Below are 56,513 nucleotides of genomic sequence, written 5' to 3' on the forward strand. Positions count from 1 at the left end.
TTTACCTTTTGGAGTAATTGAATATGTGTAGGGTTTTGTGTTGGTGTTACGATCAACATATCCGTCATCAAATAACTTCTTCATCAATCTAGAAGTATGTTCCCTAGTCCTATCAATTGTGACTTGAATATCACGTGATGTCATAGGTTTGCTTGTGATTAGCTTCAAGACATACTCTGTCACATCACCATGTGGTAAATTAGGCGTAATTTCCTGTTTTTGGTGGCTGGCTGGCTTGATGTCAACTACAGGCTCAGGTTTAGGCACATCTTGCTGTGTATTTTTACTAAAATCCTTAATCTGTGGAGAGGATTCAGGCATTTTTACACTTAATGACTCCATATCAATAGCATCCATGCGTATTTTCATGTCAATTAACTGCCTTTCATAGTACTCTAAACGTTCAACATATGATGGATCAAGCGTATTTTTCTTCAAATTTACATATGGTTTAATTTTATAATACAAATACAACCCAAACAAACCTACCAAAAATGCAACAATTCCACTCAAAATCACTTCTGGATCAGGAATTTCTACTAACATCACATAATTTAGGCGTGGATTGTGATTTATCGTGATAGAACAACATAATTTCACCAAATAGATAACTTACACATCATACAAATCATCACATCATATGTTACTACATCAAACTAAATGGTGATTGGAAATCACACACTACACGCCTGCCGAATGAGCCTGTCTATCACCATCATGACTTCATCCTCTCTTTCTGGGAAAACATCACTATCTTTTATCACAGAAACCTGTTGTGCTAGTCTTGACATCACATCAATATCATCAGGAAGAAGTATGCCTAAACCACGAAGTAACACAATAGAATAGTAGAAACTCATTAATTTCTGCCTAGATTGGCCTAATTGTCGATAATACGCACCTTTACTAATTCTAAACTCTGATTCTAGAAGATTCTTATGATTTAAAATAATTTCAATTTGTCGCTCAGTAAACAACGATTTTTTGATAATTTTCTCAATAATTCTATTAAATTTAGACTCTTCAATGTCTGCCAAAGCTATACAAATCTGTATACAGCATTCCAATTAAACTTTAAAGAGCTCATATCAAACCTGAGTTATGACCAAAATCAAGGTAGAATCATACCTAAATTCAGAATTAAAGAAAAAGAAAGCATTACTATTCGTACTTATAGATTCAGAAATTTCTAATCAAAACTCTTCAGCAAACCTAGCAAAACAGGTAGAGAAGATAGGGGCTTCTGCCATACTGGTTGGAGGATCTTCTGCTACTGATCAAATAGAAATGTCTCAAATAGTAAAGACAATTAAAAAATCAATAAAAATTCCAATAATATTATTCCCTGGGAATGTTACTGGTGTTGTCCCAGAGGCCGACGCCATTTTGTTTAGCTCATTAATGAACTCTGAAAACCCATATTTTATTACCCAAGCCCAGGCATTAGGCGCTCCAAGCGTACTAAAATTTGGATTAGAACCCCTTCCTACAGCATATCTTGTGATAGGTGATGGCACATCAGCCTGGTTTGTCGGTTCTGCACGTGGTATTCCCTTTGAAAAACCAAAGATTGCTGCAGCCTATGCGCTTGCAGCACAATTTCTTGGAATGCGTTTTGTTTATCTTGAAGCTGGGTCAGGAGCAAAGACTACAGTTCAACCTGATATGGTCAAAACTGTAAGGAAACTCTTTAACGGTTTTCTTATCGTTGGAGGAGGAATAAAGGATGCAAAAACAGCCAAAAGTTTGGTCGAAGCAGGAGCAGACGCTTTGGTGATTGGGACCTTGTTGGAAAAAGGAGGCAAACTAAGCAAGTTGACCGAAATCTCAAAAGCAATGAAAACTGCTAAAAAATAGGACGTTAAATGTCAGAAAACGACGCAATTTTACGCATTAAAGGCCTTAAAATGCCTCATAATTATCAGAAATACTATTCTGAACTATCAGACGAAGCATACAGAATTTTTGAAAGCGCAGCATTGGCAAAATCATCCCTAGTTGATTCTTCTGGAATGATTGAGCCAAAAATTGCATTTGACCTTGCAGACCGTGTTGCAAAAATGCACGATATTGATATTTCAGAGCCACTAAGGGAACTGCTAAAAACAAATGGTAAAGAACTATCTGCCCTTTTACTTTCAAAGGAGATAGCACTTGGGAAATACCTCCCACCAGATTCTACACTTGAGGAGAGGCTGGACCTTGCAGTAAGGGTTGGACTGGCAATAGTAACAGAGGGTGTGACAATAGCTCCACTCCAAGGAATTTCTGAAGTAAAAATAAAGAAAAACAAAGATGGAACAGAATATCTTTCTGTATCTATAGCTGGTCCGATGAGATCAGCTGGCGGTACAGAGTCTGCTGTTACAATGCTTATAGCAGATCATGTAAGAAAAGCAGCTAACCTATCAAGATACCAAGCAAACTCATTTGATGATGAAACTGGAAGATTTGTAGAGGAATTAAGAATTTATGAACGCGAAGCAAGCAGTTTCCAATTTCATGTTCTTGATGAAGATATTGTAACTGTAATCTCAAATCTCCCAGTTGAGCTTGATGGAGTTGATACGGATCCATTTGAAGTAGTAAATCACAAAGGAATGGTAAGAATCAAGACAGATAGGGTTCGAGGCGGTGCACTTAGGGTTCTAAATGACGGATTAATTGGTAGAGCAAAAAAACTAGTAAAAAGAATTGAGCAGTACAACTTGGATGGTTGGGAATGGCTTAATGATCTCAAGGGAGCTATCCAAACTGGAGACAGTCAAGAAGATGCTGCCTCAAAAAGAATGCGTGAAGTTATTACAGGAAGATCTGTGCTATCCATGCCAAACAGATTGGGAGGATTTAGGCTAAGATATGGACGAGCATGTAATACGGGGTTTGCATGTATTGGATTTCATCCAGTAATTGCTGAAATTTTAGATCACACTATTGCCGTTGGCACACAAGTAAAAATTGACATGCCTGGTAAAGGAGCTACTGTAGCATTTGTTGACTCTATTGAAACACCTATAGTTCGATTAAAGAATGGCGATGTAGTAAAAATTTCAAATATTCAACATGGAATTCAAATCAAAAATGAAATTGAAAAAATTCTTCATCTTGGTGACGTACTAATTTCATTTGGAGACTTCTTAGAAAACAACGCACAGCTTGTACCCTCAGGATATGTTGAAGAATACTGGAATGAAGAACTAAAAGAAATTATAAAAAAATACGAATCTGATAAGGACAGGTTAGAAAAGTTTCTCAAAGAAATTCCCTCATTAGATGAAGCATTAGAGCTATCAATCCAATTCAAAATCCCACTACATCCAAAATATCTCTTTTATTGGGATCAGATAACAAACAATGAATTCCTACAAGTTCTAAAACCACTTGAAATTTTAGACAATCAGATCGTTTATTCGTCAACTTGCAAAAAAACTTTGGAGAAACTTGGGGTTCCACATAAACTTCAAAACAACAAAATAATTTTAGATGGAACCGAAGCTGAAGTTTTCTTTTCGTTGTTGTTTAGAAATAAGATTGAACCAGATGAATCCTTGCCAATCCCAAAAGTAATTTCAACGTCATCTGGAATCCAAATTCGAAATAAGTTTTCTACTTCCATCGGAGTGAGGATTGGAAGACCTGAAAAAGCAGCACCACGACAAATGAAACCTCCTATACATACTCTATTTCCTGTAAATGAGAGGGGCGGAATCACAAGAGATCTATTAAAGGCCATAAACTCACCCAATTTTTACACAAAGATCTCAAACAGATTTTGCAAAGATTGTAACGAACCATCAATTGGAATTCGTTGCCAAAAATGCGGAAACAAAACTTCCACCGTTTTTGTATGCCCTGTATGCAGATCAAAACTTGCAGAAGAATTTTGTGAAAAATGTAAAAGAAAAACCCTAGCATACTCATATCAGGAATTTCCATTAAAGGAGAAGCTCTTAGTGGCTCAAGAGAGGACAGGTCTTAGAGCAAAGGAGCCATTCAAAGGAGTAAAAGAACTCATCAATCAAGACAGAATTGCAGAACCACTTGAAAAAGGATTGATTAGGCAAAGTCTTGGACTGACCGTCTTTAAAGATGGCACAATTCGATTTGATGCTACAAACTGTCCTTTGACTCACTTCAAACCATCTTGGATTGGCACATCCATTTCTAAGCTAAATGAGCTTGGATACACACATGACATTAATGGTAACCCATTGACTGATTCAGACCAAATCGTTGAGATGATGATGCAGGATGTAATCATTCCATTTGAAAGTGGACGATATCTAGTTGATACCTGCAAGTACATCGATTTAGAACTCGAAAAATTTTACAACCGTGCAGGATTTTACAACGTAAAAAACACAGATGAACTAATTGGGCATCTAATAATTGGTCTTGCTCCTCACACATCTGTAGGGATTGTTGGACGAGTGATAGGATATACCGAGACTCATGTATGCTTTGGTACTCCTAACTGGCACTCTGCAAAAAGAAGAGACGCAGATGGCGATGCAGATTCAATCATGTTACTAATGGACAGCCTCCTTAATTTTTCCAGACAATTTTTGTCTGATAAAATTGGCGGCTTGATGGATGCTCCACTTTTGATACAACCACTAGTTTTGCCACATGAATCTCAACCGCAAGCACACAATTTGGAAGTTGTAAAACATTTTCCAAAAACTTTCTTTGATTCCACCATGGATAATCCCAAAGCATCAAACATCACCTCTGTTGAAATAATTAAATCAAGACTTGATACCGAAGAGCAATTCTTTAACTATTATTTTACACACTCCACTTCTAGCTTAACGACAAGCAAATCAAGAAGTGCATATTCTACTCTGGGCTCAATGTTGGACAAATTTGACATGCAAATAAGAAATGCTGATCTCATTGAGGCAGTGGATACTACTGAAATTGTATCAAATGTAATTTCAACACACTTGGTGCCAGATATTATGGGAAATCTAAGAGCCTATGCAAGACAGAGTTTTCGCTGTACTGCTTGTGGACGTAATTACAGAAGAACACCTCTGCTACAGCATTGTATTTGTGGAAACAGGGTCATTCAGACTATAACGAGAGCATCCATTGAAAAATATCTAAAACTTGCAAAAAGATTGGTTGACAAATACCAAGTGAGTGTTTATCAAAGAGGACGAATACATGCATTATCTGATGAAATTGAGCTTGTATTTGGTAAAAGTGATGGAGATCAGGCTTTGTTAACCGATTACAACTAACGTAATTTTACGTATTCATACGCACCAAGTTTTTTATCAAAACAATAATGCACCTTTTGGAAATCTTTTCTCAATGATTTTACTTTGGGTAAAATCTTCTTAGGATCTTTCTTGTCAATAACGACCTGTTTGATAAATGACGCAATCTCTTTCATCTCAGAACCTTTCATTCCTAATCTGGTAATCTCAGATACTCCCAATCTAATTCCTCCAGGGTGGAAATAGTTTCTACCAGCTTTAATGTCTCCTGGAATTAATTGTCTGTTGACAATAATGTTTGCTTTTTCCAAATTAGCTTCAACCTCTCCACCATCTGAATAATCTAAAACATTTACAGCAATTTGGTGAGATTTTGTAAAACCTCTACTCTCACCAAGAACCTTAAAACCAAATCCACTAAGTGATTCTGCAAGAATCTTTGCATTCTTTATCACGTCCTTAGCATAATCTTTTCCAAACTCTAATGCCTCAGCAAATGTAATTGCTTTAGCTGCCATGTGATGAATGTGATGGCTGCTTGTAAGACCCGGGAATGTAGCTTTCTTGATTGCATCTCCATGTTTTTCAGAACCTAAGACCAATCCACCTTGGGGACCAAATAATGTCTTGTGAGTACTCATTGTCATGGTATCAGCTCCCTCTCGTAAAGGATCTTGAAATTCTCCACCAGCAATCAAGCCTGCTACATGTGCTGCATCATAATTAACATGCATGCCATGTCCTTTAAGAAACTCCGCTAGTTCCTTTACCGGGTGAGGAAACAAAAACAATGAGCCACCAAACATTGCCATCTTTGGAAGTCGTCCTAATTTTTTTAGCTCTTCCACTTTTTGTATTGTTTTATCAACATCAATAGTCATCTCTTCAGCATCAAATGGGTAAAACTCAATTTCTAAACCATGAACTAAACCTGCAGTACCAGAGTGCTCTTTCTTTCCGTGAGAGATATGGCCACCTGCAGGAATTGATGGAGCAAGCATTACATCTCCAGGATTTGTAAATGCAGAGTATATTGCAAGATTTGCAACTACTCCTGAAATCGCTCTAACATCAGCAAATTCAGCTTTGAAAAGCTTCTTTGCAAGCTTCATGCATTCAAATTCGACTTCGTCAATGTAGATACATCCAGCATAAACTCGCTCTCCTGGCCAGCCTTCTGCATATCTATTCCCAAAGTCCGATATTATGGCCTCCCTTACTGCCGGACTTGGAACATTCTCACTAGCAATAAGTGGAATAGAGTTCTCAAACCACTTGTTATGGTCTTTTAATTGTGAGAAGATTTTCTTATAGGATTTTTTGTTAGCAGTCTCAGCCATGCTCTGGCAAACTATTTTCCCAATTTAAAAACACCGATTATTTTTTTGTATGTCTGCTGATCTAAACAACGTATAAAAAGGGAATACGAGGTCTTTGGGCCATGAGTGGACAAATTGCAAAAGGAAACATGCCAGTAGTCCTGTTAAAGGATGGAGCATCTGAAACCAAAGGTCGTGAGGCTCAAAAAAATAACATTCAAGCATGCAAAATTGTCTCAGAACTAGTCCGCTCAAGTTTGGGTCCACGTGGAATGGACAAGATGTTAGTAGATTCTCTAGGTGATGTTACAATTACAAATGACGGCGCAACAATTCTCAAAGAGATTGATGTCCAACACCCAGCAGCAAAGATGCTGGTTGAAATTTCAAAATCTACTGATAATGAGGTTGGAGACGGTACCACATCAGCAGTTGTCTTGGCAGGAGCTCTGTTGGAGAGTGCAGAATCTCTAGTTCTTCAAGACGTTCATCCAACAATTATTGTTGATGGATATCGAAAGGCAGCAAAAAAGGCAAAACATTACTTGCAAGAAATTGCTGACAAGGTTTCCCCTAATGATAAAAACATACTAAACAAAATTGCAAAAACATCAATGCAAACTAAACTTGTTAGAAAAGATTCTGATTTACTCGCTGATATGATTGTAAAAGCAGTCTTGGCAGTTGCTGAAAAAGAAGGCGAGTCATACTCTGTAGATATTGATGATATTAAAGTTGAAAAGAAGGCTGGAGGATCAATTGGAGACTCTGCCCTGATTCAAGGTATTGTACTGGATAAAGAAGTAGTTCATGGTCAAATGCCAAAGAAAGTTACTGATGCAAAAATTGCATTAATCAACACTGCACTTGAAATCAGCAAGACTGAGACTGATGCTAAGATTAACATTTCAAACCCTCAACAAATGAAAGCATTTTTGGATGAAGAAAACAGAATGCTAAAAAATATGGTTGACAAAGTTATTGCCTCTGGTGCAAACGCAGTTCTATGTCAAAAAGGCATTGATGATATGGCACAACACTATCTTGCTAAAGCAGGAGTTTTAGCTGTTAGAAGAATTAAGGAAAGTGATCTTACTAAACTTGCAAAAGCAACGGGTGCCAGAATTGTTACTAACTTAGATGACCTATTTGAGAAAGATCTTGGAACAGCAGAAACTGTAGAAGAGAGAAAGATCGAAGAGGATCGTTGGGTCTTCATTGAGGGATGTAAACATCCAAAAGCTGTTACCCTCTTACTAAGAGGTGGTTCTCAAAGAGTTGTTGATGAAGTTGACAGATCAGTACATGATGCTGTCATGGTAGTAAAAGACGTAATGGAAGAACCATCAATTGTCGCTGGTGGCGGTGCACCTGAAACATATGCAGCAACTAAATTACGAAACTGGTCAAAATCTCTTGAAGGTAGAGAACAACTAGCAGTCGAAAAATTTGCAGACGCATTAGAAGCAATTCCACTAACACTTTCTGAAAATGCAGGAATGGATCCAATCGATACTCTAACCGCATTACGTTCAAGACAACTTAAAGGAGAAAAATGGACTGGCATTGATGTAATGAAAGGAAAGATTGCTAATATGAAATCCAGTGATATTATTGAACCACTTTCTGTTAAAAATCAAATTGTATCAGCTGCATCAGAAGCTGCTTGTATGATTCTAAGAATTGATGATGTTGTATCCACAACAAAATCTGCCGGACCTCCACCTGGCGCTGAAGGCGGAATGCCACCTGGAATGGGTGGAATGGGAGGAATGCCACCTGGAATGGGTGGAATGCCTGATATGGGCGGAATGATGTAGATTCCAATTAGGAATTCTCAAAAGTTTATTTGATGACATAATTTACGAAAACCATTGAGCAAGACTGCTTCTCGTACAATAACTGGAATCAAGTATGTCTACCTTGCAATCTTCTTTGCATTATTGTCGGGATTTTTCCATCCTTTGATTACTGGAGCTCCATTTGACAGTGTTATTATCGGCGTCTTGGTGCTTTTTGTAGGGCTTGCAGGAGGAGTACTTGTGTACAAAGCTGCTACTTCAGACAAGAGGAGAGGAATCTATCTTGGAGGAGGATTTGGTTTAATTGCGATATCACTTGCTTACATTTTTCAGTTGACTGGAAGAGCCTAACTATACATCAAAATACAAATAGAATTCGTGTGGGTGAGGCCTAATTGAGATCTCTTTGTGGTCTCTTCTCTCCAACTCGATTATCTTATCAATGACATCATTAGTAAAAATAGGAGTAAGGAACTTTCTATCACTCTCCAACTCATCTAATGCTTCACCTAAATTAGCTGGGAGCACACCGATTCCTCTCTTTATGCGCTCAGCTTTTGTCATCTTGAAAATATCTTCTTTAACCTGATCTCCTGGTTCTTTCTTCTTCTTTAGTCCATCAAGACCAGCAGCTAATACAGCAGAAAATACAAGGTAGGGATTTGCTGATGGATCAGGCGCTCTATACTCTAATCTCTTTAGATATGAGTATCCCGCACCCTTGAAATGTTTTGGAATTCTAACTATTGCAGAACGATTACTTCCACTCCATGCAATGTAAACTGGAGCTTCGTATCCTGGAACTAATCTGTGGTAAGAGTTTGTAGTAGGATTGGTAATTGCACAAAGAGCTCTTGCGTGTTCTAAAATTCCTCCACAAAAGTATCTTCCAGCTTGACTTAGCTCATCTTCTTCATCTGCATCAAAGAAGATATTCTTCTTATCTTTCCATAAACTGACATTTGAGTGCATACCAGAACCAGAATCCATTGAAATGGGTTTTGGCATCATTGTTGCAACCTTGCCGAATTTCTTTGCTATGTTTCTGATTATGAATTTGTATGATTGCGTTGCATCAGCTGCATTTGTCAAGTAGTCATATCGAATGTCAATCTCACATTGACCTGCTGTTGCAACTTCGTGGTGATGATTGTCACATAAAATTCCAAAATTCTCGTTTAGTACATTTACACATTCGTTTCTAAATGGTGTAAGTGTGTCTGAAGGGGTACTTGGGTAATATCCCTCTTGTAATCCCATTGGATAGCCTGTTCCTTCCTGACTCCAAGGAGCTTCAACTGATTCAATTGAGTATGATTGGCCTTTGTATGGTGTAAGAACATCCCAATGAATTTTATCAAATACAAAAAATTCTACTTCAGGTCCCCATGCACTATAATCATAGCCCTGAGTCTTTAGATACGCTTCAGCATTTTGTGCAATGCCCCTTGGGTCTCTTGATAATCTTCCTCTATCTTCTCCCCAGTAAACATCACACAGTAACCTTGCTGTCTTGTTCTCTGTCATCCAGGGGATAACAGCATAGGTATTTGGATCTGGTTTTAAAATTAAATCTGAATCATCTATGCTAGTAAAACCCACAATTGAAGAACCATCAAGCTTGGGTAATCCATCTTGCATCTGTTCAGGAGTAAAGGTATTTGCCGAAATTGTTGTATGGTGGAACCTGCCCATCAAACTTGTAAACTGTAAATCAACAAACTTGATGTCTTCATGCTGAATTTTTGAAAAGACCTCGTCAGGAGAATATTTAATCTGGATCGCTTTTCCGTGGCTAACTTTATACGGCAATTTAGTTCCTAACAGCTACACAAATACATCCGCCCATTTAAGAGTTAGGTAAGCCATGTCTGAAACAATAGAAATAGATCTCACTACATTGTTTGGAATAACCCAACGAGAAACTGAAAATGACACTGTACAAGAAGTAAACCCAGAACTTTACACATCTATTTCAGAATTTATTGGAAAACTAAAGAGAGAAGAATATGACAGTACAGAAGCTAAAATTAAATCCAAACTTGTCCAAATGGTTACCGAACTAACTACCATTCTGATAACTGCAAGATTAGAGAAAGCATTAAGCTCAATTCCTATTGATTATTCAAACTTACTTGATGAGGAAAAATACATCTTAGACTCTGAAGACGAAATGAGAGATCGACAAGAGATGATAGTTTCTGCAACACTAAATGGTAAATCCAAACTCCTTGAATCCATTGCACAAAAACACAAGACTAAATCTATAACAGTACGATTCCTCAAAGAGATGGACTCTATTGTTGGAGTTGATCTTGAAAAATATGGCCCGTTTAAAACTGAGGACGTTGCTACTATTCCCTATGAAAATGCCCAAGCACTAATCTCAAAATCAATTGCTGTAAAGATTAGAGTAGATGATTAGATAGAAATTATCCTAATACAGTAAAGTTTCATGTCACATACCGGAGTCGATGTTATTGATTTTCTTTTTTATACAGTTTATCCTGTGATTGGTATTTTCATTGTTGAGGGGATTAGTAGACTAGTAAAATCTCCCAAGTGGATAAAACTTTGGGTGCAAGCTGCAGTATCAATTGGATTTGGAATTTATTATTGGTTCATTTTACCTGCTCCGGAAAACTTTCCATTAACTGCGATGGTGATGTTTGCGCTAGCTATTGCACTTATTTATCAAGGAAGAAGAGCAAAAATTTCACCCGATAAATCTCCATACTAATCTTTGAACTTGCCAAACATTCTCTTGAAAAAACCAGGCTTGTTGGGACCGCCATCTCTTATCACTCGTTTCTGCCCAAATCTTTTAGCTCTAATCTGAGTTAATTTTACACACCTGTGTTCTTCTGGAAGCCTATGTTCGGAACAAAAAGGATCCTTGCAGTAATTGCACTCAAATGGCATGTCTGTCAAGTCACCACAATAAGCACAGTTTTCTGGCTTCATAGAACACTGTACAACTTTTCATTTAATAAATTCTCTAACGGTTATCACGAAAACATATTTACCATGCAGATTGAAACTGAAAGAAGATTATGTTAAAAGATAAAGTTGCAATTATTACAGGCGCAAGCAGTGGAATTGGAAATGCCACAGCACTTGCTTTATCAAAAGAAGGCGTTAAAGTTGCTGTTGGTGCAAGACGAACTGACAGACTAGAACAACTCGCAAAGAAAATTAAAGAAAACGGCGGAGAAGTCTTTTTTCAAAAACTTGATGTTACAAAAAAATCCGAATGTGATTCTTTTGTTAAAGCTGTTTTAGACAAATGGGGCTCTGTTGACATTCTTGTCAATAACGCGGGGTTAATGCCTTTGAGCTTCTTCAAAAATCTTAAGGTGGATGAATGGGATAGAATGATTGATGTTAACATCAAAGGTGTACTGTATTGTACTGGTGCTGTAATCAATCATATGAAAGAGAAAAAATCTGGACATATTGTTAACATCTCATCTGTTGCTGGCCGCATAGTGTTCCCCGCAGGAAGTGTTTATTGTGCAACAAAACATGCAATCACTGCTTTCAGTGAGGGATTAAGACAGGAATTTAGCGTTCGCTCAAAAATCAGAGTTACTTGTATTGAGCCTGGCGTTGTTGCTACAGAACTAAATGATTCTATTACTGATGAATCCCTAAGTGGTTTTGTAGAAAGTGCCAAAAAAATGGAAGCCTTACAAGCAGATGATATTGCAAACGCAATTGTTTATGCTGTAAAATCTCCAGAACATGTTAGTGTTAATGAAGTGTTAGTAAGACCTACAACTCAAGAACGATAATCTTAGGCTTTTTCGTTTCGATCTTTCTCTTTTGTCAAATGTTCTAAAATCGCTTTAACTTCAATTCCTAAATCAGAGGCGTTTTTTGCCATATCTAATTTTTCAGGAATTTGCTGTCTAAAGCTTTCATCTTCCAACTCAATTCTTCTCTTCTCTACACAGTCAGTATGATCACTATCTCTTGCAGATATTTTATGGCAGATGGAACAAATTTTCAATAATCTCTCAGTAGAATACCACGATTTAATAATTTCATTTTTTTGTTTTGTTTCTAAGGGGCCGTCGTCTAGTTTGGCTATGATGCTAGCCTGGGGTGCTAGAGGTCGCAGGTTCAAATCCTGCCGGTCCCACCATCATACAATTGTAAAGTTACAAAATTTTCTATCAAAAGTTGGTTAAACTAGATTTTAATTAAAAGTTATAATTTGACCCGCTATCTGCAATTTGACAAAAAATGTCATACAAATCAAGACAGAAAAAAATTGCACTTGCTGCAACAATAGCAGTTGTCGCAGTGGGAATTACCGGAGCATTCTTTATTCCAGCACAGAGTGCAGAAGTAATTGTACCTACAACCCAGGAAGACCAAGAAAAATATGATGCACTTGGAATTGCACAAAGATTTGTGGTAACTAGTCCTACATTTGCTTTTGATGGAGACATTAACTCACTCAAAACTGAATATGTTGGTTCCACAAAATCAATTCCACCACAACACATCTTCAAAGCAACCTTTGAATCAAGCCATGGATTCTTTGGAAATAGGGAAGGCCAAGCTCTTACTCCCGAACTCACTCCTCACACCATGATAATTTTGGTATCAGAAGGAACCGTGATTTCTGCAATAACTGACGAAACATGGGATGAGCAAAAAGAACTGTTCATACAAAGAGAGACAGATCTTGATGCTTCCAACTTTGTTTCTGAGTACGACTATACTGCACTTGAATTACTTTTAGACAACCAGTTTGTTAAAATGTAATTCATTTCCTTTTTTTATTTTAAAAAAGCTAACCTATCTCATCAAAATTGTTCAGACTTTTCCAAAGATACCATGTGGCAATCGTTCTGTAAGGTCTCCACTTTTCAGCAATTTTTTTCATCTTATCCTCAGATGGCAGTTCTTTTAGATTATGCAATCTCTTAATTCCTTTTTTTAAACCCAAATCTCCAACAGGCAAGACATCTAATCTACCCAATGAAAATATTAGAAACATCTCTGCAGTCCATCTTCCTATGCCTCTGACCCGTATCAATTCTTCAATAACTTGCTCATCTGACAAATTTCGCATCTTGTTTAATTGCAATTCTTTAGAAGAGATTTTCTTTGAAAGATCTTTAATGTAAGAAACTTTCATCTGTGATAAACCAGTCTTTTTTAATTTTGAGTCTGAAGTCTTTAGAACATCAATCGGTTTAGGAAACCTAGAAGAATAAAGCAATCTGAATCTCTCAGATATTGATTTTGCTGCAGATCCAGATAATTGCTGAGTAATTATCGCCTCAACAAGTGATTCATACCGGTTTCTGGTGGTTCTAATCTTACAGGCTCCTACATTAAAGATAATTTCAGCTAATTTTGAATCCTTTTTTAGATGTCTTATTGCAGCTTCAAGAGCCATTACACCTTTAGAACTTTCAAAATATCATCAAAACTCTTTCGATCTTTTTTGTGCTTGTAATCTCTTAATGCATCTATGATCTTTTCTCTTGGCGGTATTTTGTATACACGACCAACCTTCTTTGAGATTCCAGAGCCAATAAAAATAGCCTGAGTCGCAGAAGTTACGTTTGAAACCTTTCGTTTTGTACTAGAACTCTCAAAATCAATCAATGTAATTTTTTTACCAACTATGACGTGTTTAGAAATGCTACTCAATTCTCCATGATCAATGTTGGATGAATCCAGCTTGTAGCATTCTTCCAAAATGCTTCTTATTGTTTGCTTAATCTTTCCTGCTCCTCCTCTTCCACTCACTGATGCAACCCAATCACTAACCTTTTCTCCATTAAGATACTCCATCAAAATGAAATTTTTACTGCTGGCAATGAATTTTGGTCCAACTTTGGCCTTGTTTGCAGATTTTAGTAATCTAGCTTCATTTTTCATTCCATCTCTTTGAGAATCTATCCGTCTAATTTTTAGAGCAACAAGACTATTCCTTTTTTTTGCCAAGACAACAACACCTACGTATCCTTTTCCTAAAATTCGTAAATTTCCAATTTGTGTCTGACCTTGAAAAGATACTTTTGTAATTCCTAGTTTTTTTAATTCTGAAATTCTTGATGTGATTTGTCTCTTGGAAGCTTTTGGATATCCAAGTATAGATGAATACGGTTCTTTTTGGAATATGCTAATTGGAAGAAAAGAGGATTTCATCAGTTGATGCCATCTCGGCAATTGCCTCTTTAATTGATTTGCTAGTGTGCATGTTTCCTGTAAGAATCTTGAATTTTTTAATATCTTTTTTTATTCCTGCAGGAACTCCAGAATTACTAAGATTCTTTGATAGTAGATAAGTTAGAAATTTCTTTGCTTCATTATGTTTTCTATTATCTAGAGAACAAACTCTTCTGTTGCTTGCAACCCATAACAACTTGCTAGTCTTTTTATTTTTTTTAATAAAACTTGTTGCATCACTTTCATTGAAATATTCTGGTCCTTCTCTTACAAATAATTCTGGAATTATCACCGAATCAAGTAAGAAAATTAATGAGGCATCATTAGCCTCATCTGTAATTGCAGCATTTCTTATCACTTTGAATCCTGCAAGTTTTAGTTGCATGTTTAGAGCACTTGATGCACGCTTAATCTGTCCCCAAATTATATCCGGACTTCTAGCTTTGAATTGAAATCTAACAATAACAATATTTTTGAGAATCTCACTCTTTACTCGTCTTTTTCTTGATCTAAAGAAATGCATTGATGGTTTTTTTAGAAATTCCCTACTTGCGAGAACAAATTTTCCTATATTTTCTTCTGATATGGCAGCAGCTAAATTTCTATTTCCGTCAATAGGATCCAAAATAGAAATTACAGTATCAAACTCTTTTGTAGCTTTTCCAATAATCTGCCCTACACTGATTTTAGCAAATTCTTTTAGAACATTTTCAAAACTTCCAAAGTTCCAAATGAGAACTTCAGCTACATATCCACTAAATCCCTGTCTTGCAATTTCAGCACCATAGATTCCGTTATTCATCAAAAATTTCTTTAGCAATCTTACATCGTTTTTCATTTCACCTGAAAGTGATTCAAGCATAAACTGTGTATGAAAATGGGTTCTATCAGCAGCTGATTTCCATTCTCCTTTCTCTACATTGTAACAGGGAACTACATTTACTTTAGTTGTCTTTATTTTTGCTTCGACATAAGGATGGTCTGAATATTTTACATACGGATGAAATTTTTTTAGTGCTTGAAATCCTACCTTTTTCGATATTTCTATGAATTTTTTTTCTGTAGTTTCTTTTTTGAATTTTATAAAAATATCAATATCGCCTCCTTGTTCTGCAGATATCCAAGTGCCTTTGGCATAAGATCCGCCAAACTCAACATCAAGAATTTCAGAATGTTTTTTTATTTGAGAGATTACAAGCTCAAACGCAAGTTTTGCAACTGAGTTTTTTTCATTTTCAAGTTTTTTTGTAGGAATTACACTCTTGCGTGCTGTTGTTAAAATCTGATTCATGGTTTTGCTGACACCACTTGTAAATCAGAATAAATTGGACCAGAAGGAGTTAACTCACTTTTTTTTAATTTAAAATTTTTTACATTTTGAATTCCAAAACGTACATTCTTGTATCTTTTCAATTCTTCTGTTATATCATTTGGCTTGTTTTTAATTCTAAAGATTGTAACATGAGGGGTAAATGGTTTATCACTAGAAAATCCTAAAGGTGATAGTGAACTCTCAACCTTTTTTGCCAATTCTATGAGATTTTTCCCAGAATCTTCATCAACTCCAATCCACACCACTCTGGGGAATTTTGCTTTAGGAAATGCTCCCATATTTGTAAATGTCACATCAAAGGACTCAAAACTAATTCTTTCTAAAGCATCCTTTACTTGATTTAATTTATTTTCATCAATTTCTCCCAAAAACTGTAATGTAAAATGAATATTTTTAATTTCAACAGGTTTTGCATTGATGTTAAATTCTGACTGTATTTTCTTTATTGAATCAATTATCTCTTTACTAATTATTTCTATGGCAACAAAACTTCTCATCATGAATTTTTTAATATATTGTTTATAATAATTTCCGGTAGCTTCATAGACTAGACGAATTTACTTTTCTTAATTGGTCAAACTAATCGTATGCCTAACTGGAATGCCCGGGGCTGGAAAATCTACTATTGCAAATGGTTTGAATGAAAAAGGATTTGAGATAATCAATATGGGTGATGCAGTACGTCAAGAAGCCAAGGAAAAAAATCTTGAACCGACAGGACAAAACTTGGGAAAACTCATGCTTGAACTACGAGAAAAAAATGGTCAAGGAGCAATTGCAAAATTAATTGAACCACAAATTATGAAATCCAATTCTGATGTTATAGTTGTTGATGGAATCAGATCAAATGCTGAAATCGAGGTATTGAAAAAAATTTGTAAGTTAAAAATTCTTTCCATACATGCTTCAACAGATACACGTTATGATTTTCTGACAAAGCGAGGAAGAAGTGATGATCCTGATAATAGAGGCAAGTTTGATGAAAGAGATTCAAGAGAGCTCGGAGTAGGAATTAGTACTTCCATAGCACTTGCCGATGAGACAATTTCTAACAACAATTTATCAATAGAACAACTAATTGATCGTGCATACAACACTATCAAAAGCTGGTTGAATAAATGAAGACACCTACATTTAGATGCAAGATAGAAGCTTACTGTCCAATATATTCATCTGAGGATCCAGATAAAGTGATTTTATCTGTTACCAACGTATTACCAAATTCTAAAATTAAATCCACTAAAAAAGAAATCAAGGCAACCTCGATCAATCTTGATACCATCGAAAAAATTTCAGATACATTTCACTCAAGGAAAAGTCTAAGCAGTTTTAGACGACAATTAATAAAAAATCTAGATTATGATTCAACCTGGTTTTATCTCAATAAACAGGCTGCATTCGTAAATACGGTAGCACTATGTGAAACTGCAGAGGAATCTCCTTTGGGCCCAATCAAGGTGTATCTGTATTCCGAGAGTATTCAGGAGATAATCGATTGGTTAGTCTCTTAACTCAATAAAATTAAAGCCGAATAGATCAAAATTTTCAGTCTTGATGTAAAATGACGATTTCCATAAAGTTTAGAGAAAATGAAAGTACAGATAGCAATAGTTTGTTCTATTCTTGTTGTAGGAGGCTTTCTGTTTATGCCCGGTGCTATTGATGTAATTCCTGGAGGCCAAAACCTTGTTGATTACATTGAAAATAACGTAGGTGAAGTTCCAAAACAAACAGTTGAAAAAATTGGTGGAACAGTTGACTCTTCAATTAATACAGTCAACAATAAGATTACTGACATAAAAGACTCCTCTGAAGAATTTCTCTCAAAACAAAATATTCCAAATATCATTCCAACCAAATTAGAAGACGCAGAATTAGAAGAAATCGAATTCCATGGAAAACTAGAAGACAAACCTGAATTTCCACCTGCAGTGTCACGACACGCAAATGGTGCAGGCTCACCATCGGCATCCACAACTAATGCACCAACTGTTGTAACAACCCCACAAACTCAAACTATTTCTTATGAAACATTATCCCTAATTACAGAAAAACAGCCAGATGATACTGTCAAGCTGAAATACAAAGACACATCAGGAAAAACTCTGAGCGTTACTGTAACAATGAGAAATGAACAAAAAATATTATTCACTGGACAATTCTTCTCATCAAGCTTTGAAGCTACTGTGCTAGACGCTGCAAACACGCCACATTTTATTGACATGATAGTTGATCACGCTGATCATGGAAAGATCTCCGCATCAGCTTTTAATCCCGCAGGAAATACAGATTCATCCATTAATGGCGTTTTTAGTTCTGGATAGACTGAATATACGTCAGAAGCTTTGGCAAAATATTTGATGAAGTATCTCTTATGGATAAATCCATCTGAGATGACATTATTGTTTCCTCTGGATTAATTTCTATTAACATCGCATCATTCTGTTTTGCATAAATTGGCAAAGTATTTGCTGGAGAAACCACTAACGAGGTTCCGGCAATTATCATAATATCACATTTACTTGACTCAATCATTGCCTCTCTCCAAACTTTTTGTGGTAATGGTTCACCAAACCATACTACATCTGGCCTTAAAATTTTCCCACATAGGCACTTTGGAGGAACCTCTTCAAATTTTGTAATAATATCATCTTCAAAGTCACAAGATGTACATTTTATTCTAATAATGCTTCCATGAAGCTCTAGTACTTTGGAACTTCCTGCTTTTTGATGGAGACCATCAATATTTTGAGTCATGACGACTACATCTTTGAATTTTTCAATTTCTGCCATTGCAAAATGACCTGGATTAGGTTTTGCAGAAAGAATATTTCCACGTCTATCTTCATACCATTCCCATACCAGCTTTGGATTCTCATAAAATGCCTCTATTGTAGCCAGTTGCATTGGATCGTATTTTCTCCACAATCCATCTTTACCCCTAAATGTAGGAATACCACTTTCTTGTGAAATCCCTGCACCTGTAACAAAGATTATCTTTTTTGTTTCTTTTAACTTGTCTTTAATAATATCAAACATGTTATTTTATCTCAATCTCTAAAAGATCTTTAGCAGCTATAACAGAGCTGTGAATTTTTCTGGCTTCTTCTGCTAGTAACGTCTCATCACTATATCTTGCTGAAAAATGTGTTAAAATTAGATTTTTTACATTAGCATTTTTTGCTAATAATGCAGCTTCAGATGCTGTAGAATGAAAAGTTTCATTTGCTTTTTGTTGTAAGCTTGAATCAAATGTTGAGTCAAAGGTTAGATAATCACAATTTTTAAAAAATTCTTCTAATTGCTTTGTAGGTCTTGTGTCACCAGATATGCCAATCTTTTTACCAGATCTTTTTTCTCCCAAGACGTCTGATGGTTTGAATGTTTTTCCATTAATGCTAATGCTTTCTCCAGATTGTAACTTATGCCAGAGCTCTCCTTCTGGTATACCAAGTCCTAATGCTTTTTCAGGAAAAAATCTTCCCGGCTTATCTTTTTCTTGAAAAACAAATGAAAATGCAGGTGTAGAATGCAACGCATTTGATGCTGAAACATGGTATCCTTTCTCTTCCACAACTATTCCTTCATCTACTACTGCAACCATAATGGGAAACGACAAACCAAAATTCAGAATCTTAATGTTTGCTGATAAAAACTCATCAATTCCTTTTGGACCAAAAATCTCTATCTTTTCTGTTCTATGCTGCAATGTCATTGTTTGGATCAGACCCAAAATTCCTAAGCAGTGGTCTCCATGAAGATGAGTTACAAAAATCTTCATTGGTTTATTCCATCCTAAACCTGACTTTAAGAAGGAAACTTGGCTTCCTTCTCCAGCATCAAACATCAATATCTCTCCATCTCTCTCTAGACAAATTGATGATAATCCCCTCCTTTCCGTAGGTTGCGCTGCAGATGTTCCCAAGAAAACTAATTTCATTTTACCAAAATTACCCTTGTCAAACTTTTATGCCTATAGATTTCATATCGCTTTGCAAAATTCCATTTTAGATTCTTTTCTGTTCCTTTCTTACACATTATAGCAACCTTCTTTCTTTTCGGGATCTTACTAACTAGTTTTTCAAGCAATTTCTCTGGACCTTCAGATGTTTTTGATGCTCTCCCATAAGGAATATCAGTTACAATTCCATCAAATGAATCTACAATTTTATCCATATAGCTAAAATCCTCATTATAGATTTCTGATTTGAATCCATTAGCTTTAATATTTTCTCTTGAAACATCGCACATCTTCTTATCAAAATCAATACCGATAGAGTTTATCTTCATACTACTTGCCTCTAATAGCGTGGTCCCTGTTCCACAAAATGGATCACAAATAGTTTCATCCTCTTTTATTCCCGACAGATTAATCATAGCTCTACACAACTTCCAATCAAGTTCATGGGGATGACCTCTAACTTTTTTTGGTCTTTCATCCTTGACAAATTTCGGAGAAAAACCAAAGAATGCTTGATCTTCTGTAAAGATCAAATAAACGACTACGTCAGGATCATTTAGTGATACTTTTGACTGGGAAAATTTTGAAATCATACTTCCCATAGCTCTTTCTAATTCCGTCGTATCGGATGAATCTGATGAAAGATTTATCACACGACATGAAAACGTTGATGAATTTTGTAACAACAGATAACTATCTTCATCTAAAAATAAATTTGATAATTTTCTGAGTAATAGACCTGCAATTTTTACAAAGGTTGCTCGTCTGGCTATTGTTTGCCATGGAATAGTTGATTGAATAATTACAATATTTGAAAAAACCTGAGTCTTTGCAAATCTATCATAGGATCTTACAATTGAGATTACTTCGTCTGTAGCTAATTCCAAATTATCTTTAGAGACTATGAAAAAGCTCTCTGGCATTATACCATTGCCTTTGCAATAGTATTTGAAATATCTACTATCGATGTGTTGCCTGGAATTGTGTTTGTACTAATTATCCGTGTGACACCAGCTTTCTTGATACGTGCCTCAGCGTCATTTATCAACAAAGCATGAGTACATGCAACGTAAATTTTTCCGCATTTTTGCTTTTTTAAGAATTCTGCAGCCTTGATAATACTACCTCCTGTACTAATCATATCGTCTACAAGAATCAGATCTCTTCCTACTACATGATTTAACTTTGAATTGATAATTTGCACCTTTCCAGTTTTTCTATCTCGCTTCTTTGATAGAGCAATATGCTCAACTTTGAGATTCTCTGCAAATTTCTTTGCTCTCTCTTTTCCACCTTGATCAGGCGACACCACGAGAACGTCTTTCAGCTTTAGTTTTTTAAAATACATTGCAAGATCGGGAATTGCCGATACATTTTGTTTTGTGATTTTGAAATGCTTTAGACCAATTAGACTGTGAATATCTACTACAATCAAGTTAGTAACTCCGATTGCTTTGAATAATTTTGCTAGCACTCTCATAGTGATTATTTCTCCAGGAAGAAATTCTCTATCCTGTCTTGCATAGCCCATGTATGGAATTATCAAGGTGATTTTTTTTGAAAATTGCTGTGAATGTGAGATCAATGATAACGCTTGAATCAGATTGGTATCAACTGGAGGATAGGTTGACTGTACTACAATAACATGCTCAGCTTTTGGAATTTTCTTTAATGTGATCTTGCTTTCCCCATCTGGAAATAATTTTAATTCTGTTTTAACAAATTGTGCATGTATCTTTTTTGCAATTTTCTTTGCAAGATCTTCTGATGAGTTTCCCGCTATTACGGCAATTTTTGTCAATATATCATCGATGAAACAGGCATTCTTAAATTTTGAGAGAAATCATTCCTCAGATCCACCCTTTCCAATATCGCCAAGACCATAATCATCAAGAACTTTGCGTCGTTCACTATCTAGTCTTCCTATCTCTTCTGCCTCACGTTTCTCATCGCCTTGATAGACAGTTCTAATTGGCCATGGAATTCTAATGTCATATTTCTTGAACTCTTCATACATGATCATTCTCATTGTTGTTTTAGTTTTGAATTGAGCACCATAATCTCTTACATATACCCAGACTGTAAAATCAAGTGCTGAATCATTGAATTCATTAAATCTTACAATTGGCTGATTAAGATCAACATGTAGCGCCTTATCACAACCACAACTTGACTTGTTGATGTCTATGTATGGACATCTTTTCTGTAAAACAAGATGTTTTCCTTTCTCATCCACAGTTTCATTCATCGTGCGTTTTCCAACTTTGACCAAGATTGATGCTACCTGTTTAGGATCATTTAGATAAGAAACTCCAACATTGACTATTGCAGGAACCATCTTCAAATCTTTTGAATAGTTTAGAATCTGAGCATTAACCAGTTGCCTTGTTGGAATAATTGCAATTGATTCATTTAATGCATGCCTGACAAACGTCACTCTTGAAGTAATCTTGTGTATATATCCACCAAAACCTGATTCTAGCTGAACTCTGTCCCCTTCCACGACAATTCTGTCTTTTCTAATTAGTATGTAGGCAAACCAATTTTGCATTGTTTCTTGGAGAGCAAGACCCAATCCAATTGAGAATCCACCAGTTGCTGTAGCTAAAACCCAAAGGTCAACTCCCCACCAACTAATCACGCCTAAAACTATTGCAGCAAAAATTCCTAAAGGTAAGATCTGAGAAACAGACTTTGGTAAATCTTTTCTCTTTTGTTCTGCATAACCTGGTGGTTTTGCTCCTGCAACAATTGGCTCGTAATCATTAACTCTTTTTTCTTCTCGCCAAATATCAATCTGATAAATCTCTTCAATCTTTCTTCCTGGTAGGAGTTTTTTTCCTGCTTCATTATCTCCTGAGACACATTGTTGATAATATTTTTGATATTTTGTACGTTCTGATTTTTTCCATTCTTCAAATGGATCCTTTACTAGCTGCTCATAACTTCCAATTGATGCACCTTTTCCAGTGTGAAATGATTCAAGGTATCTTATTCCTGATTCTGTTTTTAGATTTTCTTGAAACTCTTCATCAGTAAGATCTTCCGGTGTATGTTTTGGAGGAATCCACCTGAACATTTTGTGAAAAAGATCTCCTTCATCATCTTCAAACCCCTTCTTTTCTCTCCAATTCTCATAATCTTCAAACTCTAGTTTTGAAGCCTCATGTTTCTTCAAAATTACGGGAATTAAATGAGCAACTGCATATCCAATTACTAGAATGTTCATAGTATTGAGAATTTTGGCAAACGTTTCACTTGCAGAAAGATCATCATCAATATCTACGGAATCATCGAATAACTCAAAAGTCTGAATGTAAGCATTAGTTGAAGAGACAAGCGCTATTGCAAAAAATGGTAGAACTGCAACTCGAACAAATCTTGCAATGTGTGGCCTAGTATAGTGAAATTTTTGAGATCTAGTCCATTGAGAAAACTTCCTGTAAATTGTTACAATTCCTATTATGCCAACAATCAGAACTGTAAATGCTATCTGTAATGATTCAGAAGAGGCTAGTAATCCAGAAATAGTCTCAAACTCTGAAATCTGACTTGATACTGCTTCTACTACTTCTCCTTCTGCCATCTACAATCTCTTTTTTATGCTATTTTTAAAACATAACCAAAAAATTCACGCCCAAACAACTAATTCTGTTTTTAAATTTTTAGGCTCCAAATGTCTAACCTTTAACAAGGGTATTGAATTATACCACCTTATGCAAAGTTCAGAGTCTGTTTGGAGTGTAGAGGAATCACCAAATATCAAATCATATACTTTAGCAAACTTTCGTACACTTCCTCAAATTCAAGAATTCTCTGAAGAAAAACAATTTGAGATGGAAGTGGTGGGAAATGTACTTCCTTTTAAAACCAATAATTATGTTGTAGAGCAGCTCATAGATTGGAATAACGTTCCAAAAGATTCCATGTTTGTCTTAACTTTTCCTCAAAAAGGAATGTTGATTCCTAAACACTATGAAAAGATGGCAACTACCCTAAAAAACTCTTCAGATAAAAAAGAGATTCAAAAAGTAGCTAACGATATAAGATTAGAGCTTAATCCACACCCAGCTGGTCAAATGGAGCTTAATGTACCAACACTAAAAGATGGAACCAAGCTTTATGGAATGCAACACAAGTACAAAGAGACTTGTCTGTTCTTCCCAAGTCAAAGCCAGACATGTCATGCATACTGTAGTTTCTGTTTCCGTTGGCCACAATTTGTTGGAATGGATGAGCTAAAATTTGCAATGCAAGAGAGTAACTCACTTGTTCAATACGTACGAGAACATCCAGAAATTTCAGATGTTTTGTTTACTGGTGGTGATCCAATGATTATGAAGGCAAAAGTGTTTTCAACTTACATTAATTCTCTTCTCGATGCCGATATACCAAACCTAAAAACAATTCGAATTGGTACTAAATCATTAGCATACTGGCCTTACAAATTTCTTACAGACGATGATGCAGAAGAAACACTTGCAATGCTTCAGAGAGTTTCTGATAAAGGATTACATCTTGCATTTATGGCACATTTCAATCACTCTGCAGAGCTCAAGACAGGAGCTGTAAAAGAAGCAATAAAAAGAATTAGAAAAACAGGAGCACAAATTAGAACTCAATCACCAATTCTCCGTCACATCAATGATGATCCACAAGTCTGGGCAGACATGTGGAGAACCCAAGTCCAATTGGGATGCATACCATACTACATGTTTGTAGTTCGTGATACCGGAGCACAACACTACTTTGGAATTCCATTAGTTAAAGCACATGAAATTTTCCGTAAAGCATACAGACAAGTAAGCGGTCTTGCAAGAACGGTTAGAGGTCCTAGCATGTCTGCTACTCCTGGCAAAATCCATGTACTTGGTGCATCAGAAATTAATGGAGAAAAAGTTATCGTATTAAGAATTTTACAAGGAAGAAATCCTGAATGGGTTCATATTCCATTTTTTGCAAAATATGATGAAAATGCAATATGGATTGATGATCTAAAGCCATTTTCTGGAGAAAAATTCTTCTTTGAAGATGAAATGCAGAAAATCCTTCATGGTAGAAAGGAACAAGACCTTCCAGAATCCTAAGATTTGTCTTTACAACAGCTCAAACAAACTTAACGACAAATGGTAAATTACGAGAATTCAACCATAAATCAGATGGATGTTAACGGGGTTTTCAAAACCATAGAGGAAGAAAACATTTCATTTCTTGATTTCTGGTTTGTTGATATTTTTGGAGAATTACATAGAGTTGGTATGCCTAGCTATGCAGTTTCAGAAGAAAATTTTGAAAATGGATTAGAAAAACTAGATGCCAGCTCAATTGTTGGTTTCAAAGCAGTAAATAGATCAGACATGATCTTAAAACCTGATCCTTCCACATTTCGAATTTTACCTCCCGATTATGATAATCACCGAAAGAATGCACGAATCATCTGTGATATCTATGAGGGCAACACTACTGAATCCTCAAGATATAACCGTGATTCCCGTGGTATAACTCACAAGGCCAACCAAAAACTTACAGAAGCTGGACTAACACATACAAACTGGGGACCTGAAGTAGAGTTTTTTGTTTTTGATGCAATCAATGTATATCCTTCACCATATGCAGCAACTCATTCCTATGGTGGATCAGGATATTCAATTGAATCAAAAGAATCCCCATGGTCAAAAGGAAATATCAGCACTGCAATTGACATCAAAGAGGGATACTATCCATCACAACCAAAAGATACTCTTGAGACCTTTCGAAAGGACATCTGTGATGATCTATACCAATATTTTGGAATAAAAATTGAAGCCGAACATCATGAAGTAGCTACATCAGGACAATGTGAAATCAATCTGGTTTATGATGAAATGACTAAGATGGCTGATAACATAGTTTCTGTCAAAAATGTTGTTAGAGTAAAAGCTAGACGCCGAAATAAAGTTGCTACATTCATGCCAAAACCAATCTACGGAGATAATGCATCTGCAATGCATACACACCAAAGCCTATGGAATGGAAAAACAAATGCAATGTATGATCCTGATGATGATATTGCACAATTAAGTCAAATTGGACGATACTATGTAGGAGGTATCTTAGAGCATGCACAAGCGTTATGTGCAATTACTAATCCCACCACAAATTCTTACAAACGACTGGTTCCTGGATTTGAAGCCCCAGTTAACATGTGTTGGGGAATGGGAAACAGATCCGCCGCAATCAGAGTTCCGATGTATTATAGGAATCAAGAGAAGAGCAAAAGAATTGAATATCGTGTTCCAGATCCTACTGCAAACATCTATCTTTTAGAAGCTGCACTATTACTAGCAGGACTTGATGGAATAAAGAGAAAAATTGATCCCGGTAGTCCAGTCGAAGAAAACGTCTATCGGTTATCTCCTGAGAAAAAACGAGAATACAAAATTGGTTCCTTACCTGTGTCTCTAAAGGGTGCACTTGATGCATTAAAAAGTGACATGGGATTTCTTGAAGAAGTATTTACAAAAGACTTTCTTGATAAATACATGGATATAAAATACAAAGAGTACGTTGCCTTTGCCCAAACACCAACTGCTTGGGAAGTTTCAATGTATACTGATGCATAAACTGGTACAATAACCGAATTAATCTCAAAACAAAAAATCAGATTAACATTTTTAATCTTTGAGGGTAAGATCTCAATATGCAACATGTAAAATTTCTTATAATTTCATTACTCTGTATTCCATTAATCTCAACTGCATATGCACATACAGTTGACTCTGCTGGAGATTACCGTCTTGAGATAGGTTGGATTAACGAACCGGCAGTATCCGGTGAGACTAATGGGATTGAACTCTACATCAGTAAATTAGATCCTACAAAAGAATTTGATGAGCAAGAATTTGATATGAAAAAAGGTATAGCAGATCTACGTAAAGACTTTAGAATGGAGCTTGTATACAAGGAAGAAAAAATTTTTCTCAATGTTTTACAAGATCATGATGTTCCCGGAAAATATTTTGGCCTAGTTAATCCAACAATTGATGGATATTATCAAGTCAATATAATCGGAAAAATAGGTGACACTACAGTGAGCAAATCAATGCATCCACCAAAGGTGGAAAACAGAGAGCAAATTGATTTTCCAGTAAGACAAAATGAAAAAATTCTTTCTCAGCATGAAACGATACAATCTGAGCTGGATACAATAAAATCCAGATTAAACTCAATTGAAGAAAATAACTCTATTCAGAATTATGATCTCGGGATTGTGGGAATAATGACTGGGATTATAGGCATAGCGATAGCCTCAGCGGCCATAATAAAAAACAGAAGGTAGGAGCCTACATTTTGATTCATTTCCAAATTTGGAAGGAGAAGGTTAAATGAAATTCACACATTATCTACCCCATGAAGGCTAAGACCATTGATCGCAAGGAACTAGATGAGTTAGTTGACCCATTAACTGTGATAAATAATGGGTTTGAACTGCTAAAGCATAGATTTGAAAACACTATGGATGCATATGCATTAGCAGAATTTAGTAGAATAGAAAGATCATTGGCCAAACTTACCAGCGAAATTGAAAAATTAAGAGATGAAACAATCGCTGAAGAATCAAACTAACACGATTCCTCTTTCTATCAAAAATTGAATAGCACTAGCAAATTCTTTGTCACTGATCAATCCTTCTGACCACCACCCTGCATTGTTTTTCACCCAATCTGGAATTCCATGGTCTCCACCTAGTTGATTTTGGGTTGGTGGAACCACAATGATTCCTTCTTTAATCATAAACTCAATGCCCGAGAGAAAATCAGAGTCTTGTATCGTTCCTTCTGACCACCACCCTGCATTGTTTTTCACCCAATCTGGAATTGAAATCTCATCAACTTGTATTCTATCTACAACCACTGGAATTCCAACATTTCCAAGTTTGTTTCCACCAAGATTCAAAAACTGTACGGTTACTGGCCCTGAAACTCCTTCAGGAATATCTACTATTGCCTCATTTCTTTTTTCTTTTGAATCAGTACTGATTCCACTTGTTGAAAATACAACATTCTCTTTATGGATTAACATCAAGTCATAGCTTACTGCCACCGGACGATTTTTTAGAAATACATCTGTAATATCAAAAATAAATTTTATTTCTGAACCTGATTTGATCTCTTTTGGTTCCGAATCAAGGGTTATCCTATATTGTCCATTTCCCGTAACCGTACTAAGAGGGGCACCTTTAGCTGGAACCAATTTAAAATGCATATATTCTGAATTATCCTTTTTAGCTTGGAAGATTTCTAACAAATCATTTTTTGTTAATACTATGTGCACTATTCTCTGAATCTCAGAAAAACCATCAATAGTTACAACACGTTTTGCAACCTTTACGTCATTAACGAATGCATCATATTCAGATACTAGCAAATCACCAAAAGTCTTTGAGAAAGTTATCTCCTCGTGAACTACAGACGTCTGGTTAATGTTGTCTGTATTCCATTGAAATGGCATTGAAAATGTAATTGCCTTTGTAGCTGGGTCATATTGAAAATCCTCAATTTCATCATAATAGGTAATTACACTAATCTCTTTAGTGCCAAAGTTTGGGTCGTTAACTTTGTAAAAAGTTCTATCTGGAACAGAAATGCCGACTTTGTATTCTATAGGGGGGTTTAGTACATTTGAGAAACTTTCTGCCGTAGTAATTTTAACATCAAAACTATACAGTCCACCGGTCTTGAAAACCGCCCCTTTCAGTACTATTACGTCCTTTTCTGCTCCAATCAAGGTATCAAAAAAACTTCCCTGCTTTTCTTTTTCAATCACTATCTCTTGAGAGTCTGTCTCAACAAGATCCATAATGAAAATTCCATTTTTACTCTCAAATGTATCCTCAAAGAGGAATGTGTTTCCTTTCTGTGCCTTGATATGATATGTTACATCTCTAATCGTAATTGTATTTGAGGTATCAAACAAAGAAAAAGAAAACTCTTTGTTTGGATTTTCTGGATTCAGTTCGTTTGAAGAACTAACCTCAAGTGCGACTTGCTTGTTGCCTAATGGAACTGGAGGAAGAGTTTCAGAACCAATTCCATGTTGATATGAATTTGGAATTAATGAAAAAAACAATATTCCAATAACTAGTACAAATTTAATTTTTGAATCCATATCTATAATCAGCTTCTATTTTTTCACTTTTCTTTTCTTTTTAGTTCTTTGCGATCTTCTTATCGCAAGTGAGATAATTGTTCCTACAGGAATCCCAATTATCGTTCCAAGACTAACATAAGGAGCAATAAAAAAATCACCAATCCAAAAACCGCCGTCTGAAGTTAGCTCAAAAAATGTTCTCGGTCGCATAACTATAGAAACTGTTTTTGAATCTGATTTTTCTTCACCTGCGTCATCTTTATACTGGACGATTACTTGAAAAGGAATTTTGTATTCAGTGTTTATCTCATCACTTGGAGTTAAAATTCTTGAAGTAATGCTAATTGGATTATCTTTTTGTATGCTAGAAAAGGTGTGCATGGTTTCACCTCTAAACTCTACATCCTTAGGAGGAAGTACCTGCAGGGTTACATCTAAAATATCTGAATCTTCAGATATAATTTCTACAGTAAATGGAAACTCTGCGTTTGCAAATATTGATTCCGGTGTTATTGTGTGAATATTTATTTTTGGTTGCTCCTTTACAACCAACTCCATTGCAATGCTTTTTTGTAATGGATTCTGTGGTGTTTCATTATTTGCTAATAACACATGGGAATAATCTACATTTAGAAAATGCATTCCATCTCTTGCATTATCATTTACCGAAAATTCTAATGTAGAACCATACGATCCACCGGCCTCAATCTTTTCGATAAATATCTGATTTGATGAAACTGGAGTAATCGATGCATCTGGTTTGAAAACAAACAGAACATCTCTTTTATCTTCCCAACCATTATTCTCCACCAGAATAGACACTGAAAAATCTCGACCGATAATTACTGAATTAGGAGATGTTATCTGAATATCCATTCCGCCTTCTAGTGAGTGCTTTATTGTATCGGCAAATGCAGGTGTTACAATACAAGCAATTGCCAGAATAAGCAGAATTCTTAGCGACATTCTTCCTGTACCATGATAGAATAGGCATGTATGGCTTTTGTGTCTTCGTGAAATTTGAGATTCTAGCCATGAATAGGGTAAAACCCCCAAAAATTCATGGTTTTTAAATAGCTCTTTGTTAAAGATTCCTACCTCGTGATACAATGGTAAAAAAAGTAAACCCAAAAGAAATGTGCCCAAGATGTGGACAGGGCAAGCTCGTCACTGATAATGAATCAGGTGAGATGTTTTGCTCCAAATGTGGCTTTGTAATAACAGAAAAACTACAAGAATCAGGTCCTGAATGGAGATCCTTTACACAGGATGAACATGGAGACAGAGCAAGAGCAGGAGCTCCTACATCATTAACAATGCATGATATGGGGCTTGCAACAATTATCAACCCAGTAAACAAAGATGCTTCTGGAAGACCATTAACTGCATCAATGAAGAGTACCATCGAAAGACTTCGAACATGGGACAGTAGAAGCCAGGTACATGAACCAGTTGATAGAAACTTTAGACAGGCATTTTCAGAACTTAACAGACTCAAAGACAAGCTAGCAATTTCTGATGCTGTAATTGAAAAAGCAGCTTATATCTACCGAAAGGCATTGGAGAAGGGACTTGTAAGAGGAAGATCAATTTCTGCATTAATGGCCTCTGCATTGTATGCAGCTTGCCGTGATACAGAAACTCCCAGAAACCTCAAAGACGTAGAACAGGCAGCAAACATCAAAAGAAAAGATATCGCTAGATGTTATCGCCTGCTTGTAAAAGAACTAGACCTAAAAATGCCAGTTACTGATTCAATTCAATGTGTTGCAAGAATTGCAAGCCGTATTGGAATTGGTGAAAAAACAAAACGTTATGCAATCAAGGTTCTCAAACAGGCACAAGAGAATGAAGTTTCTGCAGGAAAAGATCCCATGGGATTGGCAGCAGCTGCACTTTATCTTTCATGTGTAAAAAATGGTGAAGATAAAACTCAGAGGGATATTGCCGAAGCTGCAAATGTAACTGAAGTTACTATTCGAAATAGATACAAAGGCCTCAAAGACTCTTTAGATGTCTAGGAAAAAAGCAGCGAAACTTTTTCAAATATTTTTAAGAATGCTCCATTGAATACCATATCCAATATCCTTTCACCAAATTTGTCATACATTAAATCAAATGCATCTCCTAGAACTGTCTTCTCTACTGTGGTAAGAATTCCATCGACTGTATTCTCTGCTAATTCTTCAGATGGTACACCCGAATCTAGATTGTGAAGAATTGATGGCATGGTATCCTTGAGGATATCAGGCGTGATATCGCTCATTACACTTGATGCTTGCTCACTAGTGGGATTCCTTATAGCCTCTTGAATTAACGGATCCATCGACCAGTAGACAAAATTCTAAACTATATTGAGTAGGGCATTATTGATTCAAACCTGGGACCACTTAGGTAAAACAATCGATGATCGATTCCATGTTGGAATTTAATTAATTACCGCTTAGATACCAATCAAAGTAGGGTCTAAACTGCTTGCAGTATGTGACCTTTTCATTCTCATCAGAAATATCAGCAAGCTTTGCAATTTTACCTGTCAAGTATTCCCTAGTAATATCTGTCCTAAACTCGTCACTCATTACATTCAAAAATTTTACAATCTCTTCTGGAGACAACGAGTCAAATTTCTCTAATGCATCTTTGATTTGAGTTCTTAACTCTGACATGTTATACTTCACGCTATACATCAAAATAATCGTTTAGCAGCTTGTAACCAATTGATACAGAAATGGATCTAATAATCACCGACATTCATGCAGATTTTTCAGCACTTGAGTCTATACTCAAAGTTGCAAATGATAAATCCTTTAAGAAAAAGTTTGGAGAGTTTTCAAGAATTCTAAATCTTGGAGATGTCTTGGAGAGGGGAACACATCCAAAGGAGGTGCTAGAAAAATTCTCAGAGCTCTCAAAATCATATCCATTTGAATCTGTAAATGGAAATCACGATGAGGGATTCTTGTATAGGAGAAAGGTAAGTGGTAGCTCATTTGAGAGTTTACATGCACACAAGATACTCACTGAAGATGATCTATCATTCTTTAAGAAAAATAAAGATGGTTCCATTGGACGTCAGGAATACATTGATGAAAAAAATAAGATCATCTGCGTGCATGGTGGTCCCTTGGATCCTACTATGATTACTCCAGAAAATGCTGGTGATGAAAGTTGGCTATATGAGAAATGCTGGCAGAGACTATCAGAGGAGGATTTTGAGTTCTTCAGCTATGCCGGATACCATTATACGGCAAAATCTGCATTTAATCATGCAAAGAAAAGACTAGATAATTTTGTAATCTTTTGCGGCCATGAACATATGGAGGCTGTACTGGAGGAAAGAAATGGTACAGTAACGAATCAGCTACGAAACCTAAGATACGAGTTTCTAAAAATTGGTGAACATTCCCTTGAACAAATATCCATACCAATCAAGCAAGATAGCAACTACATTATCAGGATTGGATTGGGAGGACCTGAGGGATACTATGGAACTGGTATGGCAAAGCCGCACTTTGGTATATACTCCAAGGAATCTGGAAACGTCTCTCTTTTTGCAATCAACACAAGTTAAAGCCTACAACTTTAGATAGACCCACATTGAGTGCAACAGACACCCTACGAAAAGACCATCAACACATCCGTAGACTGGAAAAGATTGTAGACAAGTGTCAGGTGGAACTTTACGCAGGAAGGGATATTCCTTTTTCTGATATAGAAAAGATCACGATAATAATTTCAGAATTTTTGGATTCAATTCATTATTCAAGAGAGGAGGACTCGTATTTTGCGTGTGTTGCAAGTTATGGAAATCTAAAAGAGGAAATAAGAAAATTCATGATAGAACATGAGTTTGGGAGAAGAATTGCAAGCAGCATTGCAAAACACCTGACCCGATGGAAGAATGGTGAGGATGCTAGAGAACCAGTTGCAAGGTTTCTTCGAACATATGCAATTTATCTTCGTGATCATCTCGAAAAGGAAGACAAATTCTTTGATCAAGCATCTTCTGAGGTTCTATCAAAGGAGGAGGAGCAGGAGATGTTTGAACAATTCCGCTCTGTTATGGCAATTAGCAAAAAAATAGATGATATGATAAAAGAGATCGGCTATCTGGAAAAAACTACTTGGTTCCTTTCGTAAGGTCTTTAAAGCGTTTTTTGTGCCTGTAAAATACATGACTTTTGTTCTATGGATGACTGGACTTCCTTGTTCCGGAAAGACTACGATAGTCAAAAAACTCCAGCAAAACATTCCAAACCTTGCAATGCTTGATGGTGATGAGCTACGAGAGTGGTTATCTCCAAAAGACTTCTCAAAAGCAGGACGAGATGAGCACAACAAAAAGGTGGCACATTTAGCAAAATTACTTCTAAAGCACAAGGTTCCAGTTGCAGTTTCACTTGTCAGTCCATATATTGAAAATAGAGAAAATGCTCGCAAAGTTGTAGATGCAGGAGATAAATTCTCTGAAGTCTATGTAAAATGCTCACTTGCAAAATGTGAAGAACGAGATGTAAAGGGCATGTACAAAAAAGCAAGAGCTGGTGAAATTAAGGGATTCACGGGAATTGATGATCCTTATGAGGCACCCCCAAATGCTGACCTAGTCATTGATGCAGAACATGAAACATTAGAAGAATCTGCAAACAGAATCAAAGAATATCTAAAATCAAAGAATTTACTTTAGTTATTTCAATTATTATTTTTGTAATTGATTAAAAATAAAAAAGAGATTATTGGACAATAACTCCAAGATTTAATCCACTTGGCTGTCCATTTGCGAGTATTGTCTCACCACATGCTGTAGGCTCATTAACAATGTGGAATGCAAGTGCACCATCTGCCAAATCACCTGAAAGAGTATTCTTTCCAGTATTGATTGTCATAATATTGTCTTTAATGGAAATCCCTGCTTGAACATACCCTGAGAGACTATGGATACATAGATCTGCTAGGGCTGCATCTGCACTTCCTCCTAAAACTACATTATGTGCATGCCACTTGTCAGGATTTTGATGAGAATCTCGAACAGGATTATGTGTTGTTACTGCAAAAACAGTATCGGGACCATTTGCGTATAACCAACCAAATCCTGCTAGAACCCCTTCTCCAGCATTCTTAGGAATGTCATCAGATGCGGTTATTGTCAATGTTGATGTATTCTTGTTTTTAGCTACGATGTTACTGTCATCTACACCTAACCAAGAGTCAGATGCAGTTACTGGAACAATCATTGCTATGGCAAAAATCGCTGCTAATGAAACACCTAGAATTGTTTGTGTCTTCATTGCCAAATTAAAACTGGTACATCTATAAAACTCCTATGAATATAGTATCTTCATAGATATCAGATCTCAGAAAATGTACAAAATGTATGTAATCTGATTACAAACACTTAGTATTATCTTAGATTTTCCTAAGCAAAAACTAAGGGAAATCTAAGATGGGAATCGCAATAAAACCAACAAAAATCAAACAAAGTGTCTATCTTCTAGTTCCAAAAAATATTGCAGAGCTGATTGATATCGATAAATCAAAATCATTAACTCTCAAAATTAAGAGAAACGGCTCTAAATCTGTCCTGGAATACTACATCCAATAATCTATTTTTTAAACGCGTCTAAAATTTTTTGATGAATTCTACCATTAGTTACCAGTAGTCCATTTTGGTGTCCAACGTCCTCGTTGTTGTAAATCATTTCATTTCCAAGCATGTCTGTCATCTTGCCACCTGCCTCATGAATGATACAACATGAAGCACATGAATCCCATTCTTTCATCTTGTTTGTGGTGGTAATGTATGCATCAGCTTCTCCGGCACTAATCATTCCAACTTTCAGCGAACTGCCTATTCCAGAAAACTTTCTTATTCCTAATTTTTCCAAAAAACTCTTCTCCTCATCTGACAAATGATGACGGCTACCAACAGCTACTGCTTCTCCTAAATCAGACACACTACTAACTGAAATCTTACTCCAAGTATCATCATCAAACTTGAATGCACCTGCTCCTTTTTGTGCAACAAACATGGTATTTTGAGTTGGCCAGTATATCACACCCAAGATCGGCTTCCCATCTTCCACAAGTGCAATCATAGCTGTAAACTCTCCAGTCTTGTTTACAAAGTCAAGTGTCCCATCTAGCGGATCTACTACCCAAAGCTTTCTTTCCTGCAATCTTGACATGTCATCATCATCCTCTTCTGATAAAATGAAATGCCCAGTTTTAGAAAGAATCTTTTTGATGATCTCATTGCTCTTCAAATCTGCCTCAGTTATTGGAGAATCATCATCTTTTGTCTCAGCTGAAAAATCAGTACTGTAAACTTTGAGAATTGCTTGACCTGCTTTTTGGGCTGCATCAATTGCCATAACAAGTTCTGGAAGTAGTGATTTTACAGGTGGTTCTAAAATAGACATCTCAAGTTGTTAGTTCAGGCTTTAGGGTCCAAACAATTCCTAGTATGATAAATGGAATTGACATAATTCCAATAATTCCTAAAATTGTATTAAATGAGGATTGCGAAACTTCGGGATTGTTGATTATCCATGGTAATGGCAATGAAATAACAAACCATATCACCCCAAGCAAAATTATCAGCTTTGCCTTCTTTTTTCTCTCTATGGTCAATATTTCAAGCTCCTTTGGGATCTATTAATAGGATTACTTTACAGACTCGCCACCATCAACTGCTAAAACGGCTCCCGTAGTCCAAGCTGAATCATCTGATGCAAAATACAATATTGCTTTTGCCACCTCTTCAGGAGTCCCAATTCTTCCAATTGGATGATCCTTATTCATAAATTCCCTATCAGCTTCTGTTCTCATAAACGGAGCAGTCATATCAGTATCTACCACCCCTGGACAAATGCAATTTACTCGAATTTTATTGGGAGCATATTGCAGAGCCCATGTCTTTGTAAGTAAGATTAAAGCAGCTTTTGATGCAGAATATGCATCTGCATTAAAATCCTGATATGCCTTTAGACCAGCATCTGATGAAATATTGATAATACTTCCACCGTTTTTTAGCATATGTGGAATTACCTCTTTTGTATAACGAAACGGTCCTGAAAGATTTACATCAATTACATTATTCCAATCTGACTCTTCAATCTCATGCAATTTTTTTATTCTTGGAAAAATTCCAGCATTGTTAACTAGAATATCGATTTTTCCAAATTTCTCAATCCCCTTTTTGACAACATTTGAAACTTCTATGGTCTTTGTAACATCGGCAGAGACGGCAAAACATCCACCTAGTTTCTTTGCTGCATCATTAAGTGTCTTAGAATTTTTTGATGTGATGATTACATCAGCCCCTGAATCTAAAAACAACTTTGCTGTTGCATAACCAATACCCCTGCTTCCTCCAGTTATTATAGCAACTTTTCCTTGAAGATTCATTCCCATCGTTCAGTTTGACTCTGATATAGTCATACGGAATTCCAAAAATCAAAGAGACTTTTTAAATTTAGCCGTAAAGAATTTCAATAAAAGTAGTTCTAATGTGTAATTATCATCACAAAATTTTAAATACAAAGAAAACGTATAAGAAATAATGCCGATGGATATAATTTCTATCGACTAACATCGCGTGGTCCCGCAGGACTGAAACGCGGACCCAAGAACACAAATGTGTCAACTTGGCCTAGAGAGGAAATCTCTCAACGTCCTGCAGAAGGGGGATCACGCCACCTTAGATTTTGTCATCTACTATCTGTATTGAAACTGGTCCCATAATGTTTCCATTAGGATTGATGATTATCTCTAATTCCTGTTCTTCTAAAATCTGAAACTCATTTTCTCCAAGATAATCCCAAGTATAGTAAAGGGCAGCTCCTGATTCATGAGGAGTTCCCTGTAAATCAAAATCCTCTGAAAATGAAAAATTTTCTCCAATCAACTTTATTGATAAAATCTGAGGACTATCTCCATTTGGAACAAAACGAAATTTGTATTCTCCAGGTAATATCTCAAAAGAACTGGTATAGACTCCCTCATGATACATGCCGGGTTCAGCTATAGTCACTGAGAATAGATTCTTGGATTCTGGAGCATCCATTGTAAATACTCCAAAAGCAACAATTATTCCAATAATTATTGCAATGAATCCGCCAACAATTAATTTCATTATCTATAGCTTTAATGCTTCTTTGAGACCCTTGTACCTGTTTCGAATGGTAACTTCTGTTACTCCAGCAGCTTGTGCAATGTCTTTTTGCGTCTTGTTTTCACCCATCATCACACATGCCAAATAGAGAGCTGCTGCTGCCAATCCCATGGGATCTTTTCCTGCAGAAACCTCAATTCGAGTTGCCTCTTTCAAAAACTCCAAAGCCTTTCTTTTGGTCTTCTCATTGAGATCAGCAATTGATGCAATTCTAGAAACCCCTTTAATGGGATCTACCACTGGCATCTTCAAATCTAATTCTCTTAGTAACAGTCGATAACACCTTGCCACATCTTTGCGTTTAATGTTAATCCCATTTGCAACATCTGACAAAGTCCTAGGAGTTTCGGTATTTCTGCAAGCAGCATAAAGGGATGCAGCTACCAAACCCGGAATAGATCTGCCTCTGACTAGACCTTTATCCAATGCTTTTCGATAGATGTATGCAGTTTTCTCAATTACTGCATCAGACAAGGCTAGCTTGTCCTTTAGTCTATCAAGTTCTGAAAATGCCTGTCTAAAGTTTCTATCAACTGGTTCATGTACCTGGCTTCTACTATCCCATGTTCGAAGTCTTTCGATGGTACTCTTCATTGATGCAGTAAGGGGTTTTCCCGAAGCATCCTTGTTGATTGGATTAATGACAGTTGCAAGTCCCATATCATGCATTGCCAACGATGTAGGAGTTCCTGCTCTTGCACGATCACCCCCATCATCTTTTGAAAAAGAACGCCATTCAGGACCTTCCTGTTCTGAGCGTTCAGATGCTACAAAACCACACTTGGAACAAAACATCTCACCTGATTCATTATCAGTTAACATTATGCCCTTTCCACACCGATGACATTTTTCACTTGATGCGGATTGAGTCATAAAATCGATTGAGAGTGGCTATGATTAAAGATAAAAAGATTTTACTTGCCTAAAATTAACGAATTTCGCCATTTTTTGGAGAAGATACAAAATTTTCTACCATACTGAATGTTCAAATCCATCAGAAACAATATTTAAATACATTTTTCTCGGTGGCTAAGAAAATGACAAAATGTCCACTATGCGGAGAATCCCTGAATAACGAATCTACCATAACTGAACATATCAAAAAGATCCATCCTCAAAGCGAATCACACACAATCAAAATTTAGTTAGCTAAACTTTGCTGATTGTTAAGCATAATTTACTTCTTTGATTAAGAACAAATTTTTACAGCACCCTCCGTTGACAAATTTCCAATCACAATGGTCAAAACCACAAACTCCCGGAATAACTGAAAGAATTGGTGAGACCATCAAGCCAAAGGGACCACTAAAACCAAGAGTCCAAATGGCTATTCAAAAATTACAAAAACAAATTTCAAAACTTGATGGAATGCTTACAAAATTAGGTGAAAGAGATGCAAAACTCTTCCAAAGAATTGTGCAAGCTACACAAGCACATGATACTCATACTAGCAAAGTTTTATCAAATGAATTAGCAGAAATTCGTAAAGTTTCCAAAGTCTTAGGAAATGCACGAATTGCTCTAGAGCAGATAGAACTCCGACTCTCAACTGCTAATGACTTGGGCGACACCATAGTCACAATCATGCCAACAATAGGATTAATGAAAGGCATGAAATCATCATTGGCAAAGTTCATGCCAGGAGCAGATGCTGAGATTTCAAAGATGGCAGAGATGCTTGGCGGAATGATGACAGACTCGTTCTCTGGCGATTCAGCATTTGGAATTGACACAGGCTCAAACGAAGAGACTGAAAAGATTCTCCAAGAAGCAGCAGCAGTTGCAGAAACATCTGTTGATTCCAGATTCCCAACTACCCCCGTAGAATCAGAGAATGTACAATCTGGAACATCATCACGTTTCATGTAATTAGATTCTAAATCTAAAGACTATCAGAATTTGGTCTATTTTCCTTAAACCGCTTGATGATGGAACCCTCATCATCTACAACTTTGTCTATTCCTGAAAGTTTGTTTCTTAGCTCATTTATCATATTACCAACCTCGTCTGCCTCAGTTTCAACCTGTTGTCTCTTCCTAGTTAGACTCTGTAATCCTGATCTTTCCTCATCAATATACTGACTAACCTTGACTAGCTTTTCCTTCAAATTCTTAATATCAACAGATTCATCTTCTACTTCTTTTTCAAGAGCAGTTCTCTTGTCTTTTAGATTCTTTATCATCAAACCCACATAATCGATTGCCTCATCAAGTCGGGCTCTTTTGTCCTTAAGTGCTCCAATACCAAGATCAGAATTTACCGTTTCTCTTGGTGTTTCACGTGTTTCAGACTCTCTTACTGGATTGTCTTCAGACTCATAATTCTGGGGTTTTTCTTCAACCATCTCTCCTCCAGCATCATCGTCTTTTTTCTTAAATTTATCAAACATGCTTACCCACTATTGTGATTCTCATTATTTGGCATTATTAAAGATACAAAGTCATAATCACTTTGCAAAAATAAAAAAGATGGATGGTTAGTCCACTACAATTGATTTTCTAAATTCATCTAAATGAATTTGATTGTCTGATCTAACTTGAATTTCCCCTATCTGAAAGAGTCGAATTGTTTCTCCTGAATCTGTATCTTGAAGACCAGCATTGACAAATGCAATAGCAAATGTGTTTTCCTCTCCTGCCTGAGCAACTTTTCCTGAAAAAATCACCTTATACGTGAGCTCATCATTTGAAGCAGTTCCATGAAGAACTACATTCTGCCCTCTAATCTTTCCTGAAAGTTCAAGATTTAGATTTCTACCTTCCAGCTCTATTGTCCCTTGAGAAGTCATTCTCCAGGCGTTTTCTCCAACTTTGATTGCTTTTCCATTAAAAAGCACAATTCCAGCATTGTAGGCTTTGGCATTGACAAATGCCCATCCTAAGGTCTCCCCTTCGAAGGATAACGCCTTTCGTATCTGTTCATCTGTAAAGTTCTCTGGAACCTCAAAGTATCTAACTTGAAGATTTCCATCTATTACTCGCTCAGTCAGAATAGTTCTAACCTTTTCCTTCTTTGCAATTGCAGACTTTGGAATTTCTTTTATTGAATCCATGCCTGAATCATCAGAATTTTCTGCCTGAACTTGAGAAATAGTCAGCGGAGATGCTGCAAGCATAAAGATAATCATCAATCCAGTTCGGAAATTTTGGTTTGATTTTACCATGAGCCTAATATGCTGAATTTGATAGATTAGGGACAGCGAGAAATGATCCTGTTCCTTATATAGAAAAAATCAACAGACTAATTTTCTAAAATTTCTTCAAAAAAATAAGAAAAAATCAGAATATCAATTTTTGTGCCTAAATTCCGGACTTTTACAAAAATCTGACATTGAATTAATTTTCCCGCACCAAAAATGCTGATTTTTAGGGTATTTCAGGATGTGAAACAAGCGTTCCGCTTTGCGTTCCGCTATAAAGTTTCAAAATGTACCTGATAAACACTGCACTCGTATAGTAGTCCATGTCAAAACAACAATACAGGTCCGAAATGGGCATCATGGGTGATATCTTAGATGTCACTATGGAAGGAGGACGCACTGGGGTTATTGTTTCAGCTATCTCCCGTCGAGCCAACCTATCACACTATGCTGTATTAGACAAGTGCGAAAAACTTGTCTCAGCAGGATTAGTAGAGTCTGTAAAAAACGATAGAAACAGAGTCTACATGATTACAGAGAAGGGACTTCAATTCTTTCAAGAATTTAGAAGATTCCAGAATCTCGTGGAGTCAATGAATCTAAGGTATTAAGCCATGATGAAGCAAAAACTAGAACCTATTCACAGGCAAGAGCCTACCCTAGAAGATGGAATGCTTTTTGTAAGGACTGAGGGTATCCTCCAAACGATGGTTAGAGCGCCAATTATCCTGGCTGGATTGATTATCGTAGCAGTTATGATGCCTCTTCAGTACTCATTCTCTTCTACTAGAGCCCTTGATGTTACAGTTTATCCTGACGGTTCAACCCATGTGATGTCAGTAATTGAGGTAGATCCCTTAGAGCCAGACTATACTGTAAAACTATATGGAAAAACTATTGATAATTTTGTAGCCCAAAGCGAGGATGGGGATTTCTTACTAAGCAGTGTTAATGAAAATACGGCCACTGTGGAGACTTTTGGAATTTCAACAATTTTAGTTAATTATGATATTCATGATCTTGTATCTAAAGAAGGACGAATCTGGACTTTCTCAATTGAGGCACCTTCTAATTTTGGAGTTCTAATGCCAAAGAACTCAGTTATAGTCGGAATGAGCGGAATTCCAATTAGTCTTGAAACAATTGATGAACAATCAAAAATTACACTTCCGTCTGGACAAAACCAGATTGACTATATCTTTAGTTCTCCAGTAACTAATCCACCAGTTACTCCACCCCAATCTCAAAGCTCATCCTTTGATAGTACTCTAGTGATAATCGGCGCAGGAATTGCGGCTGCAGGTATTGGTGGTGCAGTTGCTATTCAAAAGACAAAGAAGAGAGCACCAAAGGTTGAAAAAACCACTACAACAACTAGTGTATCTGACAAGCCACTTGACGCTGAAACAATTTTCCAATTAAGACCAGATCTTAGAGAAGACGATAAAGAAATCGTCACTTTCCTCTTTGAGAATGGAGGACAGGCACTTGAAAGTGAGTTACGTAAAAAATTCCTACAACCAAGAACTACTATGTGGCGTGCAGTTAAAAGACTGGAACGATATGGTGTTATTGATATAGAGAAGAAGGATTTACAAAACCTAGTTAAACTCAAGTCAAAATTGGAGGAAGAACAATGAATAAACTAACATCATATGCCCTATTGGTCCTTGTTGCAAGCATCACTTTTGCAGGTGTATCTCCAAATGCAGAAGCTCAGGATGATCCACGCGCTCTACTGAAATTAGTAATCCAGGCAGAAAACCAAATTAAACGACAGATTTCCTCAATGGATACAGTATCTGATGATATTCAAAAATTACTTCGTCAAGGTTCTATTGAAGCAGATGCACTGGAAGAATCAATCAAAAAACAGGATGTGGATTCAGCTAGAAAACACTTCCAAGAAGCAATGAGAATCTTCAAACAAATTAGCCACATGCTATCTGACAGACCTTCTGTTGCCCAAACAGATTCCTCTGTTGACTCTATAAAAGCTCGAGAACTAAAAGGAAATCTAGAAAGAATCATTCAATATGTTAACAGTCTCAAGAATATTGCTAATAGAGAAAAGGTCGACATTAACTTTTCAGAAATTAACAGTCTGATTGATTCTGCAAAATCCCAGATAATTGATGGTAACTATGATCAAGCATATGATACTCTTGAGAAGCTAAAATCCTTAAGCTCTGATGCAAATCAATCTATGCGTGATTATGCATCACAAAAGGCATCTGATAGAGCAAGAGATTACGCCAATGATTATCTAGAAAAATTAGACAGACTCATAGAACAAGCAAAGAATCTTGGTCAACCCGATGAAGTAATCAAAGAATTAGAGGATGCAAGAGAAGACCTCTCAAATGCTTCATCAACCACTGAAATTGTAGAGAAAATTCGCAAAATAATCTCCATAAAAAAGCAATTTGAATTAACAAAATCTGATAGAATTGAATCCAGAGTTTCTCAAATAGAAAAAATCCTTGATAGGTTGTCAGGAATCGATGGTATTGATACTGATTCAATTAATTCAGCAAAAAAAATGGTTGATGAAATAAAGGCAATGTTAACTGATGGAGAATTTGAGTCAGCACAAGAACTTTTACGTGTTCTAACAGATAATGTAAAAGAATTACAAAAATCATCTTAACACAAACTTCATATAATTTTCATATTGTCCTGTCATCATGGCATCAAAGCAAATCACTGTTGGGGTTGGAATTCCTATGATAGTGGTGGGTTTTTTGATGGCCTTGTTATGGGCTCCTTTTGAAGGTGAAATGCAAAATACTGTAGAATTTGTTGGTAGTCTTATTGGAATTCTTGGAGTAGTATTTTTCATCTCTGGACTCTTCTATGCAAAAGAACCAGTCTTGCAATAGAACTCATTGAATAAATAATCAACCCGATTATCTTTTCCATGAAAGTACGAATCTTTGAAATCTTCACTTCAGTTGAGGGCGAAGGTATCCTTTATGGAACAAAGACTATGTTTGTTAGACTGGCCGGATGTCCATTCACTTGCTTTTACTGCGATACCAAAGAATCACTTCCAATGGATTCGGGAGTAGAATATTCTATTTCTGATGCATGCAAGATGATTGATGAGCAACTAGAAGATCATACTTACAAGGTAAATTTCACAGGTGGAGATCCGTTGGTACAACATGAAGCAGTTGCAGAACTTGCAAAGCATATCCAAACAAAACATATTCCCACATATTTGGAATCATCGTGTTTTGATGCAAAAAAGTTTCAACATGTTTTACCATACATGGATTTCATAAAAATTGAATTTAAAACCAAAGAATCAGATTTTGTCGATTCTAAACATTATCCAACTCTCTTAGATAATGCATTTGAGTGTCTTAGAACAGCTGTTAATTCAAAAAAGAAGACATACATCAAAATTGTAGTTAGCTCAAAAACCACAAAAGAAACAATATCAGAACTATCAAAGCGAATTTTCTCTACAATTTCAAAATATGATATCTCTGGATTTATCATTCAACCTACCTATGGAATTTCCGAACCAACCTTAGAACAGCTTTTAGCATTTTATGATGTAGTGGTACCTTACTATGATGAAGTAAGAGTTGTTCCTCAATTGCATAAAATTATTGGGGCACCATGACAACATTTGGGAATCCTTCAAATAGTAGATGAATCGTCTGAAAATATCGAAATGGATGAAGAACGAGTTCACAAACTAGTAAGAGAGCTTATCATAGAACTAGGAGAAGATCCCACAAGAGAGGGATTACGTGAGACTCCTAGAAGAATTGCAAACATGTACAAAGAAATCTTTTCAGGATATGACTCTGATTCAGAATTATCTGTACAATTTTCTGAGGACTCTGACGTAGTTGTTGCAAAAGATATCCAGTTTTACTCTATGTGTGAACACCACATGTTACCATTTTTTGGTAAAGTTCACATTGCATATTCTCCAAATGGACGAGTATTTGGAATTTCAAAGCTGGTTAGATTAGTGGAGAAGTTCTCAAAGAGACTCCAAATTCAAGAACGCCTTACAAAAAATATTGCAGATGAACTACATGCACAGGGTGTAAAAGGAGTAGTTGTAGTTGCCGAAGCCGAGCACCTATGCATGAAGATGAGAGGAGTCAAAAATGACGCAAGAATGACAACTAGTGCATTCAGAGGAATTTACGAAAACAAGGATGAGCGGGAATCCGTCGTTGCCATGATCAGAAAGCGTTCTTCTGAACAATTTTAGATCTGATTAAACATTAAATACCGAGTTATTAAGACGAGGTTTGTGGGCGTACACAATAACATTCACATTCCAAAAGAATCTTGGCCACACTGGATTTGGTATGCTATTGAATTTGCAATCGTTTTAGCAATCTCAATGTTAGTTGCAAGAGAAATTACTGATCCTAGGCTGGGTGACATTGCAGCTCTTGTGGGTCAAAGTGCGGCCCTAGAGTCTTGGGAAGGAATAACAGTTCACTCTAAAGATTTTGTTAATCTTGCACCAGAAATAAGAGGCCAGGTTGAATCAATGGCTAATTGGATATTTTATTCAATAGTAGCTGGAATTTTTCTTGGATGGTATATTGTCATTAGGGGATTTATTCTCAAAAAGAAAATTCTTGATAACAAATACTAGAGATATCTTGTCTGGTCTGTAACTCCAGCTGTAGAAAACGCAACTTTTCTGTTGTTACATGATTCACATTTTCCACAATGAAACTTTTTACTCTCATAACAGCTCCATGTTTTAAAAATATCTAAACCAAGATTTTTCTGACCAATTTTTATTAAATCACTTTTTGATAGTCCTGCTCTGTATGGAGACCAAATTTCTAGTGGTTTTCGAATCTTCTTCTTAATCCCATCTATTTCGCCCTCATTAAAAGCAGATTCAATTTTTTTAGCAAAAGAGGGCCTACAATCAGGATAATTGGTATCTCCTTTATGTGCACCGTATGCTACAATGGATGCTCCTAGAGTATATGCCCATGCAGAAGAAATTGATAAGAAAACTGCATTTCTAATTGGCACGACAATAGAATATTCAAATTTTTGAGGTATCTTTCTTTTTGAATCTGTTAGAACATTTGTTTTACCATAAAGATCCCTCATAAATCCAATATTGACTATTTTATGCTCCTTAAAACCAAGAGATTTTGAAAATTTTTTTGCAATTTTAATCTCTTGATCTGCACGCTGTCCATAAGAAAACGTAATCCCATACAATTGAAAATTTGGTTTTAGATGAACAGCAGTACACACTGAATCAATTCCGCCACTAAAAATCACAACAGCTTTTTTCATTTCAAATAACTATCGAGTTTTAGGACCCATACTTGGTTTGCATACTACTGTCTTACATTCAAGTTTGGCTGTTCTAAAACCTCTTTCCATAGCAGCACTGATTTTTTTAACATTATTTGATTTGGATGTAAAAGCAATCACTGATGGCCCTGCTCCGCTGATTGTTACGCCATATGCGCCAGCATCAAGTGCTAATTTTTTTACCTTTGAAAATCCTGGAATCATATGTTGCCTTGCAGGCTCTACAATTACATCCCGAATAGAAGTTCCAATTAATTTTGAATCTTTCAAAAGAAATCCGGAAACTATGGCAGATGCATTTGATAGATTTATGATAGAATCTTTTAGGTCAACCTTTTTTGGAATAACACTTCTTGAAACTTTGGTTTTTTTTGCAGGAACATCCAGTTTAGGAATTGCAACACAACAAACTAGATCTTTTGGAGGGTTTATTCTTATGACATTTAGCGGACTAGTCCTCACAATCACAAATCCACCAAGAACCGATGCTGCAACATTATCATAATGAATTGAACCTGCGCTTGCTTTTTCACCCATACCGGCATACTCCACCAAGGCATTACCGTCTAATTTTAGATTGAATAATTTATCAAAAGCGATTGCAGTTGCAGCAGCTGATGCTGCACTGCTGCCCATCCCAAAACCTGCAGGTACGCCCTTTTTGATTTTAATCTCCAATCCTCCTTTGGTTCTAAATTTTTTCATCATGTATTTGGCAACTAATCCTGCAGTGTTGTTCTCCACATTCAAAGGAATAGAGTCTGAGCTGACAATTTTAATTCCATTCTTTATTTTTGTTAGAGTGATCTCATCATAAAATGCATCAAGTGCCAAGCCAAATACATCAAATCCTGGCCCAAGATTTGCAGTTGATGATGATGCCTTTACTGATACTCTGTCCAATTAATCTTCAATCTCCTCTCCAAGATTTATCATTCTACTTAACGAGCTTTCTAAATTAACCATTCCTTCTCCAGTTACATTTGATATTGGGATTAGACCTTGAGCAAAACCTCCCAAATTCAAACCTCGTAAAATATTTGACGCAAGAGTATACGTTTCGCCATCTGTTTCAGATGCAATGGCATTTTCTAATGAACTCAAATTTGACGTCCACTTTAGAATATCTTTTAACTTTTCACCAATCAAATCAACTTTTGTCAATGCATTAACTGTTGGAAGTCCCAATCGTAATCTTATCGATGTTGACAAAAGAGCAATTGAAACAAAATTAATTGGTGTAGTGACCAATGCTCCATCATACAAGAATACTGAGATCTTCTCATCCTCTGTAAGATTTTGAACAAGAAATGGACCACTCGAGCGGTATGCAAATAACTCAATTTGTCCCGGTGTATCAACAATCAAGTAATCAGGATTAACATTATCGATTTCTAGCTTGATATCATCAATCTTTGATGCTATCAAATCATTTGCCATAATCATTGCGCCATTTGGTCCTAGATCATATTTTTTCATAATTGAAACGATATCTACATGATCTCTCACATCAATATCACAACTATATGGTAGACTTGCGACACCTGGATCTAAATTAAGCACTGCAGCAAATGCTCCATTTTTTGTATAGTATTCGTTAATTTTAGATGTAAGCAGGGATTTTCCAGAACCAGCTGTGCCTGCAATAAAAATTGACTTCAATCCTTCGCGATATTGTCTATTATTCGCTTATATTTGAATCCATAAAAATTCCATTAATGAATTGGAGAATAATTGCAATCCCTGCAAGTATGATTCCAATAATCATAATTGCCATCCAGTTTGATATCCAACTTGATGATATCTTTTCCATAGGTATTGTGCCCTTTGTTGGAGCAGTAGCAGCAATTTTTATCAAACTTGGACTACAAGGAATAAAGTTTAGCTATATTACGCGAAATTATCTTGGAAAGATTGACTCCATCTGGAAGATGACTGGAGTCAGAGTTGGAAGCGAATTTATCAAATTTACAACCCCCATGTTTGTTGGTGCAGAATTTGTAGTCATCTATTGGTTACACAAAAAAGGAGTTTCACCATCAAAGGCTTCATGGATTGCTATTATGGATATTGTAACCGAAGTATTAGCTGGAGGAATTTTATCAATCATGGCAGGAGTTATTGCGTTAATTCATGGGGCTTATGTTGTAGCAACAATTGTTTTGATTACTAGTATCTTTGTAACAACATTATGGCTAGTTTTGTTCTTTCTTTCATCAAAAAAGACCTTCCAAGTACCGCAATCTCTTTCCAATCTTGTCATAAGATTTGGTAAAGAAAAAGGAGCAAAATACATCCAACAATCAAACATGTGGATGGAAGAAGTATGTACAATGAGTAGAAAAAACCTCAGAACAAAAGAATCAAAGAAAGTTTTTGTTAACGGACTTTTACTATCATTACTTTCCTGGATTTTCTATGGAATCTCATTTATGATTATAGCCCATGGTACTGGATTTTTCATTAACGTATTTGATTCTGTAATGGCTGTAATGGCTGCAAATGCAATCGGAAACTTACCAATAACAGTTGGGGGTTCAGGATTGGCTGAATTTGGAATTGTCGCATATCTAAACAACTTGGATCCGTTTAATTTTGAAATTTCAGAAAATAGCATAGAGTGGAATGCAGTGATTGGATGGCGTATTGCAACTTATTATGTTCCAATAGCGGTAACGTGGATCCTTTTAGTAAAGCTGGCACTTAGTAAATATACAAAACCTGAAATAAAATAGAAAGCACTTTATTTTTGGAAATTTGAATTAAAAAAATGAATTTTACAAACAAAACTGTTCTCATTACTGGTGCGTCAAGTGGAATTGGTGAAGCATCTGCCATAGAATTTTCAAAAAAAGGTGCATCCGTTATACTGGTTTCAAGAGATAAAGCAAAATTAGAACTAGTCTCAAAAAAGCTTGAGCAGTTCAAGAATAAAGTATTGGTATATCCATGTGATGTTTCAGTAAAGTCTAAAGTCGAATCAATGTCCAAGTGTGTTCTAGAAAAATTTGACCATATCGATACACTTGTAAACAATGCAGGATTTGCAGTCTATGGCTCTGTTTCTGATTTATCTATTGAAGAAATAGAATCTCAAATGCAAACAAATTATTTTGGCATGGTTTATTGCATCAAAAATTTTCTTCCTTCAATGATTAAACAAAGATCTGGACACATTGTCAATGTAGCATCTGTTGCAGCAAGCTTTGGTCTTCCAGGAATAGCATCATACTGTGCATCAAAATTTGCAATGCTTGGATTCTCAGAGGGATTAAAACATGAGCTAAAGAATACTGGTGTTGGAGTTACCGTTGTTAGCCCAATCATGGTTAGAACAAATTTCTTTGACCATCCGTCATTTGAAACAATGCCAAAGTATTCTCCTACTTCGCTTTCTGCAAAAACTGTAGCAAAGGCAGTTGTAAAGGCTTCATCATCCTCACGACTGGAGATTATCGTACCCTCTGTTGTACGCGCAGCAGTATGGGCAAAACATACTATTCCCTACGCAATTAATCCTATAATTGGTTCAGCATTTAAGAAACAATTAGATTCAATGAAAAAATGAGTTACTCTTCTGAATCATCGGATGATTCTGGAGAACCAACGTCTAATAGCTCAAGACTGTTGAGATTAAACTGATAGATTGCATTCATCTCAATCTCTTTTTCTTTCTGCAAAAATTCTACCACTTTTTTACTAAGTGGTGCCTTTAGCATGTCAAATTTGAATTCATAAACAACTCCCTTCTCCAAGTCTGAAGTCTTTAGCTTTTTTGGTAGATCCATTGTTACAATATGTCTGCCATCTTCAACTGGATCATACAGCTGAGTATCCATCTTGCCATCTTTATCATAAATCTCTAAAATGTATCCTGTTCTTGTTTGTGGAGATGGTTTTTCAAATTTTGCATTCTGAATCTCATCAGTGACCCACTTTGGAATGTCTTCCTTCTTTTTTACCATATTAGATCACACTAAAGACGCTGTTTTTCTTTTTTACTTTTTTGCCACCACTCTTGATAGTCATACTGTCTATCTGCTTTGGTGTACTCTTTCTGGTTTAGTCTAGCTCTGATATCTCCAACCTGCTCTCGTGTTGCATAAAGACCACATTTTGGACACACAAAGTGTTTAGTTCTTGTATCCATCTTCATAGGAAATTCTATTGTTTCAAATAATTTGTTTAATTCATCTCTGTTTCTTTCTTCTTCGAGAGTGTCATCTTCATATTTTTGCTGGATCTTTTTTTTCTCCCGTGCTGTACATTCTGGACAATTTACCAATGTTGACTTGACCTAATGTTTTCCATAAAAGCGTTCCCAAATTCTTCGATCAATGTTGAATAAAACAGCATCTGGTACGCGGATTATATCTTCATCCCTTGCGGTCAGTTCGCCCATCGAAATACCGCGTACCAGATAACATTGATAATTCTAAAATGGTATTATTTCTTCTTTTCAAGAAATTCTGAAACTATCGATGCGGTGTTTTTTGCACCATTTCCATCAAAGTTTTGTGAAAATTCGGCAAGATTTTCTTCATACGACAAATAATCTGATTTTATTTTTTTAATTGCGGAAATTACTTGTTTGGCACTCTTTGCTAAAACTCCTAACTTCTTCTCTTGTGCCCAAGCAAGTTGGTTTGTGTGCTCATCATAAATTGGCATTCCGATAATTGGTTTTGATTTTTCTCCCAAGATCTCACCCATAACTGTGTGAGAGCCGTTAATCACAGCATACCTGCATTGCTCCAAGACGGAGTCTTTTTCTTGCTCTGAAAGAAAACCAATATCAATTTGAATCCAATCTATCTTTTTTTCTAATGCTTCTGTAATTGCATACTTTTTTCCGTCTTTTCCCAAGACTGAATCAATTGAAGGATCATTTGTTGCATGAGAAATTATTCTACACTCAGTTCTCATCTCATCATCAGAAAAGACCTGATTATATCTTTGACCCGTGCCTTCATTAGTTGATTTATTTCCCGTTCTCATCCAATAGCCAAATTCTTTATGAGCAATTAATTTTTCAAGATCACTTTTTGGTGTTGACTCTAAATTTTTTTGTGCGGTAAAATTTCCAACATAGATCACTTTTTCTTTGACTTTTTCAGGGAAATTCAGATTATACTCGCACATTGTATATGGGGGAGGCGAATCTGCAACAAGAATCTTAGTAGCCTTTGCAATCTGTTTTGCAACAAAAACTAGTGATGGATAAAAATAAAATCTTGATTTCCATAATCTTGGCATAAATTGATTTGTGACAAATAGACTGGGGATATTTCTGTTATATGCTAGAACATTAGAGCCCATGTCTCCATCATTAATTACTAGATCAAACTTTTCTGTATCGTATAACCGACGTTCTTCCTTTAGATAGCTTGAAATCTGTTTGATTAGGGGAGGATTTTTTGAAATTGGCAGTGCTACATTTAACATAGATAGAGAAAGACTTGGACCCATCTTTCCATCAATGGGAGTTGGCATCAAAATCTCATGAATCTGTTCTCTTTTATCAGGAAATTTTTCTACTAGCTTTTCATAGATTGGTGATTTTGTAGAAAAGTGAATCTGATAGTCATCAACAAAATCTGGTAAGACTTTGTTTAGTCTCATCATCCTCGAATAATGACCGTTACCCCATGGATAGATGAATTCGCCTATCTTCTTCATATGCTAAAAACAAATCAAGCCGTTTAAATTTTCAATGCTCTAAACCAAGCGAATCAAGAATATCATGAATGTTATTTGCGCCTAGTTTGATAGAGATCTTCTGTTTTGATTTTATCGCATCCTGTACTATTTTTTGTACATTGATTTTTTTCTCTTGGAGTTTGACTTTTTGAAGCCTTTGAATATTTGATAGAAACTTGGTAATTCCTATTTGTCTTGCAGTTTTGAGAATATCTTCATCAAGACCGCTTAGAGGAGTAATCGGTATGATGGAATTTTTAAACACTTTTTGTAGTAACTCATCTGAGAATTTTACTGGAAAGATTAAGGGAGTAATTGGTAGAGAAACATGTGTAATCTTTTTTGTTTTAGAGATCTCAATTGCTATTTGTGTAATAACATCTACCAAATGAAAATAATTTTCAAGATTGGTTGGAAGAGGTAAAAACTCTAGCTCTATCTTTGGTTGTAAAGTGAATGGTAAAATTTGATTTAGAATCTTTATTAGATTTTGAAGATCTGATTCATCTCTATAACAAATGATTAATTTTCCTGTAAATCCTTCTTTGATTGTTTCAATTACATTTAATGCAGATAATTCATCATATATGCAACAAAGGACCTGTGCATTGTGAAAATCATTAGGAATTCCATTAAGACCTTGATCAACAAAAATGCATGTATATGCATTTGATTTTGTCAGGTATGTATACAATAACTTATCATGCTTAGTTTCTGTTCCAGGTTTTATTCCAAGATTTGATGTGCTCTCAATAATTTTACCTGTAGATGCAATCTCGACATCCTTTGGCAGATATCCTTTGGAATTTCCTTCAACCTTTACTAAAAACTTCTCTCCTTTGAGAATCAAATTTTTCCCAATTTTATTTATCTGAGAAATAACTAAATCAAATTTATTCTCAATCTTGTTTGCTATAGCTACTTGTTTAATCCCAAATAATGTATTGATGGTTGAGGAAGCAATTACTGGATCATCAACCTTTACTACTATTACATCATCATCGACTGTAATACTCTCAAATTTTAGATTACGAATTTTTAGAATTTTTTTAATATTTGATATCAGTGTCTTTGTTTTATTTTTTCCAAATATCGATGGAAATACTATAACAAATATCTCATTTTCCATTTTTCTTTTTTATTTCCAGTTGTTTATAATTCAGGATCGTAAATTACCTCGTAATCATTATAAAACAAACCAAGTGATAATAAATTGTGACTAAATTTACTCAAAAAGAGCTTGATGAGCTAAACTCTACAATTAATTCTGCTCAGGATGCTCTAAAATGGGCTTCTGATAATTTGCACCCAAGAATTGCAAAGGCATCTAGCTTTGGAGCAGAAGATGCTGCAATCACTGATATGATGATAAAAGTTAATCCGGAATTTCGATTCTTTACACTAGATACAGGAAGATTACCACAGGCAACATATGACATAATGGATGATGTCAGAAAAAAGTATGGCATAAAGTTTGAAGTTTTATTTCCTGATACAATAGAAGTGCAACAGATGGTTCGTGAAAAAGGAATGAATCTATTTTATGATTCTGTAGAGAATAGAAAATTATGCTGTGAAATTAGAAAGGTGCATCCAACAAATAAGATGCTTCAAACACTTGATGGATGGATAACTGGATTGCGAAGAGATCAGACATCAAACAGAAATGAAGCAAAGATGTTTGAGATTGATACTCAACACGATGATATACTAAAAATTAATCCAATAATTAACTGGACTTGGGATCAAGTCTGGGATTACATTAAAGAAAATAATGTACCATACAACAAATTACTAGACAAGGGATATCCGAGTATTGGATGTGAGCCTTGTACCAGAGCTATCAAGGATGGCGAAGATTTAAGAGCTGGAAGATGGTGGTGGGAAAATGAAGGCCACAAAGAATGTGGTTTACATATAGATTACAAAAAATAGAAAAATGACTCAGGAAATTTCTGGAATAAAGCCCCACGGTGGGAAGCTCATAAACCGTGAGACAAACAAAGATCCTACTGGATTATTCTCTATTACTATCAGTGAAGATCTTGCAAACGATGTGGAAAATATTGCAGACGGAATTTTTAGTCCTCTGGAGGGATTTTTGGGTCAAGATGACTTTGAAAATGTTATCACAAAGGGAAGACTAACAAATGATCTAGCTTGGACTATACCAACAGTACTAGATGTTGATGATTCCACTGCAAAAAAAATGAAGGATGCAGGTGATGTCTTGCTAAAGAATCCGGATGGAACTGGCGTTGCAATACTACATGTAGAAGAGACTTTTTCCTATGACAAAGAAAAGACATCACAAGGTGTCTATGGTACAAATGACTCCAAGCATCCGGGTGTTGCAAAAACAAACTCTATGAATGATATCCTTGTAGGTGGAAAGATAGATTTTATCAAAAGACCTACGGAATCAGAAATTAGAAAATACAGAATGACTCCAAAGCAGACTAGAGAGGCATTTGCAGCTGCTGGCTGGAAGACAATAGTTGCGTTTCAAACTAGAAACCCGCCACATGTTGCTCATGAGATGCTCCAAAAGACTTCCATTACAACTAGAGATGGAGTATTTGTTAACCCACTAATTGGAAAGAAAAAGTCTGGTGACTTTGTTGATGAAGTTATCGTAAAATGTTATGAAACCATGATTGCAAATTACTATCCACAAAATAGATGCAAGCTAGCTACACTACATACAGAAATGAAGTATGCTGGTCCAAAGGAAGCAATACATCATGCAATAATGCGACAAAACTATGGCTGTACTCATATCATAATAGGTCGAGATCATGCAGGAGTTGGCAATTATTATGATCCCTTTGCAGCCCAAAAAATCTTTAGTGACTATCCGGAACTTGAGATTGCACCCGTGTTCTTTCCTGCTTTCTTTTATTGCAAAAAATGTCTTACCTTTACAAATCAGAAAGCATGCCCACATGATGATTCCTCCAAAGAACAAATCAGTGGAACAAAACTACGTGAGATGATACAAAACGGTCAGGCACCAAATGAATTTATTCTAAGACCTGAAGTTTCTAAAGTAATTCTCAACTATGACAAACCATTTGTTGACTAGATATTTATTCGCGCAGAATCAAAGTTTAACGTGAAGCAAGTAATAGTTATTCTAGTTATAGCACTTTTTGTTGTTACACCAGCATTTGCTCAAGAACAAAAGAACCCTTCACTAAAAATTAATCTAATTGAAATTCCTGCAGAGGAATTTAATCGTGTTGCACGAGATACACAAATTGTTGAGCTTGAAGACACTCATGCAATAAGCTGGCAAGTAACCATTGATAACAATCTACTTTATGCAAATCCAAATGGAAATGGCGTGTTGCGATTCTATGATGAACAAAATACTGAAAAATTTATTGAGATTGGAATGGGCAGTCCCACTGAACACAAATTTTGGGTTGCAGTACAACTACCTGAAGATGAAGGATACGTAGTTGTACATAACAAGTTAGAGCGTGGATGGTTTCCATCTGCAAAGACTATCGTATCATATACTGACAGGGCAGGCATGACCGTTAACAATGGAGAGAGAATTGAGGTCAGTAATCTCGATATTGGAGTATTTGCAATAAAGTCATACTCTGTATTTGGAATGGAAAACTCTGCAGATCCTCCTGCAATAAACTCTGGAAACATGATAGTGGAATTTCTATCAGGTGATCCTTCACAGAATGTATTTGCATTGTTTCCATTTTATGTGACTGCAGCTGTTGGGCTTTTGGCAGGAATACTGTTTCTAACTAAGCGGCGCTCTTCTTAGTTTTGTAATAATTACAGCTTCTCTTTATCTTGCAAACATTACACATTGGTGATATTGGCTTGCAAATGTTTTGTCCATACATTACAAAGGTATCATTAATTTCTAGCCAAAACTTTTTTGGGATCTTTTCCATTAATTCCATCTCTGTTTCTTCGGGAGTTTTTGTTTTTACCAATCCCAATCTGTTTGAAATTCTATGTACATGAATGTCAACTGGAATGGCTGGCTTTTCAAATGCGTAAACTAGTACACAGTTTGCAGTCTTTCTACCAACACCTGGTAGTTCGACAAGCTCATCTAGTATGTCAGGAACTTTGCCTTTGTATTTTGAATTGATTATTGATGCAACTTCAATGATTCGTTTAGCTTTCACATGATAGAATCCAATTGGTTTGACTATCTTTTCTACATCTTTGAGTTTTGCATTTGCTAGTGCCTTTGCATCTTTGTATCTCTTGAATAACTCTTTTACAACTTTGGTTGTACTTTCATCTTTAGTTCGTGCAGAAAGAATCGTTCCAATTAGTATGCTAAAGGGACCCCCAGTCTCTGCTTCGTGTAATTCTCTTAATGCTGTCATACGTGGTGGCTTGACCGAATTCATTGTATCCATCATGCCCGTAATGATTTTCTTTGTGTCTATCATTTGTTGATCAACTTTTGTGCCTTGGCAAATATTTCATTCCATTTTTTCCATACTAGTCTACCTGTTTGGGTATTCTGCCTACTAGGATGATATGAACAAATGATCTTGTATTTTTCATGTAAAATTACATTTCCATGAGAGAATTTTTGTCCTTTAATTTTTAGAAGCTTACAGCATGTATCAAAGGCAATCTTTCCTAGGCATACAATTACATTGGTTTTCTCCAGAATTTCTAATTCTTGTTCTAGGTATGCAAAGCAATTTTCAAACTCGTCTCTTGAGGGTTTGTTATCAGGTGGTGCACAACGAACGGCAGCTGTAATGTATGCATTTTTTAGAAAAAAACCATCATCAAGTCTCTGACTAGTTGGTGTTGATGCAAATTTGTTCTCATATAGTACTCTTGCAACCCAATCGCCTGAGCTATCACCTGTAAACATTCTTCCCGTTCTGTTTCCCCCGTGTGCAGCAGGAGCCAACCCTATGATTATAATTTGTGCATTAATGTCTCCAAATCCTGCAAGTGGCTTGCCCCAGTATTTTTCATCAGAGTATCGCTTTACTTTCTTTCTTGCAACATCTTTAATGTAAGAATTTAATCTCGGACATTTTTTACACTTGATGATCTTTGAATTTAATTGTTGTAATTTCTCTAATCTAATTTCTTTTTTCATAATTTAAAAAATCTTTTTTGTTTTGTAAATAAAATTATTAAAATCATTGATGGAATTAATAGCAAGAAGGGCAATTCAAACTCTGGCAATGATTTATCTGGA

At 36.0% G+C, this 56,513-nt stretch carries 70 protein-coding genes and 1 tRNA gene (1 of these 71 running past the window's edge); 34 read left to right on the forward strand and 37 right to left on the reverse strand.

Annotation, left to right across the window (positions count from 1 at the left end):
* Both C6988_RS02570 and C6988_RS02575 read right to left on the reverse strand, forming a co-directional pair.
* Positions 1–546: winged helix DNA-binding protein (locus tag C6988_RS02570; RefSeq protein ID WP_182133307.1), on the reverse strand; the 546-nt coding region annotated here is incomplete at its 3' end.
* Positions 547–674: 128 nt separating this feature from the next.
* Positions 675–1,037 (reverse strand): hypothetical protein, encoded by a 363-nt coding sequence (locus C6988_RS02575; protein ID WP_182133310.1) that lies wholly within the window; start codon positions 1,035–1,037, stop codon positions 675–677.
* 64 nt (positions 1,038–1,101) lie between these two features.
* On the opposite strand from C6988_RS02575, the gene C6988_RS02580 reads away from it, so the two are divergent.
* Both C6988_RS02580 and C6988_RS02585 read left to right on the forward strand, forming a co-directional pair.
* Positions 1,102–1,857: a phosphoglycerol geranylgeranyltransferase gene (locus C6988_RS02580; protein WP_182133312.1), complete on the forward strand. Its 756-nt coding sequence runs from the start codon at positions 1,102–1,104 to the stop codon at positions 1,855–1,857.
* A gap of 8 nt (positions 1,858–1,865) precedes the next feature.
* Positions 1,866–5,246 (forward strand): DNA polymerase II large subunit, encoded by a 3,381-nt coding sequence (locus C6988_RS02585; RefSeq protein WP_182133314.1) that lies wholly within the window; start codon positions 1,866–1,868, stop codon positions 5,244–5,246.
* Here the strand turns inward: C6988_RS02585 and glyA are convergent.
* Positions 5,243–6,565 carry a serine hydroxymethyltransferase gene (glyA, locus tag C6988_RS02590; protein ID WP_182133316.1) on the reverse strand — a complete coding sequence of 441 codons (1,323 nt, stop codon included), beginning with the start codon at positions 6,563–6,565 and terminating at the stop codon, positions 5,243–5,245. The genes C6988_RS02585 and glyA overlap by 4 nt on opposite strands.
* 101 nt (positions 6,566–6,666) lie before the next feature.
* On the opposite strand from glyA, the gene thsB reads away from it, so the two are divergent.
* Together thsB and C6988_RS02600 are read left to right on the forward strand one after the other, a co-directional pair.
* Positions 6,667–8,364 carry a thermosome subunit beta gene (gene thsB / locus C6988_RS02595; RefSeq protein ID WP_182133318.1) on the forward strand — a complete coding sequence of 566 codons (1,698 nt, stop codon included), beginning with the start codon at positions 6,667–6,669 and terminating at the stop codon, positions 8,362–8,364.
* Between the two features lie 54 nt (positions 8,365–8,418).
* The gene (locus C6988_RS02600) at positions 8,419–8,697 is read left to right on the forward strand and encodes a hypothetical protein (RefSeq protein WP_182133320.1); all 279 of its coding nucleotides are present in this window, start codon (positions 8,419–8,421) and stop codon (positions 8,695–8,697) included.
* Here C6988_RS02600 and glnA (C6988_RS02605) read toward each other — a convergent pair whose 3' ends face one another.
* A complete protein-coding gene (gene glnA, locus C6988_RS02605; protein ID WP_182133322.1) occupies positions 8,698–10,158 on the reverse strand; it encodes a type I glutamate--ammonia ligase in 1,461 nt (486 codons plus the stop codon).
* Positions 10,159–10,213: 55 nt separating this feature from the next.
* On the opposite strand from glnA (C6988_RS02605), the gene C6988_RS02610 reads away from it, so the two are divergent.
* Positions 10,214–10,771 carry a DNA replication complex subunit Gins51 gene (locus C6988_RS02610; RefSeq protein WP_182133324.1) on the forward strand — a complete coding sequence of 186 codons (558 nt, stop codon included), beginning with the start codon at positions 10,214–10,216 and terminating at the stop codon, positions 10,769–10,771.
* 30 nt (positions 10,772–10,801) lie between these two features.
* Positions 10,802–11,086 (forward strand): hypothetical protein, encoded by a 285-nt coding sequence (locus C6988_RS02615; RefSeq protein ID WP_182133326.1) that lies wholly within the window; start codon positions 10,802–10,804, stop codon positions 11,084–11,086.
* On the opposite strand, the gene C6988_RS02620 is transcribed toward C6988_RS02615, so the two are convergent.
* On the reverse strand, positions 11,083–11,310 hold the full coding sequence (locus C6988_RS02620; RefSeq protein WP_182133329.1) for an AN1-type zinc finger domain-containing protein: 228 nt from the start codon (positions 11,308–11,310) through the stop codon (positions 11,083–11,085). The genes C6988_RS02615 and C6988_RS02620 overlap by 4 nt on opposite strands.
* 89 nt (positions 11,311–11,399) lie before the next feature.
* On the opposite strand from C6988_RS02620, the gene C6988_RS02625 reads away from it, so the two are divergent.
* Positions 11,400–12,140, forward strand: coding sequence for an SDR family oxidoreductase (locus C6988_RS02625; RefSeq protein ID WP_182133331.1), 741 nt, complete (start codon positions 11,400–11,402; stop codon positions 12,138–12,140).
* 2 nt (positions 12,141–12,142) lie between these two features.
* Here C6988_RS02625 and C6988_RS02630 read toward each other — a convergent pair whose 3' ends face one another.
* Entirely contained in the window at positions 12,143–12,358 is a 216-nt protein-coding gene (locus tag C6988_RS02630; protein ID WP_182133333.1) for a hypothetical protein, read from the reverse strand.
* 57 nt (positions 12,359–12,415) lie between these two features.
* Here C6988_RS02630 and C6988_RS02635 point away from each other — a divergent pair.
* Both C6988_RS02635 and C6988_RS02640 read left to right on the forward strand, forming a co-directional pair.
* A tRNA-Pro gene (locus C6988_RS02635) sits at positions 12,416–12,493 on the forward strand.
* Between the two features lie 101 nt (positions 12,494–12,594).
* Entirely contained in the window at positions 12,595–13,122 is a 528-nt protein-coding gene (locus tag C6988_RS02640) for a hypothetical protein (protein WP_182133335.1), read from the forward strand.
* 28 nt (positions 13,123–13,150) lie between these two features.
* On the opposite strand, the gene C6988_RS02645 is transcribed toward C6988_RS02640, so the two are convergent.
* Genes C6988_RS02645 through thpR form a run of 4 tightly spaced genes read right to left on the reverse strand, consistent with a single transcriptional unit; the run spans position 13,151 to position 16,371 of the window.
* Positions 13,151–13,762, reverse strand: coding sequence for a DNA-3-methyladenine glycosylase family protein (locus C6988_RS02645; RefSeq protein WP_182133338.1), 612 nt, complete (start codon positions 13,760–13,762; stop codon positions 13,151–13,153).
* Positions 13,762–14,520: a serine/threonine protein kinase gene (locus C6988_RS02650; RefSeq protein WP_182133340.1), complete on the reverse strand. Its 759-nt coding sequence runs from the start codon at positions 14,518–14,520 to the stop codon at positions 13,762–13,764. The genes C6988_RS02645 and C6988_RS02650 overlap by 1 nt, the downstream gene beginning before the upstream one ends.
* Complete coding sequence (gene cca / locus C6988_RS02655) at positions 14,495–15,832, reverse strand: CCA tRNA nucleotidyltransferase (RefSeq protein WP_182133342.1); 1,338 nt, start codon at positions 15,830–15,832, stop codon at positions 14,495–14,497. Before cca ends, C6988_RS02650 begins: the two co-directional genes overlap by 26 nt.
* A complete protein-coding gene (gene thpR / locus C6988_RS02660) occupies positions 15,829–16,371 on the reverse strand; it encodes an RNA 2',3'-cyclic phosphodiesterase (RefSeq protein WP_182133344.1) in 543 nt (180 codons plus the stop codon). The genes cca and thpR overlap by 4 nt, the downstream gene beginning before the upstream one ends.
* Positions 16,372–16,444: 73 nt before the next feature.
* On the opposite strand from thpR, the gene C6988_RS02665 reads away from it, so the two are divergent.
* From C6988_RS02665 to C6988_RS02675, 3 genes are all read left to right on the forward strand, one after another.
* Complete coding sequence (locus C6988_RS02665; RefSeq protein ID WP_220463399.1) at positions 16,445–16,996, forward strand: AAA family ATPase; 552 nt, start codon at positions 16,445–16,447, stop codon at positions 16,994–16,996.
* Positions 16,993–17,385 (forward strand): RNA-binding domain-containing protein, encoded by a 393-nt coding sequence (locus C6988_RS02670; protein ID WP_182133346.1) that lies wholly within the window; start codon positions 16,993–16,995, stop codon positions 17,383–17,385. Before C6988_RS02665 ends, C6988_RS02670 begins: the two co-directional genes overlap by 4 nt.
* A 78-nt stretch (positions 17,386–17,463) precedes the next feature.
* A complete protein-coding gene (locus C6988_RS02675; RefSeq protein ID WP_182133348.1) occupies positions 17,464–18,198 on the forward strand; it encodes a hypothetical protein in 735 nt (244 codons plus the stop codon).
* On the opposite strand, the gene C6988_RS02680 is transcribed toward C6988_RS02675, so the two are convergent.
* From C6988_RS02680 to C6988_RS02700, 5 genes are read right to left on the reverse strand one after another with little or no spacing between them, the layout of a single operon-like run.
* Entirely contained in the window at positions 18,185–18,913 is a 729-nt protein-coding gene (locus C6988_RS02680; protein WP_182133350.1) for an SIR2 family NAD-dependent protein deacylase, read from the reverse strand. The two genes, C6988_RS02675 and C6988_RS02680, sit on opposite strands and share 14 nt — an antisense overlap.
* A 1-nt stretch (position 18,914) precedes the next feature.
* Positions 18,915–19,814 carry a ribonuclease Z gene (gene rnz / locus C6988_RS02685; protein WP_182133352.1) on the reverse strand — a complete coding sequence of 300 codons (900 nt, stop codon included), beginning with the start codon at positions 19,812–19,814 and terminating at the stop codon, positions 18,915–18,917.
* Positions 19,811–20,758: a DNA methyltransferase gene (locus tag C6988_RS02690; protein ID WP_182133354.1), complete on the reverse strand. Its 948-nt coding sequence runs from the start codon at positions 20,756–20,758 to the stop codon at positions 19,811–19,813. Before C6988_RS02690 ends, rnz begins: the two co-directional genes overlap by 4 nt.
* Positions 20,758–21,636, reverse strand: a complete 879-nt coding sequence (locus C6988_RS02695; protein WP_182133356.1) for a ribose-phosphate diphosphokinase — start codon at positions 21,634–21,636, stop codon at positions 20,758–20,760. The genes C6988_RS02690 and C6988_RS02695 overlap by 1 nt, the downstream gene beginning before the upstream one ends.
* 42 nt (positions 21,637–21,678) lie before the next feature.
* On the reverse strand, positions 21,679–23,421 hold the full coding sequence (locus tag C6988_RS02700) for a mechanosensitive ion channel family protein (protein WP_182133358.1): 1,743 nt from the start codon (positions 23,419–23,421) through the stop codon (positions 21,679–21,681).
* 130 nt (positions 23,422–23,551) lie between these two features.
* On the opposite strand from C6988_RS02700, the gene C6988_RS02705 reads away from it, so the two are divergent.
* The 4 genes from C6988_RS02705 (at position 23,552) to C6988_RS02720 (ending at position 27,440) form a co-directional block, all read left to right on the forward strand.
* A complete protein-coding gene (locus C6988_RS02705; RefSeq protein WP_182133360.1) occupies positions 23,552–24,922 on the forward strand; it encodes a KamA family radical SAM protein in 1,371 nt (456 codons plus the stop codon).
* A 72-nt stretch (positions 24,923–24,994) separates the two neighbouring features.
* Positions 24,995–26,437: a type I glutamate--ammonia ligase gene (gene glnA / locus C6988_RS02710; RefSeq protein WP_182133475.1), complete on the forward strand. Its 1,443-nt coding sequence runs from the start codon at positions 24,995–24,997 to the stop codon at positions 26,435–26,437.
* A gap of 77 nt (positions 26,438–26,514) precedes the next feature.
* Positions 26,515–27,153: a hypothetical protein gene (locus C6988_RS02715; protein WP_182133362.1), complete on the forward strand. Its 639-nt coding sequence runs from the start codon at positions 26,515–26,517 to the stop codon at positions 27,151–27,153.
* Between the two features lie 71 nt (positions 27,154–27,224).
* A complete protein-coding gene (locus C6988_RS02720; RefSeq protein WP_182133364.1) occupies positions 27,225–27,440 on the forward strand; it encodes a hypothetical protein in 216 nt (71 codons plus the stop codon).
* Here the strand turns inward: C6988_RS02720 and C6988_RS02725 are convergent.
* Positions 27,432–28,982 (reverse strand): peptidase, encoded by a 1,551-nt coding sequence (locus C6988_RS02725; RefSeq protein WP_182133366.1) that lies wholly within the window; start codon positions 28,980–28,982, stop codon positions 27,432–27,434. The genes C6988_RS02720 and C6988_RS02725 overlap by 9 nt on opposite strands.
* 15 nt (positions 28,983–28,997) lie before the next feature.
* Positions 28,998–29,930 (reverse strand): COG1361 family protein, encoded by a 933-nt coding sequence (locus C6988_RS02730; protein WP_182133368.1) that lies wholly within the window; start codon positions 29,928–29,930, stop codon positions 28,998–29,000.
* 143 nt (positions 29,931–30,073) lie between these two features.
* Here C6988_RS02730 and C6988_RS02735 point away from each other — a divergent pair, with 143 nt between their 5' ends.
* Entirely contained in the window at positions 30,074–30,985 is a 912-nt protein-coding gene (locus tag C6988_RS02735; RefSeq protein ID WP_182133370.1) for a transcription initiation factor IIB, read from the forward strand.
* Here C6988_RS02735 and C6988_RS02740 read toward each other — a convergent pair.
* Both C6988_RS02740 and C6988_RS02745 read right to left on the reverse strand, forming a co-directional pair.
* Positions 30,982–31,290, reverse strand: coding sequence for a hypothetical protein (locus tag C6988_RS02740; protein ID WP_182133372.1), 309 nt, complete (start codon positions 31,288–31,290; stop codon positions 30,982–30,984). The two genes, C6988_RS02735 and C6988_RS02740, sit on opposite strands and share 4 nt — an antisense overlap.
* Before the next feature lie 106 nt (positions 31,291–31,396).
* Positions 31,397–31,630 carry a hypothetical protein gene (locus tag C6988_RS02745; RefSeq protein ID WP_182133374.1) on the reverse strand — a complete coding sequence of 78 codons (234 nt, stop codon included), beginning with the start codon at positions 31,628–31,630 and terminating at the stop codon, positions 31,397–31,399.
* Positions 31,631–31,692: 62 nt separating this feature from the next.
* Between C6988_RS02745 and C6988_RS02750 the strand changes: the two genes are divergently transcribed.
* Genes C6988_RS02750 through cysC form a run of 3 tightly spaced genes read left to right on the forward strand, consistent with a single transcriptional unit; the run spans position 31,693 to position 33,651 of the window.
* Positions 31,693–32,535: a metallophosphoesterase family protein gene (locus C6988_RS02750; RefSeq protein WP_182133376.1), complete on the forward strand. Its 843-nt coding sequence runs from the start codon at positions 31,693–31,695 to the stop codon at positions 32,533–32,535.
* 26 nt (positions 32,536–32,561) lie between these two features.
* Positions 32,562–33,104: a hemerythrin domain-containing protein gene (locus C6988_RS02755; protein WP_182133378.1), complete on the forward strand. Its 543-nt coding sequence runs from the start codon at positions 32,562–32,564 to the stop codon at positions 33,102–33,104.
* Between the two features lie 34 nt (positions 33,105–33,138).
* On the forward strand, positions 33,139–33,651 hold the full coding sequence (cysC, locus tag C6988_RS02760) for an adenylyl-sulfate kinase (RefSeq protein ID WP_182133380.1): 513 nt from the start codon (positions 33,139–33,141) through the stop codon (positions 33,649–33,651).
* A gap of 46 nt (positions 33,652–33,697) precedes the next feature.
* On the opposite strand, the gene C6988_RS02765 is transcribed toward cysC, so the two are convergent.
* Positions 33,698–34,252: a hypothetical protein gene (locus C6988_RS02765; RefSeq protein WP_182133382.1), complete on the reverse strand. Its 555-nt coding sequence runs from the start codon at positions 34,250–34,252 to the stop codon at positions 33,698–33,700.
* Between the two features lie 155 nt (positions 34,253–34,407).
* Between C6988_RS02765 and C6988_RS02770 the strand changes: the two genes are divergently transcribed.
* Positions 34,408–34,566, forward strand: a complete 159-nt coding sequence (locus tag C6988_RS02770; RefSeq protein ID WP_182133384.1) for a hypothetical protein — start codon at positions 34,408–34,410, stop codon at positions 34,564–34,566.
* Between the two features lies 1 nt (position 34,567).
* Here the strand turns inward: C6988_RS02770 and C6988_RS02775 are convergent, their stop codons facing one another.
* The 5 genes from C6988_RS02775 to C6988_RS02795 all read right to left on the reverse strand — a co-directional run bounded on the left by C6988_RS02775 (position 34,568) and on the right by C6988_RS02795 (position 38,010).
* Entirely contained in the window at positions 34,568–35,383 is an 816-nt protein-coding gene (locus C6988_RS02775; RefSeq protein ID WP_182133387.1) for a 3'(2'),5'-bisphosphate nucleotidase CysQ family protein, read from the reverse strand.
* 1 nt (position 35,384) lies between these two features.
* Complete coding sequence (locus C6988_RS02780) at positions 35,385–35,594, reverse strand: hypothetical protein (RefSeq protein ID WP_182133389.1); 210 nt, start codon at positions 35,592–35,594, stop codon at positions 35,385–35,387.
* 33 nt (positions 35,595–35,627) lie between these two features.
* Positions 35,628–36,371 carry an SDR family NAD(P)-dependent oxidoreductase gene (locus C6988_RS02785; protein ID WP_182133390.1) on the reverse strand — a complete coding sequence of 248 codons (744 nt, stop codon included), beginning with the start codon at positions 36,369–36,371 and terminating at the stop codon, positions 35,628–35,630.
* Between the two features lie 292 nt (positions 36,372–36,663).
* Complete coding sequence (locus tag C6988_RS02790; protein WP_182133392.1) at positions 36,664–37,098, reverse strand: hypothetical protein; 435 nt, start codon at positions 37,096–37,098, stop codon at positions 36,664–36,666.
* Positions 37,099–37,101: 3 nt separating this feature from the next.
* Positions 37,102–38,010, reverse strand: coding sequence for a transcription initiation factor IIB (locus C6988_RS02795; RefSeq protein ID WP_182133394.1), 909 nt, complete (start codon positions 38,008–38,010; stop codon positions 37,102–37,104).
* A 345-nt stretch (positions 38,011–38,355) separates the two neighbouring features.
* Here C6988_RS02795 and C6988_RS02800 point away from each other — a divergent pair, with 345 nt between their 5' ends.
* Positions 38,356–39,006, forward strand: a complete 651-nt coding sequence (locus C6988_RS02800) for a Snf7 family protein (protein WP_182133396.1) — start codon at positions 38,356–38,358, stop codon at positions 39,004–39,006.
* 13 nt (positions 39,007–39,019) lie between these two features.
* Here the strand turns inward: C6988_RS02800 and C6988_RS02805 are convergent, their stop codons facing one another.
* Positions 39,020–39,526 carry a kinetochore Spc7 family protein gene (locus C6988_RS02805; protein WP_182133398.1) on the reverse strand — a complete coding sequence of 169 codons (507 nt, stop codon included), beginning with the start codon at positions 39,524–39,526 and terminating at the stop codon, positions 39,020–39,022.
* A gap of 87 nt (positions 39,527–39,613) precedes the next feature.
* Positions 39,614–40,300 carry a hypothetical protein gene (locus C6988_RS02810; protein WP_182133400.1) on the reverse strand — a complete coding sequence of 229 codons (687 nt, stop codon included), beginning with the start codon at positions 40,298–40,300 and terminating at the stop codon, positions 39,614–39,616.
* A 326-nt stretch (positions 40,301–40,626) separates the two neighbouring features.
* Here C6988_RS02810 and C6988_RS02815 point away from each other — a divergent pair, with 326 nt between their 5' ends.
* From C6988_RS02815 to C6988_RS02845, 7 genes are read left to right on the forward strand one after another with little or no spacing between them, the layout of a single operon-like run.
* On the forward strand, positions 40,627–40,887 hold the full coding sequence (locus C6988_RS02815; RefSeq protein ID WP_220463400.1) for a winged helix-turn-helix domain-containing protein: 261 nt from the start codon (positions 40,627–40,629) through the stop codon (positions 40,885–40,887).
* Positions 40,888–40,893: 6 nt separating this feature from the next.
* Positions 40,894–41,916, forward strand: a complete 1,023-nt coding sequence (locus C6988_RS02820; RefSeq protein ID WP_182133404.1) for a helix-turn-helix transcriptional regulator — start codon at positions 40,894–40,896, stop codon at positions 41,914–41,916.
* Entirely contained in the window at positions 41,913–42,926 is a 1,014-nt protein-coding gene (locus tag C6988_RS02825) for a hypothetical protein (protein ID WP_182133406.1), read from the forward strand. Before C6988_RS02820 ends, C6988_RS02825 begins: the two co-directional genes overlap by 4 nt.
* 37 nt (positions 42,927–42,963) lie before the next feature.
* On the forward strand, positions 42,964–43,158 hold the full coding sequence (locus C6988_RS02830) for a hypothetical protein (protein ID WP_182133408.1): 195 nt from the start codon (positions 42,964–42,966) through the stop codon (positions 43,156–43,158).
* Positions 43,159–43,196: 38 nt separating this feature from the next.
* Positions 43,197–43,910 (forward strand): 7-carboxy-7-deazaguanine synthase QueE, encoded by a 714-nt coding sequence (locus C6988_RS02835; RefSeq protein ID WP_182133410.1) that lies wholly within the window; start codon positions 43,197–43,199, stop codon positions 43,908–43,910.
* Positions 43,911–43,961: 51 nt separating this feature from the next.
* Complete coding sequence (gene folE / locus C6988_RS02840) at positions 43,962–44,516, forward strand: GTP cyclohydrolase I FolE (RefSeq protein ID WP_182133478.1); 555 nt, start codon at positions 43,962–43,964, stop codon at positions 44,514–44,516.
* Between the two features lie 42 nt (positions 44,517–44,558).
* The gene (locus C6988_RS02845; RefSeq protein WP_182133412.1) at positions 44,559–44,912 is read left to right on the forward strand and encodes a hypothetical protein; all 354 of its coding nucleotides are present in this window, start codon (positions 44,559–44,561) and stop codon (positions 44,910–44,912) included.
* On the opposite strand, the gene C6988_RS02850 is transcribed toward C6988_RS02845, so the two are convergent.
* From C6988_RS02850 to C6988_RS02860, 3 genes are read right to left on the reverse strand one after another with little or no spacing between them, the layout of a single operon-like run.
* A complete protein-coding gene (locus tag C6988_RS02850) occupies positions 44,909–45,580 on the reverse strand; it encodes a 7-cyano-7-deazaguanine synthase (RefSeq protein ID WP_182133414.1) in 672 nt (223 codons plus the stop codon). The genes C6988_RS02845 and C6988_RS02850 overlap by 4 nt on opposite strands.
* Before the next feature lie 9 nt (positions 45,581–45,589).
* On the reverse strand, positions 45,590–46,504 hold the full coding sequence (locus C6988_RS02855; RefSeq protein ID WP_182133416.1) for a homoserine kinase: 915 nt from the start codon (positions 46,502–46,504) through the stop codon (positions 45,590–45,592).
* On the reverse strand, positions 46,505–47,263 hold the full coding sequence (locus tag C6988_RS02860) for an ATP/GTP-binding protein (RefSeq protein WP_182133418.1): 759 nt from the start codon (positions 47,261–47,263) through the stop codon (positions 46,505–46,507).
* A gap of 56 nt (positions 47,264–47,319) precedes the next feature.
* Between C6988_RS02860 and C6988_RS02865 the strand changes: the two genes are divergently transcribed.
* Together C6988_RS02865 and C6988_RS02870 are read left to right on the forward strand one after the other, a co-directional pair.
* On the forward strand, positions 47,320–48,336 hold the full coding sequence (locus C6988_RS02865) for a lysylphosphatidylglycerol synthase transmembrane domain-containing protein (protein WP_182133420.1): 1,017 nt from the start codon (positions 47,320–47,322) through the stop codon (positions 48,334–48,336).
* Between the two features lie 35 nt (positions 48,337–48,371).
* On the forward strand, positions 48,372–49,169 hold the full coding sequence (locus C6988_RS02870) for an SDR family NAD(P)-dependent oxidoreductase (protein ID WP_182133423.1): 798 nt from the start codon (positions 48,372–48,374) through the stop codon (positions 49,167–49,169).
* Between the two features lies 1 nt (position 49,170).
* Here the strand turns inward: C6988_RS02870 and C6988_RS02875 are convergent, their stop codons facing one another.
* The 4 genes from C6988_RS02875 to C6988_RS02890 all read right to left on the reverse strand — a co-directional run bounded on the left by C6988_RS02875 (position 49,171) and on the right by C6988_RS02890 (position 52,430).
* A complete protein-coding gene (locus tag C6988_RS02875) occupies positions 49,171–49,566 on the reverse strand; it encodes a hypothetical protein (RefSeq protein ID WP_182133425.1) in 396 nt (131 codons plus the stop codon).
* A gap of 11 nt (positions 49,567–49,577) precedes the next feature.
* Positions 49,578–49,886, reverse strand: a complete 309-nt coding sequence (locus C6988_RS02880; protein ID WP_182133427.1) for a hypothetical protein — start codon at positions 49,884–49,886, stop codon at positions 49,578–49,580.
* A 161-nt stretch (positions 49,887–50,047) separates the two neighbouring features.
* On the reverse strand, positions 50,048–51,280 hold the full coding sequence (locus C6988_RS02885; protein ID WP_182133429.1) for a glycosyltransferase: 1,233 nt from the start codon (positions 51,278–51,280) through the stop codon (positions 50,048–50,050).
* Positions 51,281–51,311: 31 nt separating this feature from the next.
* Complete coding sequence (locus C6988_RS02890; RefSeq protein WP_182133431.1) at positions 51,312–52,430, reverse strand: thiamine biosynthesis protein; 1,119 nt, start codon at positions 52,428–52,430, stop codon at positions 51,312–51,314.
* Between the two features lie 86 nt (positions 52,431–52,516).
* Here C6988_RS02890 and C6988_RS02895 point away from each other — a divergent pair, with 86 nt between their 5' ends.
* From C6988_RS02895 to C6988_RS02905, 3 genes are read left to right on the forward strand one after another with little or no spacing between them, the layout of a single operon-like run.
* Positions 52,517–53,236 carry a phosphoadenylyl-sulfate reductase gene (locus C6988_RS02895; protein WP_182133433.1) on the forward strand — a complete coding sequence of 240 codons (720 nt, stop codon included), beginning with the start codon at positions 52,517–52,519 and terminating at the stop codon, positions 53,234–53,236.
* A gap of 4 nt (positions 53,237–53,240) precedes the next feature.
* Positions 53,241–54,386 (forward strand): sulfate adenylyltransferase, encoded by a 1,146-nt coding sequence (gene sat / locus C6988_RS02900; protein WP_182133435.1) that lies wholly within the window; start codon positions 53,241–53,243, stop codon positions 54,384–54,386.
* Between the two features lie 30 nt (positions 54,387–54,416).
* Complete coding sequence (locus tag C6988_RS02905; protein ID WP_182133437.1) at positions 54,417–55,091, forward strand: hypothetical protein; 675 nt, start codon at positions 54,417–54,419, stop codon at positions 55,089–55,091.
* Here the strand turns inward: C6988_RS02905 and nth are convergent.
* The 3 genes in view from nth to C6988_RS02920 are tightly spaced (each overlapping or abutting the next) and all read right to left on the reverse strand, a layout consistent with a single transcriptional unit that may run on beyond the window.
* Positions 55,072–55,737 (reverse strand): endonuclease III domain-containing protein, encoded by a 666-nt coding sequence (gene nth / locus C6988_RS02910; protein WP_255464180.1) that lies wholly within the window; start codon positions 55,735–55,737, stop codon positions 55,072–55,074. The genes C6988_RS02905 and nth overlap by 20 nt on opposite strands.
* Positions 55,734–56,411, reverse strand: coding sequence for a uracil-DNA glycosylase (locus C6988_RS02915; RefSeq protein WP_182133440.1), 678 nt, complete (start codon positions 56,409–56,411; stop codon positions 55,734–55,736). The genes nth and C6988_RS02915 overlap by 4 nt, the downstream gene beginning before the upstream one ends.
* Positions 56,408–56,513, reverse strand: partial view of a hypothetical protein gene (locus C6988_RS02920; RefSeq protein WP_182133442.1) — the final stretch only. The gene runs 671 nt beyond the window's last position; the window shows 106 of its 777 coding nt (coding positions 672–777); its start codon lies off the right edge, out of view — the gene reads right to left on this strand; the stop codon is at positions 56,408–56,410. Before C6988_RS02920 ends, C6988_RS02915 begins: the two co-directional genes overlap by 4 nt.

The organism is Nitrosopumilus sp. b1 (genome assembly GCF_014078545.1).
In the GTDB taxonomy this organism is placed as follows: Archaea; Thermoproteota; Nitrososphaeria; order Nitrososphaerales; family Nitrosopumilaceae; genus PXYB01.

Coding starts and splice junctions, on each gene's coding strand:
- glnA (WP_182133475.1), top strand. CDS start 24,995: ATGGATGTTAACGGGGTTTTCAAAACCATAGAGGAAGAAAACATTTCA.
- C6988_RS02765 (WP_182133382.1), bottom strand. CDS start 34,252: ATGAAGACACAAACAATTCTAGGTGTTTCATTAGCAGCGATTTTTGCC.
- rnz (WP_182133352.1), bottom strand. CDS start 19,814: ATGAAATTAGTTTTCTTGGGAACATCTGCAGCGCAACCTACGGAAAGG.
- C6988_RS02620 (WP_182133329.1), bottom strand. CDS start 11,310: ATGAAGCCAGAAAACTGTGCTTATTGTGGTGACTTGACAGACATGCCA.
- C6988_RS02720 (WP_182133364.1), top strand. CDS start 27,225: ATGAAGGCTAAGACCATTGATCGCAAGGAACTAGATGAGTTAGTTGAC.
- C6988_RS02690 (WP_182133354.1), bottom strand. CDS start 20,758: ATGCCAGAGAGCTTTTTCATAGTCTCTAAAGATAATTTGGAATTAGCT.
- C6988_RS02725 (WP_182133366.1), bottom strand. CDS start 28,982: ATGGATTCAAAAATTAAATTTGTACTAGTTATTGGAATATTGTTTTTT.
- C6988_RS02705 (WP_182133360.1), top strand. CDS start 23,552: ATGCAAAGTTCAGAGTCTGTTTGGAGTGTAGAGGAATCACCAAATATC.
- C6988_RS02805 (WP_182133398.1), bottom strand. CDS start 39,526: ATGTTTGATAAATTTAAGAAAAAAGACGATGATGCTGGAGGAGAGATG.
- C6988_RS02735 (WP_182133370.1), top strand. CDS start 30,074: ATGGTAAAAAAAGTAAACCCAAAAGAAATGTGCCCAAGATGTGGACAG.
- C6988_RS02625 (WP_182133331.1), top strand. CDS start 11,400: ATGTTAAAAGATAAAGTTGCAATTATTACAGGCGCAAGCAGTGGAATT.
- C6988_RS02890 (WP_182133431.1), bottom strand. CDS start 52,430: ATGGAAAATGAGATATTTGTTATAGTATTTCCATCGATATTTGGAAAA.
- C6988_RS02580 (WP_182133312.1), top strand. CDS start 1,102: ATGACCAAAATCAAGGTAGAATCATACCTAAATTCAGAATTAAAGAAA.
- C6988_RS02810 (WP_182133400.1), bottom strand. CDS start 40,300: ATGGTAAAATCAAACCAAAATTTCCGAACTGGATTGATGATTATCTTT.
- C6988_RS02915 (WP_182133440.1), bottom strand. CDS start 56,411: ATGAAAAAAGAAATTAGATTAGAGAAATTACAACAATTAAATTCAAAG.
- C6988_RS02675 (WP_182133348.1), top strand. CDS start 17,464: ATGAAAGTACAGATAGCAATAGTTTGTTCTATTCTTGTTGTAGGAGGC.
- C6988_RS02610 (WP_182133324.1), top strand. CDS start 10,214: ATGTCTGAAACAATAGAAATAGATCTCACTACATTGTTTGGAATAACC.
- C6988_RS02650 (WP_182133340.1), bottom strand. CDS start 14,520: ATGAAATCCTCTTTTCTTCCAATTAGCATATTCCAAAAAGAACCGTAT.
- C6988_RS02730 (WP_182133368.1), bottom strand. CDS start 29,930: ATGTCGCTAAGAATTCTGCTTATTCTGGCAATTGCTTGTATTGTAACA.
- folE (WP_182133478.1), top strand. CDS start 43,962: ATGGATGAAGAACGAGTTCACAAACTAGTAAGAGAGCTTATCATAGAA.
- C6988_RS02680 (WP_182133350.1), bottom strand. CDS start 18,913: ATGTTTGATATTATTAAAGACAAGTTAAAAGAAACAAAAAAGATAATC.
- C6988_RS02700 (WP_182133358.1), bottom strand. CDS start 23,421: ATGGCAGAAGGAGAAGTAGTAGAAGCAGTATCAAGTCAGATTTCAGAG.
- C6988_RS02885 (WP_182133429.1), bottom strand. CDS start 51,280: ATGAAGAAGATAGGCGAATTCATCTATCCATGGGGTAACGGTCATTAT.
- C6988_RS02825 (WP_182133406.1), top strand. CDS start 41,913: ATGAATAAACTAACATCATATGCCCTATTGGTCCTTGTTGCAAGCATC.
- C6988_RS02645 (WP_182133338.1), bottom strand. CDS start 13,762: ATGGCTCTTGAAGCTGCAATAAGACATCTAAAAAAGGATTCAAAATTA.
- C6988_RS02795 (WP_182133394.1), bottom strand. CDS start 38,010: ATGACTCAATCCGCATCAAGTGAAAAATGTCATCGGTGTGGAAAGGGC.
- cysC (WP_182133380.1), top strand. CDS start 33,139: ATGACTTTTGTTCTATGGATGACTGGACTTCCTTGTTCCGGAAAGACT.
- C6988_RS02715 (WP_182133362.1), top strand. CDS start 26,515: ATGCAACATGTAAAATTTCTTATAATTTCATTACTCTGTATTCCATTA.
- C6988_RS02740 (WP_182133372.1), bottom strand. CDS start 31,290: ATGGATCCGTTAATTCAAGAGGCTATAAGGAATCCCACTAGTGAGCAA.
- thpR (WP_182133344.1), bottom strand. CDS start 16,371: ATGAGAAGTTTTGTTGCCATAGAAATAATTAGTAAAGAGATAATTGAT.
- C6988_RS02835 (WP_182133410.1), top strand. CDS start 43,197: ATGAAAGTACGAATCTTTGAAATCTTCACTTCAGTTGAGGGCGAAGGT.
- C6988_RS02745 (WP_182133374.1), bottom strand. CDS start 31,630: ATGTCAGAGTTAAGAACTCAAATCAAAGATGCATTAGAGAAATTTGAC.
- thsB (WP_182133318.1), top strand. CDS start 6,667: ATGAGTGGACAAATTGCAAAAGGAAACATGCCAGTAGTCCTGTTAAAG.
- C6988_RS02770 (WP_182133384.1), top strand. CDS start 34,408: ATGGGAATCGCAATAAAACCAACAAAAATCAAACAAAGTGTCTATCTT.
- C6988_RS02785 (WP_182133390.1), bottom strand. CDS start 36,371: ATGAATCTTCAAGGAAAAGTTGCTATAATAACTGGAGGAAGCAGGGGT.
- C6988_RS02615 (WP_182133326.1), top strand. CDS start 10,802: ATGTCACATACCGGAGTCGATGTTATTGATTTTCTTTTTTATACAGTT.
- cca (WP_182133342.1), bottom strand. CDS start 15,832: ATGAATCAGATTTTAACAACAGCACGCAAGAGTGTAATTCCTACAAAA.
- C6988_RS02585 (WP_182133314.1), top strand. CDS start 1,866: ATGTCAGAAAACGACGCAATTTTACGCATTAAAGGCCTTAAAATGCCT.
- C6988_RS02830 (WP_182133408.1), top strand. CDS start 42,964: ATGGCATCAAAGCAAATCACTGTTGGGGTTGGAATTCCTATGATAGTG.
- C6988_RS02850 (WP_182133414.1), bottom strand. CDS start 45,580: ATGAAAAAAGCTGTTGTGATTTTTAGTGGCGGAATTGATTCAGTGTGT.
- C6988_RS02875 (WP_182133425.1), bottom strand. CDS start 49,566: ATGGTAAAAAAGAAGGAAGACATTCCAAAGTGGGTCACTGATGAGATT.
- C6988_RS02815 (WP_220463400.1), top strand. CDS start 40,627: ATGGGCATCATGGGTGATATCTTAGATGTCACTATGGAAGGAGGACGC.
- C6988_RS02640 (WP_182133335.1), top strand. CDS start 12,595: ATGTCATACAAATCAAGACAGAAAAAAATTGCACTTGCTGCAACAATA.
- C6988_RS02865 (WP_182133420.1), top strand. CDS start 47,320: ATGAATTGGAGAATAATTGCAATCCCTGCAAGTATGATTCCAATAATC.
- C6988_RS02750 (WP_182133376.1), top strand. CDS start 31,693: ATGGATCTAATAATCACCGACATTCATGCAGATTTTTCAGCACTTGAG.
- glyA (WP_182133316.1), bottom strand. CDS start 6,565: ATGGCTGAGACTGCTAACAAAAAATCCTATAAGAAAATCTTCTCACAA.
- C6988_RS02775 (WP_182133387.1), bottom strand. CDS start 35,383: ATGTCTATTTTAGAACCACCTGTAAAATCACTACTTCCAGAACTTGTT.
- C6988_RS02670 (WP_182133346.1), top strand. CDS start 16,993: ATGAAGACACCTACATTTAGATGCAAGATAGAAGCTTACTGTCCAATA.
- C6988_RS02820 (WP_182133404.1), top strand. CDS start 40,894: ATGAAGCAAAAACTAGAACCTATTCACAGGCAAGAGCCTACCCTAGAA.
- C6988_RS02870 (WP_182133423.1), top strand. CDS start 48,372: ATGAATTTTACAAACAAAACTGTTCTCATTACTGGTGCGTCAAGTGGA.
- C6988_RS02790 (WP_182133392.1), bottom strand. CDS start 37,098: ATGAAATTAATTGTTGGCGGATTCATTGCAATAATTATTGGAATAATT.
- nth (WP_255464180.1), bottom strand. CDS start 55,737: ATGATAGACACAAAGAAAATCATTACGGGCATGATGGATACAATGAAT.
- sat (WP_182133435.1), top strand. CDS start 53,241: ATGACTCAGGAAATTTCTGGAATAAAGCCCCACGGTGGGAAGCTCATA.